Source organism: Mycobacteriales bacterium (genome assembly GCA_035550055.1).
GTDB lineage: Bacteria > Actinomycetota > Actinomycetes > JAFAQI01 > JAFAQI01 > DASZTV01.
Window position 1 is genome coordinate 1 of the sequence record DASZRO010000072.1, and the last position, 57,164, is coordinate 57,164.

57 protein-coding genes (1 of these 57 running past the window's edge) are annotated in these 57,164 nt (G+C 71.6%); 16 read left to right on the forward strand and 41 right to left on the reverse strand.

The window, feature by feature from the left end:
* Positions 1-1,208, reverse strand: a 1,208-nt coding sequence (locus tag VG899_10510; protein HWA66785.1) for a wax ester/triacylglycerol synthase family O-acyltransferase, incomplete at its 3' end; no start/stop codon positions are given.
* Positions 1,209-1,268: 60 nt separating this feature from the next.
* On the reverse strand, positions 1,269-1,919 hold the full coding sequence (locus VG899_10515) for an HAD family phosphatase (protein ID HWA66786.1): 651 nt from the start codon (positions 1,917-1,919) through the stop codon (positions 1,269-1,271).
* Between the two features lie 16 nt (positions 1,920-1,935).
* On the opposite strand from VG899_10515, the gene VG899_10520 reads away from it, so the two are divergent.
* Positions 1,936-2,154, forward strand: coding sequence for a hypothetical protein (locus VG899_10520; protein ID HWA66787.1), 219 nt, complete (start codon positions 1,936-1,938; stop codon positions 2,152-2,154).
* Between the two features lie 53 nt (positions 2,155-2,207).
* Here VG899_10520 and VG899_10525 read toward each other — a convergent pair whose 3' ends face one another.
* Positions 2,208-2,762, reverse strand: a complete 555-nt coding sequence (locus tag VG899_10525) for a LytR C-terminal domain-containing protein (GenBank protein HWA66788.1) — start codon at positions 2,760-2,762, stop codon at positions 2,208-2,210.
* Positions 2,763-2,789: 27 nt separating this feature from the next.
* Here VG899_10525 and VG899_10530 point away from each other — a divergent pair, with 27 nt between their 5' ends.
* The 3 genes from VG899_10530 to VG899_10540 all read left to right on the forward strand — a co-directional run bounded on the left by VG899_10530 (position 2,790) and on the right by VG899_10540 (position 5,273).
* Positions 2,790-4,001: an acyl-CoA dehydrogenase family protein gene (locus VG899_10530; protein ID HWA66789.1), complete on the forward strand. Its 1,212-nt coding sequence runs from the start codon at positions 2,790-2,792 to the stop codon at positions 3,999-4,001.
* 82 nt (positions 4,002-4,083) lie between these two features.
* On the forward strand, positions 4,084-4,692 hold the full coding sequence (locus tag VG899_10535; GenBank protein ID HWA66790.1) for an Rv3235 family protein: 609 nt from the start codon (positions 4,084-4,086) through the stop codon (positions 4,690-4,692).
* Positions 4,693-4,820: 128 nt separating this feature from the next.
* Positions 4,821-5,273, forward strand: coding sequence for an Rv3235 family protein (locus tag VG899_10540; protein HWA66791.1), 453 nt, complete (start codon positions 4,821-4,823; stop codon positions 5,271-5,273).
* A gap of 11 nt (positions 5,274-5,284) precedes the next feature.
* Here VG899_10540 and secA read toward each other — a convergent pair whose 3' ends face one another.
* The 9 genes from secA to mtrA form a co-directional block, all read right to left on the reverse strand.
* Positions 5,285-8,155 carry a preprotein translocase subunit SecA gene (gene secA / locus VG899_10545; GenBank protein ID HWA66792.1) on the reverse strand — a complete coding sequence of 957 codons (2,871 nt, stop codon included), beginning with the start codon at positions 8,153-8,155 and terminating at the stop codon, positions 5,285-5,287.
* A 64-nt stretch (positions 8,156-8,219) separates the two neighbouring features.
* On the reverse strand, positions 8,220-8,996 hold the full coding sequence (locus VG899_10550) for an NAD(P)H-binding protein (protein HWA66793.1): 777 nt from the start codon (positions 8,994-8,996) through the stop codon (positions 8,220-8,222).
* Positions 8,997-9,003: 7 nt separating this feature from the next.
* Entirely contained in the window at positions 9,004-10,059 is a 1,056-nt protein-coding gene (gene cax, locus VG899_10555) for a calcium/proton exchanger (GenBank protein ID HWA66794.1), read from the reverse strand.
* A 6-nt stretch (positions 10,060-10,065) separates the two neighbouring features.
* Entirely contained in the window at positions 10,066-10,770 is a 705-nt protein-coding gene (locus VG899_10560) for a response regulator transcription factor (protein HWA66795.1), read from the reverse strand.
* A 55-nt stretch (positions 10,771-10,825) separates the two neighbouring features.
* Complete coding sequence (gene raiA, locus VG899_10565) at positions 10,826-11,209, reverse strand: ribosome-associated translation inhibitor RaiA (GenBank protein ID HWA66796.1); 384 nt, start codon at positions 11,207-11,209, stop codon at positions 10,826-10,828.
* 80 nt (positions 11,210-11,289) lie between these two features.
* Positions 11,290-11,955 carry a ComF family protein gene (locus VG899_10570; protein ID HWA66797.1) on the reverse strand — a complete coding sequence of 222 codons (666 nt, stop codon included), beginning with the start codon at positions 11,953-11,955 and terminating at the stop codon, positions 11,290-11,292.
* 63 nt (positions 11,956-12,018) lie between these two features.
* Entirely contained in the window at positions 12,019-13,707 is a 1,689-nt protein-coding gene (locus tag VG899_10575) for an LpqB family beta-propeller domain-containing protein (GenBank protein ID HWA66798.1), read from the reverse strand.
* The gene (gene mtrB / locus VG899_10580) at positions 13,704-15,281 is read right to left on the reverse strand and encodes an MtrAB system histidine kinase MtrB (GenBank protein ID HWA66799.1); all 1,578 of its coding nucleotides are present in this window, start codon (positions 15,279-15,281) and stop codon (positions 13,704-13,706) included. The genes VG899_10575 and mtrB overlap by 4 nt, the downstream gene beginning before the upstream one ends.
* Positions 15,278-15,955, reverse strand: coding sequence for an MtrAB system response regulator MtrA (mtrA, locus tag VG899_10585; protein HWA66800.1), 678 nt, complete (start codon positions 15,953-15,955; stop codon positions 15,278-15,280). Before mtrA ends, mtrB begins: the two co-directional genes overlap by 4 nt.
* A 95-nt stretch (positions 15,956-16,050) precedes the next feature.
* On the opposite strand from mtrA, the gene VG899_10590 reads away from it, so the two are divergent.
* On the forward strand, positions 16,051-16,239 hold the full coding sequence (locus tag VG899_10590) for a hypothetical protein (GenBank protein HWA66801.1): 189 nt from the start codon (positions 16,051-16,053) through the stop codon (positions 16,237-16,239).
* Here the strand turns inward: VG899_10590 and ahcY are convergent.
* From ahcY to VG899_10620, 6 genes are all read right to left on the reverse strand, one after another.
* Positions 16,233-17,660 (reverse strand): adenosylhomocysteinase, encoded by a 1,428-nt coding sequence (gene ahcY, locus VG899_10595; GenBank protein HWA66802.1) that lies wholly within the window; start codon positions 17,658-17,660, stop codon positions 16,233-16,235. The genes VG899_10590 and ahcY overlap by 7 nt on opposite strands.
* An 86-nt stretch (positions 17,661-17,746) precedes the next feature.
* Positions 17,747-18,889, reverse strand: coding sequence for an SIS domain-containing protein (locus VG899_10600; GenBank protein ID HWA66803.1), 1,143 nt, complete (start codon positions 18,887-18,889; stop codon positions 17,747-17,749).
* On the reverse strand, positions 18,886-19,059 hold the full coding sequence (locus VG899_10605; protein ID HWA66804.1) for a Trm112 family protein: 174 nt from the start codon (positions 19,057-19,059) through the stop codon (positions 18,886-18,888). Before VG899_10605 ends, VG899_10600 begins: the two co-directional genes overlap by 4 nt.
* A gap of 31 nt (positions 19,060-19,090) precedes the next feature.
* On the reverse strand, positions 19,091-20,446 hold the full coding sequence (locus VG899_10610) for a phosphomannomutase/phosphoglucomutase (GenBank protein HWA66805.1): 1,356 nt from the start codon (positions 20,444-20,446) through the stop codon (positions 19,091-19,093).
* 19 nt (positions 20,447-20,465) lie between these two features.
* Positions 20,466-20,726, reverse strand: coding sequence for a hypothetical protein (locus VG899_10615; GenBank protein ID HWA66806.1), 261 nt, complete (start codon positions 20,724-20,726; stop codon positions 20,466-20,468).
* Between the two features lie 69 nt (positions 20,727-20,795).
* Positions 20,796-21,152: a DUF3499 domain-containing protein gene (locus VG899_10620; GenBank protein HWA66807.1), complete on the reverse strand. Its 357-nt coding sequence runs from the start codon at positions 21,150-21,152 to the stop codon at positions 20,796-20,798.
* Positions 21,153-21,271: 119 nt separating this feature from the next.
* Here VG899_10620 and VG899_10625 point away from each other — a divergent pair, with 119 nt between their 5' ends.
* Positions 21,272-21,712, forward strand: a complete 441-nt coding sequence (locus VG899_10625) for a metallopeptidase family protein (protein HWA66808.1) — start codon at positions 21,272-21,274, stop codon at positions 21,710-21,712.
* 10 nt (positions 21,713-21,722) lie between these two features.
* Here VG899_10625 and VG899_10630 read toward each other — a convergent pair whose 3' ends face one another.
* The 4 genes from VG899_10630 to VG899_10645 form a co-directional block, all read right to left on the reverse strand.
* The gene (locus VG899_10630) at positions 21,723-23,177 is read right to left on the reverse strand and encodes a DUF5719 family protein (GenBank protein HWA66809.1); all 1,455 of its coding nucleotides are present in this window, start codon (positions 23,175-23,177) and stop codon (positions 21,723-21,725) included.
* On the reverse strand, positions 23,174-26,344 hold the full coding sequence (locus tag VG899_10635) for a glycosyltransferase (protein HWA66810.1): 3,171 nt from the start codon (positions 26,342-26,344) through the stop codon (positions 23,174-23,176). The genes VG899_10630 and VG899_10635 overlap by 4 nt, the downstream gene beginning before the upstream one ends.
* A gap of 39 nt (positions 26,345-26,383) precedes the next feature.
* Positions 26,384-26,647: a WhiB family transcriptional regulator gene (locus VG899_10640; protein ID HWA66811.1), complete on the reverse strand. Its 264-nt coding sequence runs from the start codon at positions 26,645-26,647 to the stop codon at positions 26,384-26,386.
* A gap of 145 nt (positions 26,648-26,792) precedes the next feature.
* Positions 26,793-28,253, reverse strand: coding sequence for a hypothetical protein (locus VG899_10645; GenBank protein ID HWA66812.1), 1,461 nt, complete (start codon positions 28,251-28,253; stop codon positions 26,793-26,795).
* Between the two features lie 92 nt (positions 28,254-28,345).
* Between VG899_10645 and cofD the strand changes: the two genes are divergently transcribed.
* Complete coding sequence (gene cofD / locus VG899_10650) at positions 28,346-29,320, forward strand: 2-phospho-L-lactate transferase (protein HWA66813.1); 975 nt, start codon at positions 28,346-28,348, stop codon at positions 29,318-29,320.
* Entirely contained in the window at positions 29,317-30,300 is a 984-nt protein-coding gene (locus VG899_10655; GenBank protein HWA66814.1) for a coenzyme F420-0:L-glutamate ligase, read from the forward strand. Before cofD ends, VG899_10655 begins: the two co-directional genes overlap by 4 nt.
* A 5-nt stretch (positions 30,301-30,305) precedes the next feature.
* Here VG899_10655 and VG899_10660 read toward each other — a convergent pair whose 3' ends face one another.
* Both VG899_10660 and VG899_10665 read right to left on the reverse strand, forming a co-directional pair.
* On the reverse strand, positions 30,306-31,376 hold the full coding sequence (locus tag VG899_10660; GenBank protein ID HWA66815.1) for an NDP-sugar synthase: 1,071 nt from the start codon (positions 31,374-31,376) through the stop codon (positions 30,306-30,308).
* A 13-nt stretch (positions 31,377-31,389) separates the two neighbouring features.
* Positions 31,390-32,517: a glycosyltransferase family 1 protein gene (locus VG899_10665; GenBank protein HWA66816.1), complete on the reverse strand. Its 1,128-nt coding sequence runs from the start codon at positions 32,515-32,517 to the stop codon at positions 31,390-31,392.
* Positions 32,518-32,619: 102 nt separating this feature from the next.
* On the opposite strand from VG899_10665, the gene VG899_10670 reads away from it, so the two are divergent.
* Entirely contained in the window at positions 32,620-33,222 is a 603-nt protein-coding gene (locus tag VG899_10670) for a TIGR03089 family protein (protein ID HWA66817.1), read from the forward strand.
* On the opposite strand, the gene VG899_10675 is transcribed toward VG899_10670, so the two are convergent.
* The 3 genes from VG899_10675 to VG899_10685 are packed head-to-tail and all read right to left on the reverse strand — an operon-like array spanning position 33,196 to position 37,369.
* Entirely contained in the window at positions 33,196-35,163 is a 1,968-nt protein-coding gene (locus VG899_10675; GenBank protein HWA66818.1) for an acetoacetate--CoA ligase, read from the reverse strand. The genes VG899_10670 and VG899_10675 overlap by 27 nt on opposite strands.
* 9 nt (positions 35,164-35,172) lie before the next feature.
* Positions 35,173-36,189 (reverse strand): ferrochelatase, encoded by a 1,017-nt coding sequence (locus tag VG899_10680; GenBank protein ID HWA66819.1) that lies wholly within the window; start codon positions 36,187-36,189, stop codon positions 35,173-35,175.
* A gap of 10 nt (positions 36,190-36,199) precedes the next feature.
* Positions 36,200-37,369, reverse strand: a complete 1,170-nt coding sequence (locus VG899_10685) for an acyl-CoA dehydrogenase family protein (protein ID HWA66820.1) — start codon at positions 37,367-37,369, stop codon at positions 36,200-36,202.
* A 64-nt stretch (positions 37,370-37,433) separates the two neighbouring features.
* Here VG899_10685 and VG899_10690 point away from each other — a divergent pair, with 64 nt between their 5' ends.
* Complete coding sequence (locus VG899_10690; GenBank protein ID HWA66821.1) at positions 37,434-38,756, forward strand: UDP-glucose/GDP-mannose dehydrogenase family protein; 1,323 nt, start codon at positions 37,434-37,436, stop codon at positions 38,754-38,756.
* A 50-nt stretch (positions 38,757-38,806) separates the two neighbouring features.
* Positions 38,807-38,971 (forward strand): hypothetical protein, encoded by a 165-nt coding sequence (locus VG899_10695; protein HWA66822.1) that lies wholly within the window; start codon positions 38,807-38,809, stop codon positions 38,969-38,971.
* Between the two features lie 33 nt (positions 38,972-39,004).
* Here VG899_10695 and VG899_10700 read toward each other — a convergent pair whose 3' ends face one another.
* The gene (locus VG899_10700; GenBank protein HWA66823.1) at positions 39,005-40,126 is read right to left on the reverse strand and encodes an AMP-binding protein; all 1,122 of its coding nucleotides are present in this window, start codon (positions 40,124-40,126) and stop codon (positions 39,005-39,007) included.
* A gap of 44 nt (positions 40,127-40,170) precedes the next feature.
* Here VG899_10700 and VG899_10705 point away from each other — a divergent pair, with 44 nt between their 5' ends.
* Genes VG899_10705 through menD form a run of 3 tightly spaced genes read left to right on the forward strand, consistent with a single transcriptional unit; the run spans position 40,171 to position 43,698 of the window.
* Entirely contained in the window at positions 40,171-41,070 is a 900-nt protein-coding gene (locus tag VG899_10705) for a 1,4-dihydroxy-2-naphthoate polyprenyltransferase (GenBank protein HWA66824.1), read from the forward strand.
* A complete protein-coding gene (locus tag VG899_10710; protein HWA66825.1) occupies positions 41,067-42,014 on the forward strand; it encodes an o-succinylbenzoate synthase in 948 nt (315 codons plus the stop codon). The genes VG899_10705 and VG899_10710 overlap by 4 nt, the downstream gene beginning before the upstream one ends.
* Positions 42,004-43,698, forward strand: coding sequence for a 2-succinyl-5-enolpyruvyl-6-hydroxy-3-cyclohexene-1-carboxylic-acid synthase (gene menD / locus VG899_10715; protein HWA66826.1), 1,695 nt, complete (start codon positions 42,004-42,006; stop codon positions 43,696-43,698). The genes VG899_10710 and menD overlap by 11 nt, the downstream gene beginning before the upstream one ends.
* On the opposite strand, the gene VG899_10720 is transcribed toward menD, so the two are convergent.
* Positions 43,679-44,779 (reverse strand): YCF48-related protein, encoded by a 1,101-nt coding sequence (locus tag VG899_10720; protein ID HWA66827.1) that lies wholly within the window; start codon positions 44,777-44,779, stop codon positions 43,679-43,681. The genes menD and VG899_10720 overlap by 20 nt on opposite strands.
* 110 nt (positions 44,780-44,889) lie before the next feature.
* On the opposite strand from VG899_10720, the gene VG899_10725 reads away from it, so the two are divergent.
* Positions 44,890-45,597 (forward strand): dienelactone hydrolase family protein, encoded by a 708-nt coding sequence (locus VG899_10725; protein HWA66828.1) that lies wholly within the window; start codon positions 44,890-44,892, stop codon positions 45,595-45,597.
* Positions 45,598-45,703: 106 nt separating this feature from the next.
* Here the strand turns inward: VG899_10725 and VG899_10730 are convergent, their stop codons facing one another.
* The 5 genes from VG899_10730 to VG899_10750 are packed head-to-tail and all read right to left on the reverse strand — an operon-like array spanning position 45,704 to position 50,181.
* The gene (locus tag VG899_10730; GenBank protein ID HWA66829.1) at positions 45,704-46,165 is read right to left on the reverse strand and encodes an SRPBCC family protein; all 462 of its coding nucleotides are present in this window, start codon (positions 46,163-46,165) and stop codon (positions 45,704-45,706) included.
* A gap of 32 nt (positions 46,166-46,197) precedes the next feature.
* Positions 46,198-47,430 (reverse strand): isochorismate synthase, encoded by a 1,233-nt coding sequence (locus VG899_10735; protein ID HWA66830.1) that lies wholly within the window; start codon positions 47,428-47,430, stop codon positions 46,198-46,200.
* On the reverse strand, positions 47,427-47,933 hold the full coding sequence (purE, locus tag VG899_10740; protein ID HWA66831.1) for a 5-(carboxyamino)imidazole ribonucleotide mutase: 507 nt from the start codon (positions 47,931-47,933) through the stop codon (positions 47,427-47,429). The genes VG899_10735 and purE overlap by 4 nt, the downstream gene beginning before the upstream one ends.
* Positions 47,930-49,030, reverse strand: coding sequence for a 5-(carboxyamino)imidazole ribonucleotide synthase (locus VG899_10745; GenBank protein ID HWA66832.1), 1,101 nt, complete (start codon positions 49,028-49,030; stop codon positions 47,930-47,932). Before VG899_10745 ends, purE begins: the two co-directional genes overlap by 4 nt.
* Before the next feature lie 2 nt (positions 49,031-49,032).
* A complete protein-coding gene (locus tag VG899_10750) occupies positions 49,033-50,181 on the reverse strand; it encodes an acyl-CoA dehydrogenase family protein (protein ID HWA66833.1) in 1,149 nt (382 codons plus the stop codon).
* A gap of 69 nt (positions 50,182-50,250) precedes the next feature.
* Here VG899_10750 and VG899_10755 point away from each other — a divergent pair, with 69 nt between their 5' ends.
* A complete protein-coding gene (locus VG899_10755; GenBank protein HWA66834.1) occupies positions 50,251-50,730 on the forward strand; it encodes a GtrA family protein in 480 nt (159 codons plus the stop codon).
* 7 nt (positions 50,731-50,737) lie between these two features.
* On the opposite strand, the gene VG899_10760 is transcribed toward VG899_10755, so the two are convergent.
* The 7 genes from VG899_10760 to VG899_10790 all read right to left on the reverse strand — a co-directional run.
* Positions 50,738-52,276, reverse strand: coding sequence for an acyl-CoA carboxylase subunit beta (locus VG899_10760; GenBank protein ID HWA66835.1), 1,539 nt, complete (start codon positions 52,274-52,276; stop codon positions 50,738-50,740).
* Positions 52,277-52,370: 94 nt separating this feature from the next.
* Positions 52,371-52,892, reverse strand: coding sequence for a GNAT family N-acetyltransferase (locus tag VG899_10765; protein HWA66836.1), 522 nt, complete (start codon positions 52,890-52,892; stop codon positions 52,371-52,373).
* Positions 52,889-53,803 (reverse strand): hydroxymethylglutaryl-CoA lyase, encoded by a 915-nt coding sequence (locus tag VG899_10770; protein HWA66837.1) that lies wholly within the window; start codon positions 53,801-53,803, stop codon positions 52,889-52,891. The genes VG899_10765 and VG899_10770 overlap by 4 nt, the downstream gene beginning before the upstream one ends.
* Complete coding sequence (locus tag VG899_10775; GenBank protein ID HWA66838.1) at positions 53,796-54,779, reverse strand: adenylate/guanylate cyclase domain-containing protein; 984 nt, start codon at positions 54,777-54,779, stop codon at positions 53,796-53,798. The genes VG899_10770 and VG899_10775 overlap by 8 nt, the downstream gene beginning before the upstream one ends.
* A complete protein-coding gene (locus VG899_10780) occupies positions 54,776-56,461 on the reverse strand; it encodes a CDP-glycerol glycerophosphotransferase family protein (GenBank protein ID HWA66839.1) in 1,686 nt (561 codons plus the stop codon). The genes VG899_10775 and VG899_10780 overlap by 4 nt, the downstream gene beginning before the upstream one ends.
* Positions 56,462-56,495: 34 nt before the next feature.
* Positions 56,496-56,996 (reverse strand): PH domain-containing protein, encoded by a 501-nt coding sequence (locus VG899_10785; protein HWA66840.1) that lies wholly within the window; start codon positions 56,994-56,996, stop codon positions 56,496-56,498.
* A 3-nt stretch (positions 56,997-56,999) separates the two neighbouring features.
* A protein-coding gene (locus VG899_10790; GenBank protein HWA66841.1) for a biotin--[acetyl-CoA-carboxylase] ligase crosses the window boundary here: on the reverse strand, positions 57,000-57,164 show its 3' portion. The gene runs 642 nt beyond the window's last position; the window shows 165 of its 807 coding nt (coding positions 643-807); its start codon lies beyond the right edge, outside the window; its stop codon occupies positions 57,000-57,002.

Sequence of the window (57,164 nt, forward strand, 5' to 3'; positions counted from 1 at the left end):
GCCCCCATCGCATACAGCGGGAACTGCGGGCCGGGCACATTCGTGACGATGACGTTGAACAGCCGGCGAGACAGGCCGGCACCGAGCCGAGCCGCGGCGGAGTGGATCGTCGGCGGCGCGAACCCGGTCAGTCTCACCAACGCATCGGCGCCGACCGCCGAGCCGGAATCCTTGTGCGCCTTCATCGCGAAGCTCACCTGGTGCAGCCGCACGACAGCACTCGGCTCGCCGACCGGCAGGTCCACGAAGTACGACGACACCCGGTTGCCCAGCGCGCCGTTCTCACTGTCGCCACGGACGCTGACCGGGACCATCGCGCGCACCGTCGTACTCGGCACGACCGACTCGCCGCGGGTGAGAAGCCAGGCGCGCAGGGCACCCGCCACCGTCGCCAGTACGACGTCGTTCACGGTCCCGCCGTGGGTCTTGCGAATCCGCTTGTAGTCATCCAGCGACGTCGACGCCATGCCGAAGCGCCGCTGCTCCCCGATCGTCGCGTTGAGCGGGCTGTCCGGGGCCGAGCGCAGTGAGGTCTTGGCCACCGATGCGATCCCGCCGAGCGCCCCCAGGGCGCGGCCCGCCACGGCCCGCGCGTCGCCGAGACCGCTACGAGCCGTGTCGATCGCGACGGTCGGTCGGCGCAACGTGTCGGTCACGGCGCCGAGCAGCAGACCCACGCGACTCGGCTCGGGCGCCGGCACCCAGTGGTCCTCGGGCGTCGGTTCCGGAGTGCGCGTCACGTCCAGGAGGACGGTGCCGATGTCGACGGCGCTGATCCCGTCGACCATCGCGTGATGGGTCTTGGTGATGATCGCGAACCGGCCGTCGGCCAGACCCTCGACGAGGTAGATCTCCCACAGCGGCCGGGAGCGGTCGAGCGGCCGGGCCTGCAGCCGTCCGACGAGCTGGCGCAGCTGGTCGTCGTTGCCCGGCTTCGGCAGCGCGCTGCGCCGCACGTGGTAGGTGATGTCGAAGTCCTCGTCGTCGACCCACACCGGGTTCGCGAGGTGGCCCGGCACCCACCGGATCTTCTGCCGGTATCGCGGCACCAATGAGATCCGTCGGGCGACGAGATCGCAGAACGCCTCGTAGTCGAACGGCTCGCCGTCCGGGGGCGTGAACCGCGCCACGCTGCCGACGTGCATCGCCGTCGTCGGCGACTCCAGGTACAGAAAGGAGGCGTCGAGAGCGGAGAGGCGCTGCGTCATCCGAGAAGCCCGTTCACATCAACAGTGTTTCAGGCACGGGGAGTTCTACGCCTACGACGGTCAGCCGCGCAGGCTCAGGCCGAGCAACGCCTCGAGCTGGTCGAGCGTCTCCTGAGGGGTGACGTGATGGATGCCGAGCATCCCGACCTCAGCCGCACCCTGGATGTTCGGGGCCAAATCGTCCACGAACACGCACTCCTGCGGCTGCAGGCCGAGCCGCTGCGCGACCAGGTGGTAGATCCGCGCCTCGGGCTTGCGCATGCCGACCTCGCCGGAGATGACGATGACGTCGAAGAGCTCGTCCCACCCTTCGCGCGGATAGGTGTTGCCCCACGAGTTCGACAGCAACGCCGTCGACAGCCCGGCCGCCTTCGCGTGCTTCAATGCCTCGGCCATGATCGGCTCCTCGCCGAACCCCGAGAACATCCGGGTGAGCAGACCCTCGCCTTCGACCGGACGGCCATCAACCGTCTTCAGCCGTTTCGCGAGCTCCCGCTCGAAGTCAGGGACCTCGATCTCGCCGCGTTCCAACGCGTGGACCGGGCTTTCCTGCGCGTCCTCGCCGTACGACGTGCCGAGCCAGTCGCGCATCGCGTCGCGGAAGCTGTCCGGGTCGATGCCGTCGCCGTCGACGAAGGAGCTCATCGAGTTGATCAGCGGCGAGGTCAGCACACCGCCGTAGTCGAAGATCACGCCTTTGAGGTCGGCCACGCACCGACACTAGGGCTTGCGGCTGGCCACCAAGCAATCGAGGTCTGGCGGCTCAGCGCCGCGTGAGACCGAGCCCGCTCGCAGCGTCCGCAAGGCGATCGTCGAACGTCGCGATCTCACCGGCAGCTGTTTCGGCGGCCAGCAGGACACCACAGTCGGGAAGCCGAAGGCCCGTCTCCGCTCGCAGCTGCGCAAGCCGAACGGGCGCATCATCGCCGAGCGGAATGCGGAGTAACACCGCTGGGCCAGGTGATACACCACGCGCAGCGACCTCGACCTGCGGCCTCGTCAGGGCGCGCAGCTCGGCGAGGCCGTGGGAGTCGGTGATGGGGTGCCGAGGATCGCCTGCTCCGCCTGGTCGGCTTGCGCGAGCGGCACCAGGTCGCGGAACCTCGGGCCGATGTCGACCTCGAGCACGTTGTTGCCTGTCACCTCATCGAGGGTCGCGCCGTCGAACTGCGCCGCGAGGAGCTGAGCCCACTCGGACAGGTCTGCGGAGTAGTCGATCGTGGCGACCCCCTTGCCGCGGAACAGGGTGTTGCCTACCGAGGCGATCTTGAAGTCACGTCGCCGCAGCTGCTTGGCGACGTCGCCCGCCAACCCGGTCGTGAGCGTGGCGTTCTTCACGACGAGCTTCGCCTGCTCGGTGACCGGTGTCGACTGCGTGGGCGCCGGGCATGGCGGCAGGGCCTTCGGCGCGCTGGTGGAGTCACCGAACACCTGCCGGTAGCCGAAGTAGCCACCGCCGGCGACGACCACGATGGCGACGAGCACCGCGCTGCGGCGGCGCCAGTTGCGGCGCTTGCGACGTGGCGACAGGTCGCCACGTCCGAGGATCGTCACGGGACCCGATGGTAGAGAATGCGGGCCATGGACTTTGCCCTGTCGGCCGCGGCCGAGGACTACGCCAAGCGCCTCAACGACTTCATGGACTCCCATGTCTATCCGGCCGAGGCGGTGTACCGGCAGCAGCGCGCAGCACTCGTCGCCGAGGGCCGCGGGCACTTCGTCCCCCCGGTCGTCGAAGACCTCAAGGTCGAGGCGCGAAACCGTGGGCTGTGGAACCTCTTCCTGCCGGCCGAGTCAGGGCTGACCAACGTCGAGTACGCCCACCTCGCCGAGATCACCGGGCACTCGCCGCACCTCGCGCCGGAGGCACTGAACTGCGCGGCACCCGACACCGGCAACATGGAGGTGCTGCACCTGTTCGGCACGCCCGAGCAGAAGGAGCGCTGGCTGCGGCCGCTTCTCGACGGCGAGATCCGTTCCGCTTTCGCGATGACCGAGCCGGCCGTCGCCTCGTCGGACGCGACGAACATCTCCACCGAGATCAAGCGCGCCGGTGACGAGTACGTCATCAACGGCCGCAAGTGGTGGATCAGCGGCTCGGCCGACCCGCGGTGCGCGGTGATGATCGTCATGGGCAAGACCGACCCGGACGGGCCGGCGCACGCGCAGCAGTCGATGATCCTCGTCCCGATGGACACTCCGGGCGTGACCGTCGTACGCCCGCTGCCGGTGTTCGGCTACTGGGACCAGCACGGCCACTGTGAGATCAGCTTCGACAACGTCCGCGTGCCGGCGTCCAACCTGATCTCCGAAGAGGGGGCCGGCTTCGCGATCGCGCAGGCCCGGCTCGGCCCGGGCCGGATCCACCACTGCATGCGCGCGGTGGGAATGGCCGAACACGCCCTCGACCTGATGTGCAAGCGCGCGGCCTCCCGGGTCGCGTTCGGCAAGCCGATCGCGCAGCAGGGCACCGTCCAGGCCGCTGTCGCAGAGTCCCGGATGGCGATCGAGCAGGCCCGCCTGCTGACCCTGAAGACCGCCTGGCTGATCGACACCGTCGGCGCCAAGGGAGCGCGCACCGAAGTCGCGGCGATCAAGGTGATCGCGCCGCGGGTGGCGTGCGAGGTCATCGATCGCGCGATCCAGGTTCACGGCGGTGGCGGCGTGAGCGATGACTTCCCGCTCGCCGAGATGTACGCCCACGCCCGGACGCTGCGCATCGCCGACGGCCCGGACGAGGTGCACATCAGGTCGGTGGCACGCCAGCAGCTCGGTCCCTACCTGCAGAGGTAGGGCACAGCTGCGGGATTGGCCATTGACTGGCCCGACCCGCAACCCGCAGTCTCCTCGCCCGGTCAACCCCGAGGAGATCGCAGTGCGAGACGGTACGAACATCGGCGCGACGGTACTGCTGCTGCGCAAGGCGCCGCGGCTCGATGGACCCTTCGACGACGAGCCCGGCGGGCGGTCCCACGTCGCGACGGTGCACGGCAGCCTGGCCCTCGCGTTCGCCCAGTCGACCGCAGCAGCCCTGCCGTTACGGCTGGTGCCCCCGGCCGGTGGCGCGCCGCCGGCGCACGACACGGTCGCCCTGCCGGCGGCGCCGCTGCCCGACCCGCGCCCCGTGATCGGGCCCCTCACCCACGCGATCGCCGAGGTACTGACCGGCCTGCGGCCGCCGCAGCAGCTCTCCGAGGTCGCGACGCTGGAGGTGCTCACCTGGCTGGAACGCAACGCGAGGTGGCACTCGCCACGTGACGCCGGCTCGCTGCGGCGTCCCCCGGCACCGCCGCCGCGACCCCGGGTTCGCCGGGTGCGGGTGTGCGAGCCACGTCGCGGTGTGCTGGAGGTCGCCGCCGCCGTGGAGGTCGGCTCGCGGGTCCGCGCGATGGCGCTGCGCTTGCAAGTCGGCAGGCAGAGCGCGTTCTACAGCGCCGAGCAGGGCCCGCTGAGGTGGCGCTGCACGGCAGTCCGCGTCGGCTGAGCGTTTCGGCGCTGTCCGCTCGCTGCCAGTGCCTGTCGTGGCCGCGACAATTCGCGCATCTGCTCTGGCGGCGGCGCGTTCAAGATCTTTATCGTCCGCCCGCTTTCGACCAGCGGGAGGGAACTGAAATGCAGCTGACACTTGCCGGGCGAGTCGACGTCGCTGACGCGCCGGCTCCGGCCGAACGACCCAAGCTCCGGCTCGTCCCGGCGCTGCCGGAGCCGCCGAAGCTCTACGACGTCTCACGGCGGATCTCACGCAGCGACCCGCGACGAGTCGCCGAGAGCTTCGCCCGGGGCGTCGCGGAGGTCATGGCCCGGTGCCGGCCGGTCGACCAGCTCCGCGAGCTCGCGTCTTGGGAGGTCGTGCGGATCATCGAACGCGCCGCGACCCGCCAGCGGCGCGACCCGCGACGAGCGGCGCTGCACCCGCGGCTGCGCTCCGTGCACCTCGCGGCGCCGTGCGACGGCGTCGTCGAGGCATGCGCGGTCGTCGACGGCGGACGCCGGACGCACGCGATGGCGTTCCGGCTGGAGCGTTACGAGAACACCTGGCGCGCGACCGTCGTACAGCTGGGCTGACGCGACGCCGGCTACGCGCTCTGGTTGGTCGGCGCGCCGTGGCAGCGCTTGTACTTGCGTCCCGAGCCGCACGGACACGGCGCGTTGCGCGACGCGTTGGCGAACCCGCCGCCGTTACTGCCGGCCGCCGGCTCCGAACGCCGCTCGACACCCCCGGCGCCGTCGACGCTCGGCGCGCTGTACTGCAGGTTCGCCGCCGGCGCATGGCTCGGCGCGCCGATGGCCTTGCCGATGACGTCGGCAACCGACTGGTGCTCGACGGAGGGCGCAGCCGCCGGCGCCACGACGGCCGCAGCCTCGCCGGCTTCGGCGTCGTCGGGCAACGGCGCGGCGGGCTCGCCGCCGTCGTCGGCGGCGTCGGCGCCCTCCGGCTGGGCGGCGAGCTGCTCGACATTGACCTGGACGTAGTAGAGGAAGCCGACGGCCTCTTCCTTGATGCCGTCCATCATCGCGGTGAACATGTCGAAGGCCTCGCGCTGGTACTCGATCAGCGGGTCGCGCTGGCCGTACCCGCGCAGGCCGATGCCCTCCTGGAGGTAGTCCATCTCGTAGAGGTGCTCACGCCACTTGCGGTCGAGCACCTCGAGCAGGACCCGCCGTTCGAGCTCGCGCAGGATCGGCTCGCCGTCGGGCCCGTTGCCCAGCTCGGCCTCACGCCGGTCGTAGGCCGCCTGCGCGTCAGCGCACAGCTCGTCGACGAGGTATTCGGAGGACAGCCCGCCACCCGACCGCTCGTCGAGCTCCTCGACCGTCACGCCGATCGGGTAGAGCTGCTTGAGCCCCGACCACAACGCGTCCAGGTCCCAGTCCTCGGCGTAGCCGGCGCTGGTGGCGCCCTGGACGTACGCCGTGATGACGTCGTCGATCATGTGGCGGATCTGCTCGTGCAGGTCCTCGCCGGACAGCACGCGCCGGCGCTCGTCGTAGATGACGGTGCGCTGCTTGTTGAGCACCTCGTCGTACTTCAGGACGTTCTTGCGGATCTCGAAGTTCTGCTGCTCGATCTGGGTCTGCGCGGAGCGAATCGAGCGCGACACCATCTTCGACTCGATCGGGATGTCCTCGGGCAGGTTCAGCCGATCCATGATCGCTTCGACCATGTGCGCGTTGAACAGCTGCATGAGGTCGTCGCCGAGCGAGAGGTAGAAGCGTGACTCGCCGGGGTCGCCCTGGCGACCCGACCGGCCGCGCAACTGGTTGTCGATGCGCCGCGAGTCGTGTCGCTCGGTGCCCAGCACGTACAGGCCACCGAGACCGACGACCTCTTCGTGCTCGGCGGCGACGGCCTGCTTGGAGCCCTCCAGCGCCGCCGACCAGGCGGCCTCGAACTCCTCGGGCGTCTCGACCGGCGTCAGCCCGCGGCGGGCGAGCTCAGCAGTGGCCAGCACCTCCGGGTTGCCGCCGAGCATGATGTCGGTGCCTCGCCCGGCCATGTTCGTCGCGACCGTGACCGCGCCCTTGCGGCCCGCCTGGGCGACGATCGCCGCTTCCTTCTCGTGGAACTTCGCGTTCAGCACCTCGTGGGGTACGCCGCGGCGCAGCAGCAGCCCGGACAGGTGCTCGCTCTTCTCGACGCTGGTCGTGCCGACCAGGATCGGCTGCCCCTTCTCGTGGCGCTCGGCGATGTCCTCGACGACGGCGGCCCACTTGGCGTCCTCGGTCTTGTAGACGATGTCCGCGGCGTCGATGCGGATCATCTCCCGGTTGGTCGGGATCGGCACCACGCCGAGCTTGTAGACCTGGTCGAACTCGGCGGCCTCGGTCGCGGCCGTGCCGGTCATGCCGCCGAGCTTGTCGTAGAGCCGGAAGTAGTTCTGCAGCGTGATCGTCGCGAGGGTCTGGTTCTCCTGCTTGATCTCGACGCCTTCCTTGGCCTCGATCGCCTGGTGCATTCCCTCGTTGTAACGGCGGCCGTGCAGGATACGACCGGTGAACTCGTCGACGATGAGGACCTCGCCGTTCATGACGACGTAGTCCTTGTCGCGCTTGAACAGCTCCTTGGCCTTCAACGCGTTGTTGAGATAGCCGACGAGCGGGGTGTTGACCGCCTCGTAGAGGTTCTCGATGCCGAGCTCGTCCTCGACCCGCTCCACCGCCGACTCGAGGACACTCATCGTGCGCTTGCCCTCGTCGCACTCGTAGTCCTCGTCGCGCTTCAACCGGGCAGCGATCCGGGCGAACTCGACGTACCACTTGGCGTTGTGCTCGGCCGGGCCGCTGATGATCAGCGGGGTGCGTGCCTCGTCGATGAGGATGGAGTCGACCTCGTCGACGATCGCGTAGTTGTGGCCGCGCTGGACCAGGTCGGCCGGCGTCCACGCCATGTTGTCGCGCAGGTAGTCGAACCCGAACTCGTTGTTGGTGCCGTAGGTGACGTCGCACGCGTAGGCCTCGCGGCGGACGGCGGGCGTCTGCTGCGCGAGGATCACCCCGACCGACAGGCCGAGGAAGCGATGGATGCGGCCCATCCACTCGGCGTCGCGCTTGGCGAGGTAGTCGTTGGTCGTGACGACGTGCACACCCTTGCCCGACAGCGCGTTGAGGTAGGCGGCGAGGACGCCGGTGAGGGTCTTGCCCTCGCCGGTGCGCATCTCGGCGATGTTGCCCAGGTGCATCGCCGCCGCGCCCATCAGCTGGACGTGGAACGGGCGCTGCCCCAACGTCCGGGTCGCCGCCTCCCGCACGACGGCGAACGCCTCAGCAGCCAGGTCGTCGAGCGTCTCGCCCTCGGCGTACCGCTGCTTGAACTGCGCGGTCTGCGCCCGCAGCTCGTCGTCGGACATCGCTTCGAAGTCTTCGGCGAGCAACTCGACCTGGGATGCGATCGCCTCGAGCTTGCGCAGGATCTTCGTCTCGCCGGCGCGCATGATCCGGTCGAACACGGCCAAGGGGCGGCTCTCCAGACACGTCGACAGCAGTTCGCGCGGCCCGTTCGGGCAGCGTGAATCAGTCTACGGCCGCTTTTCCGACCTGCGATCCGAGCCATTCCGCAAACGTCTGGGTGCCTCGCGGGCCGGGCCCGTCCGGCAGCAGCCCGCCGCCCGCGAGCGCCTTGCCCATCCTGCCGGGCACCCGAAATCCCACGACCGGGCGTCGATTGCCCCGTGCTCGCCAGACCAGGCGCACCAGGTCCGGCATGTCGTGGACCTGCGGGCCGGCCAGGTCCGGAGCCCGTCCCATCGGCGCTGCGGCCGCGATCTGCGCCAGCGCCTGCCCCGCCTCGCGTGCGGCGATCGGCTGGCTTCGCATCCGTGGCACGGTCATCACCGGAACGAGCGCTGCGGGCGCTTTCGGGAGCCGGTCGATCAGCTGGCCGGGGAACTCGTGGAACTGCGTCGCGCGCAGGATCGTGAACGGCACCGGCCCGGCCGCCACGAGCTCCTCCTGACGGCGCTTGCCGAAGTAATAGCCGAGGTCGACCCGATCACAACCCACGATCGACAGCGTCACGAGATGCCCGACCCCCGCCTTCGCGGCGGCTGTGATCAGGTTGGTGGTCGCCGCCTCGAAGAAGGCCACCGACTTCGCCTTCGCGCTCGCCGCGACATTGCCGACGTCGACGATGACCTCGGCGCCGACGAGCGCCGCGTCGAGCCCGGTCCCGGCGGCGACGTCGACGCCGGTCGAGCGCGCGATGACCGCCGGCTCGTGACCGCTGTCCCGGAGTGCCTCGACGACATGACGCCCGACCACCCCGGTCCCGCCTACGACCGCGACCCGCACCCGATCCTCATCCCCACCAGAACGAGGCGGCAATCACGGCGTACAGCCCGCACAGCGCCGCGCCCTCGAGCCACTCGTACTCGCCGTCGATGATCACGAAGCTCACCGCCAGAACCGAGGCGACCACCGTCGAGACCAACAGCGGCGGGAAAGCGAGGGTGAAGGTGGCGCCGCCGATGAGCGGTGAGGCGATCACGAGCACCGGGGCCAGCACCAGCGCGATCTGCAGCGGCGAGTTGAGGATCACCGACAGGGCGTGGTCGGCGCGACCGCGAGCGGCGAGCTGGATGCCGACGACGTTCTCCACCGCGTTGCCGGCGATGGCGACGATCACCAGGCCCGCGAACGCCTGGCTGATGTGCAACGAGGTCAGCGACGGCTGGAGGGCGGCGACGAACCAGTCCGAGACGACGGCAGCCAGGACGCCGGTGACGGCCAGGGCGGCAATCGCGACCGGGACCGGCCAAACCTGGCCCGGCGACTCGGCGTCGGCCGCCTCACTCTCGCCCCGACGCAACGATGACGGCACCGACATCGCGAAGACCGCGAGCAGGACCACCGAGGCGACGACCGACAGCGCATGCTCGTGTCGTCCGGCGGGGCTGCCGACGTAGGAGGCGAGGCTCGGCACCAGCATCGCGGCGACCGCGAGAATCATCAGTGCGATCAGCGTGCGAGCCCGGTTCGCGTCGAAGGACTGCCGACCATGGCGAAGGCCGCCGACGACGAACGCCAGTCCCAGTACGAGTAGGACGTTGGACAGGATCGAGCCGATGATCGCGGCCTCGACGACCTTCACGAGATGGTCGCGCAGCGCGAAGATGCACACGAAGAGCTCGGGCAGGTTCCCCAGCGCGCTCTGCACCACTCCCGTCGCTCCCGAGCCGAGCCGGTCGGCGACCTGCTCGACACTTCGGCCCACGAGCGCCGCCAGCGCGGCGAGCGCCAAGCCGGAGACGACGAACGTCGCGACGTGCGCCGAGTGCGCGTAGTGCAGGACTGCGGCGACGACAGTGAACGCGGCCGCCGCGCCGACCACGAGGCGGTCTGATCGGGTCAGCACTGCCGGTCAGGTGATCTCGAGCAGCTTCTCGCGCACGGCGTAGACGACGGCTTCCATCCGCGAGTGCAGCTGCAGCTTCTCGAGGATGTTGCGGATGTGGTTCTTCACCGTGTTCTCGCTGATGAACAGCTCCTTGGCGATGTCGCGGTTGTTCATGCCTTTCGCGACGAGCCGGAGCACCTCCATCTCGCGATCGGTCAGCCGAGGGACCGGAACCTGCTGACGGTCCTCGCCGCGCTTGATCATCGAGGCGAACTCGTTGAGCAGCTTCGATGCCATCGACGGCGAGATCAGCGACTGGCCGCCGTGGACCGCCCGGATCGCGGAGGCGACCTCGTCGATCGGGATCTCCTTGAGCAGGTAGCCCATCGCGCCGGCCTTGATCGCGTCGTAGAGGTCGGCCTCCTCGTCGCTGATCGTCAGCATGATGATCTTGGCGCTCGGCACCGCGTCCTTGATCGCGACGCAGGCGTCGATGCCGCCCCGCTTGGGCATCCGGACGTCCATGAGTACGACGTCGGGAGTGAACTCGATCGACTTCTCCACCGCATCGGCGCCGTCCTCGGCCTCGCCGACGACATCGATGTCAGGCTCGGAGCCGAGCACCATCTCCAGTCCCCGGCGGAACAGCGCGTGGTCGTCGACCACCAGCACCCGGATCGGGTCGCCATCCCCCGGCGGCAGCTGCCCGAGCGAGCCGCTGTCGGTCATGTCGGTCACTGTGCCCGCCCCATCCAATCGAGGTCGCGAGACCGCGGGAGCGCGGCTAGTTGCTCATGATCGCACGGTCCGTGCGCAGCAACGCCGAGGTCGCGTTCGCCACGGACTGCGGCGTACGCGTGCCGTGGTGAACGCGCTTGCGGTCGGCGGCCCGCCGCATCTGGTGATCCAGCTTGTCGGCGGCGAGCTCGAGTGCGGCGAACACGTCGGCCGCGCCGGCCACTGCCCGCAGCACGGCGCCTCTGGTGCGGCAGGTCAGCTCGATGCGCACCCGCTGGGCGGGTTGGCGAGGACTTCGTTCCTGGCGGATGTCCACCTCGACCCGGTCACACTTGCCGTCGAGCTTCGCCAGCCGCTCCAACCTGACCTGCGCGTTGTTGCGGAACCGTCCGCCGACGCTGGTGTTGTGTGCCCTGACGACGACATCCATCTGGGGACCTCCTCAGGTTGTGCGGCATTCCCACCATGCCACTCGACTGCGATCCCGGCCAGCACTCGGCGCGGTACCCGCTAGCCGCGGCGCCGGGTGGCGGCGACCGCCGCGGCAGCCGTGACGTGCACCTGCCCCGCAGCGAGCGCTCTACTCGCCTCGCACAGGGTCGCTCCGGTCGTCACGAGGTCATCGACCACCACCACCGTGAGCGGGCGCAGCACCGTTGCCGCCCACGGTCGGACGACGAACGCGCCGCGCAGGTTCAGCGCTCGTTGGGTCGCCGACAGTCCCGCGGAGTCGGCAACGAGGCGGGCGTGGCCGAGGGCCGGCACGACCTGTGCCGGCGTCCGGCCGCGCCGCAGCGCCCGCGCAGCGCGCCGGGCGAGCAGCGCGACGACGTCGTCGCCGCGCTGGCGGACGGCAGCGGCGCTCGACGGGACCGGCACGAGCGCCACAGGTCCCTCGCGACCGCTCAACGACTCACGCACCGCGTCCGCGAGCGCCACCGCCAGTGTGTCGGCGAGGCCGGCGAGGCCGCGCTCCTTGAAGCCGAGCAGCAGCTGCCGGACCGAGCCGTCGTAGGAGGCGACCACCCACAGCGGCGGGAGGCCGGCCGGGCTCGGCGTCGGACGGTGCGGGCGAGCCCGCTCCTCGAGGGGTGCGCGGCAACGCCGACAGGCCGAAGCCCCGGGCTCGCCGCACGAGGCGCAGCGCGGCGGGCAGAGCAGGTCCAGCAGCGACATCCGGCCAACCTGCCGGCGACACCGCTGCTGCGTCGCAGCGGCGGCGATCTGTGGCTATGACCGCTATCCGGCGTACGACGGGGAAACCCCGGCCGAGACCCGCTCCCAGCGATGGCCGACGAGCCGCCAGGTCCCGGCGGCACCGCTGGCGAGGACCGGTCGACCTGGCGCCGCTGCGACCTCGGCCACGTCCGCCGGCAGCCCTGGCCCCGACAGGTCCACGACCGTGTAGCCGTCGACGCTGGTCTCGACCACCCGGCGACCCGAGCCGTGCGGATCGGACGCCGTCGCGACCAGCTCGTCTGCGTCGGCCCACGCGACCCCGGCGACGTCGAACGAGCTCGGCAGCACCACTCGCGACGCCCCGACCGAGAGCCGGTCATGCCGCTCGGCGATCGTGGCGACTCGCAGCTGCGGCGAGCTGCCGCCGACGACGAACGCCAGCCGGGTGCCGTCACGCGACACGGCGAGAGACCGGATCGGCTGGCCCGCCAGTGCGGGCGGCAGCCGCACCGGGCGCAGCACCCCGTTGAGGCTCACGGCGTAGACCTTGCCCGGCGCGGTCGCGACCAGGGTCTGCCCGTCCGGGGTGAAGCAGGGCACCGTCACCGTGGGCGCGTGCAGGCGCGGCAACAGCGGGCCGGCAGCGTCACCGGTCAGCAGCTCGAAGCCGCCCGCGGTGCGCCGCAGCGCCGCGACCAACGTGCCGTCGGCGCTTCGCGCCACACCCGCCAAGTGCGGGGTGCGCAGCGCCTGCGGCACGACGGCGTCGAGTCCGGTCACCGTGCCGGCATGCACGACCAGCGCGCCGGGGGTCGACGGGGGCGCGCTCGGGTCGAACTGCGGCCACGACCGAACCGGCTGCAGGCTCGGAGCCTCATGCGTCGACAGCGATGCACCGGTGGCGAGCAACCGCACCGCGCTCACCGACGGGATCTGACGCAACGTCCACACGATCTGCGCCGAGAGCCGCACCAGGTCCGCCGGACTGATCTGACGAACCCCGGCCGAGAGGTCGACCTCGGCAACCCCGTCGGCGCTGATCGGCACGTTGCCGACCAGCGTGGTGCCGCGCGGCACCGCGGTCCGGACCCCAGCGGCCAGCAGCGGGTCCGGGCCGGCGAGCAACGCGCGCATCAGGGTCGTCGCCAGACCCGGCTCCTCCGGCGGCTCGAGCACCGGCTCCGGTACGACGCGGTCGCCGTCGGGGGTGAGGAAGTACAGCGACGCCGGCTGCAGGACCTCCTCGACGTCCACGGCCGACAGCAGCGCGCCGGGGGCGAGGCTCGCGATCCGCCACTCTCCGCCGACCCGGGTGAGGGTGAAGGTGCGCCGCAACGTGCCGGACACGACCCGGTAGACCCCACCCGGGCCGATCCGCCCCACCCGCCGGGCGCGCAGGTCGACGTGACGCGCGTCGACCCTGCTGATGACGGGCGGGTCGGCGTAGACGGTGATCGTCGACGTGGCGCTCCATGACGCGCTGCCGCCGAGGTAGGACCGCGCGACGGCGTACCCGTTGTCGCTGTCCACCATCGCGTTGAGGAAGCCGGCCACCAGCTCGACGGGGGTGGCCGACGGCTGAGGTAACGCCGGCACCTCGTGCACCGCCGCGCCGTCCACGCCCTGGCCGGCAGCCGGCACCGGGTCGCCGAGGTGGACGGCTGAGGAGTCGGGCACCCCGGCACATGCCGCGGCCCCCGCGGCGAGGCCGACCGCGACCAGCCCGGTCAGCCAGGTTCGCGATCTCATCGGGCGATCGGGGCGGCCGGCGGCGCGAGCTCGTCGGTGGCGTCGTCCGGTTCGAGCGGCAGCGGCGAGGCGACGATCGTCCCGCCGGCCTGCCAGGGCAAGGTCATCCGGAACACCGACCCCCGATCCGGCTCCCCCCACGCCTGCAGCCAACCGCCATGCAGCCGCACGTCCTCGAGCGCGATGGACAACCCGAGGCCGGTGCCGCCGGTGGTCCGCGCGCGGGCCGGGTCGGCGCGCCAGAACCTGCCGAAGACCAGCGACGCGTCACCCGGCCGCAACCCGACCCCACGGTCGCGGACGGTGACCGCGACCCCACCGTCGTCGGCCCGCAGCCGGACCGTGACCGGCCGCCCTTCACCGTGCTCGAGTGCGTTGGTGACCAGGTTGCGCAGCACCCGGTCGATGCGCCGGGCGTCGACGTCGACGACGACCGGCTCGGCCGGAAGGTCGGCCTCGATCGGCGCCTGGCGCCGATCCGACAGCGGCGTCGCCAGCGCGATCACCCGGCTCACGAGCTGCACCAGGTCGATCGGCTCCGCCTCGAGCAGCGCGGCGCCGGCGTCGTACCGGCTGATCTCGAGCAGGTCCGCCAGCAGCGACTCGAAGCGGTCCAGCTGTGCCTGGAGCAGCTCGGAGGATCGGGTGAGCTCCGGCGGGAGCGCGTCGCTCGAGTCGTGCAGCACGTCGGCGGCCATGCGGATCGTGGTGATGGGCGTGCGCAGCTCGTGGGAGACGTCGGCGACGAACCGGCGCTGCAACCGGGACATCTCGCGCAGCTGGGAGATCTGTTGTTGAAGGGTGTCCGCCATCCGGTTGAAAGAGGCCGCCAGCGTGGCCAGGTCGTCCTCGCCGCGGATCTGCATCCGCTCCTTGAGCCGGCCGGCGGCCAGCCGTTCCGCGGTGGCCGCCGCCTGCCGGACGGGCCGCACGACCTCCCGGGTCACCACGGCGGCGATGCCGACCAGCAGCAGGACCAGGGCGGCGCCGGCGAACAGCATCGTGCGTTCGACGAGCCGAAGCGTCGCGGCTTCGCGATTGAGCGGGAACAGGTAGTAGAGCTGGTAGCGCACGGCGCCCGCCTGCACCGGCGCGCCGATCGCCAGGCCCGCGCCGTGGGAGGAGCCACTGCGCAGGCGCACGTACGCCCACGCCTCGCGTCCGGACTTCGCGACGGCCGTGCGCAGGCTCGCCGGGATGCTGAGCACGGCATCCTCAGGCCCGTACGACGCAAGACCGCCGTTGGCCGCAAGCATCACGACGTCGTAGTCGCCCTGCTCACCGGACAGCTGGGTGACCACGGCGTACGCGGTCCGCTCGACGGCGTTGGGGTTGTCGTCCGGCAACGCGAGGAACTGGTCACGCGCCCGCTCGACCCCGGTGCCGAGCTCGCTCTGCGCCGCCCGCGTGGCCGAACCGAGCAGCCCGCTGCGGACCTGGTGCAAGATCGTCGCGCCGATCCCGACGCTGACCGTGGCGGACAGGATCAGGGTGGTGGCGACGACGCGGGTCTGCAGCGACGCGCGCCAGCGATGGCGTACCGCCCGCCCCGCGGCCAGCGGTGTCGCCTTCACGTCGGTCCCGCCTTGTAACCCACCCCCCGGACGGTCACCACGATCTCCGGGTGCTCCGGATCGCGCTCGACCTTCGCTCGCAGCCGCTGGACGTGGACGTTCACCAGCCGGGTGTCGGCGACGTGGCGATAGCCCCACACCTGTTCGAGCAGCTGGTCGCGCGTGAAGACCAACCGCGGCTTGCGCGCGAGCGCCACGAGCAGGTCGAACTCGAGCGGGGTCAACGCGATCGGCTCACCCCCTCGACTGACCAGGTGACCGTTCACGTCGATGACCAGGTCGCCGATCTGCAGCGTCTCGCCGGTCTGGTCGGCCGGCTGGCGCAACCGCGCCCGGATCCGGGCCACCAGCTCCTTGGGCTTGAACGGCTTGACGATGTAGTCGTCGGCGCCGGAGTCCAAGCCGGTGACGACGTCCACGGTGTCGCCGCGAGCGGTCAGCATCACGATCGGTGTTGCGCTCTCCGCTCGGATCGCCCGGCAGACGTCGACGCCGTCCGTGCCCGGCAGCATCAGGTCGAGCAGCACCAGGTCCGGCTTGGTGGAGTGGAAGGCGCCCAGCGCCGCGTCGCCGTCGCCGACGAAGGAGGGTTCGAAGCCTTCGTTGCGCAAGACGATGCCGAGCATCTCGGACAACGCCGGGTCGTCATCGACGACCAGCACCTTTGCCCGCATCCCACCATCGTGGCATCGACGCCGCCGGTCCACAGATTCCCGACCGCACCCGCAGCAGCGCCCGGGCCGTCACTGCCAGAGCTGAGCCTGCTTGCATGCGGCCCACCCGAGCCACTGCCACCGTCGTGATCGACGAGTGGCGCGTCGTGGCGTACGCGTCACGCTCGCTGAGCGAGGACGAGGTACGCCGGGTGCGGCGTCGCGTCGAACGCAGCCTCGCCAGGGCGGCCCGACGGGCGACGCTCCGCCGGTCGCCGCGCGTCGACGTCGAGGTCGGTCAGTAGCGGTACGCGTCGCTCTTGTACGGGCCGTCCACCGGCACGCCGATGTAGTCCGCCTGCTCCTGGGTCAGCGTCGTCAGCTTCACGCCGAGCGCGTCCAGGTGCAGCCGGGCGACCTTCTCGTCGAGGTGCTTGGGCAGGACGTAGACGCCGACCGGGTACTCGTCGGTCTTGGTGAACAGCTCGACCTGGGCCAGCGTCTGGTTCGTGAAGGAGTTGCTCATGACGAACGACGGGTGACCGGTCGCGTTGCCGAGGTTCAGCAGCCGACCTTCGCTCAGCACGATGATCGAGTGACCGTCGGCGAAGAACCACTCGTCGACCTGCGGCTTGACGTTGACGCACTTCACGCCGGGCAGTGTCGCGAGGCCCGCCATGTCGATCTCGTTGTCGAAGTGGCCGATGTTGCCGACGATCGCGCCCTGCTTCATCCGCGCCATGTCCGAGGCCATGATGATGTTGAAGTTGCCGGTGGTCGTCACGAAGATGTCGGCGGTCTCGACGACGTCTTGCAGGGTGAGCACCTGGTAGCCGTCCATCGCCGCCTGCAGTGCGCAGATCGGGTCGATCTCGGTGACGATCACCCGGGCACCCTGGCCGCGAAGCGACTCCGCGCAGCCCTTGCCCACGTCGCCGTAGCCGCAGACCACCGCGACCTTGCCGCCGATGAGCACGTCCGTGCCGCGGTTGATGCCGTCGATGAGGGAGTGCCGGCAGCCGTACTTGTTGTCGAACTTCGACTTCGTGACCGAGTCGTTGACGTTGATCGCAGGGAACAGCAGCTCGCCACGCTCGTGCATCTGGTAGAGGCGGTGCACGCCCGTCGTGGTCTCCTCGGTGACGCCCTTGATCCCGCCCGAGATCTGCGTCCAGCGGGTCGGGTCCTCGGCGAGCGACTTGGTCAGCAGCCGGAGGATGACGGCGTACTCCTCGGAGTCGGCAGCCGACGGCTCCGGCACCGATCCGGCCTTTTCGAACTCGAGGCCCTTGTGCACGAGCAGCGTCGCGTCACCGCCGTCGTCGAGCAGCATGTTCGGCCCGCCGTCGGGCCACAGCAGCGCCTTCTCGGTGCAGTCCCAGTACTCCTCGAGGGTCTCGCCCTTCCACGCGAAGACCGGTACGCCGGCGGGTGCGTCGACGGTGCCGTTCGGACCGACGACGACCGCAGCCGCAGCGTGGTCCTGCGTCGAGAAGATGTTGCAGGAGGCCCAGCGCACCTCGGCGCCGAGCGCGACGAGCGTCTCGATCAGCACCGCGGTCTGGATCGTCATGTGCAGCGACCCGGTGATGCGGGCGCCGGCGAGCGGCTGCGCCGGGCCGTACTCGGCGCGCATCGCCATCAGGCCGGGCATCTCGTGCTCGGCGAGCGCGATCTCCTTGCGACCGAACTCGGCGAGGGACAGGTCGGCGACGCGGTAGTCCATCTCAGGGTGCTCCAGGGCTGTGGCGGGGAACGCGACGGTCGGTCGTGCTGGGCGTGCAGGTGCCAGGGTAGAGGGTGCGGGCGCGCTCAGCTGTGGGCCAACCGGGCCTTGAGATCGTCGATCGGCCCGATCGGCGTCGGATCGACGCCGATCGCCAGCGCCAGGTAGACGCTCGTGAAGTCGAGCAGCCCGATCAGCGAGGCGAGCCGCTCGATCGCGCTGTCGCCTTCGCCGCTCACCACCGACACGGCGACCCCGCGACTGGCGGCAACTTCGGCGGAGGCGTCGGCACGGGCGGCGGCGGCCCCGGACGCCGCGTCGTCGCGCAACAGGACCAGCCGCAACCGCAACGGGTCCTCGTCCTCCACCCGGTCGCGGAACAGGTCGTCGTCGGCGACGGCGCCCGCGAGCGCACCGTCGAGACTGACCGACTGGTTGTGGTGAGCCTCCGGCAGCGCACCCCACACGGCGGGCCACTTCGCGTTCTCGTTCAGCTGGCAGGCGCCGCGCAGGGCGGCGACCGCACCCACCTCGCCGCCTCCCCAGAACATCGGCAGTGAGCCGGCCAGCTCTGCAGCCAGCGCCTTCGCCGGGTTGACGAAGGACTCCCGGTCCGGTCGGCACACCTCGGCGATGGACTCCAGACGAAGCGCGGCCGCTTCGAGGTCGGCGTACGACGGGCCCAGGCCGAGCAACCCGAAGCGTTCGGCGACGACCAGCATCGGCACCGCAAGGGCCCACAGCGAGGCGCGAGGCGCGATCGCCGGGGTGACCGGGACGAACGCCCCGTGCTCGGAGCGGCAGTGCAGGTCCAACGGTGAGTCGGCGGTCCCGACACCGAGCAGCCGGGCGCCGCGGCGAGCCGCCTCGACGGCGCTGCTCAGCGTCTCCTCGGTGCGGCCAGAGCACGACACCGCCATGACGAGGTCGGCGGCGCCGACCCAGCCCGGCAGGCCGTAACCACGGTGCACCACGACCGGAATCGGCGCGGTGGCGGCGGTGAGCGTCGCGAGGACGTCTCCGGAGATGCCGGAGCCTCCCATCCCGGCCACGACGATCGCCCGCGGCCGCAGGTCGAGGCCGAGCGGGTCGAGCGAGGCCTCCGCGGCGGCGGCCAGCGACGCCCGGACCTGCGCGCCCGCCATCGCGGTGGCGCGCAGCATGTCCGAGCGGTCGAGGTCCGCCAGCGCCGCGAGGTCGTCGAGGCGGTCGAGCGCAAGGTCGCTCATGCGTCGGGCTTGCGAGCCTCGTCGACCAGCAGGACGGGGATGTCGTCGCGCACTGGATAGCCGTAGCCGCAACCGGTGCAGACCAGCTCGGCGGCGGCGTCGTCGACGCGCAGCTCGCCCCGGCAGTTCGGGCAGGCCAGGATCTCGAGCAGCGACGGGTCCAGATTCACGAGGCGAGACTAGTGCTCAGCCGAGCCGGGGCTAACGGCGGATGACGGAGAGCACCTCGTCACGCAACCGCGCCATCCCGGCCTCGTCGGGAGCCTCGACGTTGAGCCGGAGCAACGGCTCGGTGTTGGATGCCCGCACGTTGAACCAGCGGCCCTCGCCGACATCGACGGTGAGCCCGTCGAGCTCGTCGAGTTCGACACCCGGTTGCGCGCCGAAGGTGTCGCGCACCGCGGCGAGCGCGGCGGTCGGGTCGGCCACCTCGCTGTTGACCTCACCGGAGCCGACGTAGCGGCTGTAGTCCGCGAGCAGCGCGGACAGCGGACCCTCCGTCTGGCCGAGCGCCGCGAGGGTGTGCAGCGCAGCGAGCATCCCGGAGTCCGCCCCCCAGAAGTCCCGGAAGTAGAAGTGGCCGGAGTGCTCGCCGCCGAACACCGCGCCGGTCTCGGCCATCGTCGCCTTGATGAAGGAGTGGCCGACCCGGGTGCGCACCGGCGTACCGCCGCGCTCCCGCACGATCTCGGGCACCGCGCGGGAGGTGATCAGGTTGTGGATCACGGTCGCCGCAGGCTCCTTGCCGAGCTCGCGATCGGCGATCAACGCGGTGAGCACGGACGGCGAGACGATCTCGCCGCGCTCGTCGACCACGAAGCAGCGGTCCGCGTCACCGTCGAACGCCAGACCGATGTCGGCCCCGCGGGCGCGGACCTCCGCCTGGAGGTCGCGCAGGTTCGCCGGGTCGATCGGGTTCGCCTCGTGATGAGGGAAGCTGCCGTCGAGCTCGAAGTACATGCGGGTCAGCTCGATCGGGAGCTCGTCGAACACCTCGGGAACGGTCAGGCCGGCCATGCCGTTGCCGGCGTCGACGACCACCTTCAGCCGGCGGATCTCGCGAATGCCGGGAACCAGTCCGATCAGGTACGCCGCGTAGTCGGTGAGCAGGTTCTGCTCGGTGACGGTGCCGGGTGCCCGGTCGCCGGCCGGTACGCCCTGCTCGAGCATCCGTCGGATGTCGGCCAGACCACTGTCCTGGCCGACCGGCGCGGCGCCCGCGCGGCAGAGCTTGATGCCGTTGTAGCGGGCCGGGTTGTGGCTCGCGGTGAACATCGCCCCCGGGATGTCGAGGCTTCCTGACGCGAAGTAGAGCAAGTCGGTCGAGCCGAGGCCGGTCGCCACGACGTCGGCGCCCTGGGAGTTCGCACCCTCGGCGAATGCCGCCGCCAGCTCCGGCGAGCTGTCGCGCATGTCATGGGCGGTGACGACCCGGTCGGCCTCGAGCAGGCGCACGAAGGCCGCGCCGATGTCCCTGGCGATCGCGGCGTCGAGCTCGTCGGGGACGACGCCCCGCACGTCGTAGGCCTTGATGATCCGGTCGAGTGCGGCTGCCATCACTCGACGCTAGTAGGGCTCAGCGCTTCGCGGTGCGCTTCAGCACGTCGGCGAAGTCGAGCCGGCCAGTCGCGTCCCACCAGACCTTGTGCTCACAGGCGTGGCAGGACCGGAAGCTCACCGGGGTGCCGTCGGTCAGCGTCATCGCGAGGCTGGTCACCCGGTCACTGCCGCACGAGGCGCAGCTCTGCCCCATCCGGGCTCCGGGGCGGGTCAGCGAAGTGGCGTCGGCGAGGGTCATGCGGAAGGCCTCCAGGGGAAGATGCGACCCGACGTCCATCGGCGCTGCGCCCGGATACCTTGAGAAAACGGCGATTCCGCCACAAACCGGACAACCGCCCGGGTTGGGCTACGCCGTGGGCGGGATGACGCGCAAATGGCCGCGTCGGCCGAGCTCGGGAACCTCCGGGGCCTTGGTCACGACCGCCGCCGCGGGGCGGGCGGCCTCCCGGACCGCCTCGGCGAGCGCGGCGAGGTCGTCCTCGCCCGGCACCGCGGTCTCGGCGTCCACGTCGAGGCGGACCACCTCCCAGCCGCGCGGAGCGGTCAGCCGGTCGGCGTGGGCGTCGCAGAGGTCGTAGGAGTGCGGCTCGGCGTAGGTGGCGAGGGGGCCGACGACCGCCGTCGAGCTCGAGTAGGCATAGGTGAGCGTCGCGACCGCCGGGCGGCCGCATGCGGTCCGCGAACAGCGGCGCAGCGGGCTCACGCCGCGACGGTACCCGCCGAGGTGGCGCTCGGCCATCACCGACGGCGCGTCACGCGGTCGTGTCGCGAGGAGCGGACGAATCGCGCCGTTCGGGGTTCATCGCGCCGTACGCTTCGGCCGTGCGCCGCGACCGCCGTGGAAGAGGCGCCCGCGGCGTCCTCGCCCCGGCCGCCGTACCGCTGGCCGCCTCACCCGCCGACCGGTTCGATCGGATCGCCAGCGAGGCCGTCGAGCATGTCGAGCACCGTTGGCGCGACCAGCTCGCCGCAGTCGACTTCGCCGTCGATCTGGTGCCGCCCACCGACGTCGACCTCACCGCGGCCGCGGCCGAAGGGGCGATCGACGCCGGCGGCGTGCTGCTCGCCCAGATCGTGCGCCGACGTCACGACCGTCGCGCCGGCACCCAAACCTGCATCGTGCTCTACCGCAAGCCGATCGAGCTGCGGGCCCGCGACGCCGAGGACCTCGAAGACCTGGTGCACGACGTCGTGGTCCAGGTGATCTCGAACTACCTCGGCCTCGACCCTGACGTCGTCGATCCGGGCTTCGGCGAGGGGTAGCCCGGCGCGGTCAGCGACTGGCCAGCCGAGGGTCCTCCCTGACCGGCGGCAGCGGGATCGGCCCCGGCAGAGCGGTGAGCGGCTCCGCGGTGTTGAGGGCACCGTGCGCGCCGTCGAAGTGCAGGATGCGTACGCCGTAGACCGGCTGGTCGCCGACCGGCGTCACGACGAACGGCCACGAACCGGAGCTCGCCTTCACCAGGTCGGTGATGTCCACGGCGACGCTGTGGCCCGCCGGGACCGGGATCGTCCGGCTGCCGCCCTCCGGCGTGGTGACCCGTACCGAGGCCGCGCCCTGCGGTGCGCTGAGCAGCAGGAGGCACTCGCCCCCGTCGGGCTCCCGTCCGATCGCCACCGCCGCCGGGCCGGCCACCGCCGGCGTCACGGCGTCCCAGAAGTAGTCGGGGTCGAGCCGGCCGCCCGGTGAGGCGGTCGAGCGGCCCGCGGCGAAGACCGGCTGGTCGCTGCTGAGCAGCACCGCCCCGGTCGCCCCCGACAACGCCTTGGTGACGTCGACGAACTTGGTGCGACCAGGGCTCACGACGAACGACTTCACGCTCGACGGGGTGTACTCGCCCTGCGAGGTCACCACCTTGACCTCGACCGTCGCGTCGGCGAAACCGGGGTTGGCGACGACCAGCGCTCGGGGTCCGGACCCTTCCGGGAAGCCGGCGATCACCCCGTGCCGGGACGGCGCCGCGGTCGGCGGCACCAGGTCGCCGCCGTCGGGCGTCACGCCGCTGGTGTGCCGGTCCATCAGCGCCGCCGTCACCGCACCGCTTTCGGCGTGGACGTGGATCGCGACGTTCGGGATGTCAGGGGCGAACGCGTACACGCCGACCGTGTACTTCGACTCGGGCGGGACGATGATGTCGGCGATCCGGGGGGTGGAGACCGGCCCCTTCGGTGTCCACGCCGTGACGACGACATCGGCAGGAGTGCGCGCCGGGTTGGCAAGGAACAACCGGTCGGTGTAGCCGACCTTGCCGCTGCCGCCCACGAACCACCAGTTGGTCGCCGGCGGCAGGCAGGTCCCGCCGGCGAGAGCGCGGTAGCGGCCCTCGTCGGTCTCGACCAGCTCGTCGGCGACGACGTAGGCCGCGCTCGTCCCGGTGGTGGCGTACGCCACGGCTTCGCTGTGCAGGTCGTCGATGTGCAAGGAGTCGGTCGGGTTGAGATCGACCGGCGAGGTCTTCGACTTGCTCGTGCCGAACAACGTGCGCACCACGGTGGAGCCGGCCTCGACCGCCGGCGGCTGAAGGGCCTTGCCCACGTCGGCAGCCGCGGCGGTGCCGACCGTGTTGCGCGGTTGGCCGTTGACGACCGGGCAGGCGAGGGTCCGCGCGGTGACGGCGGCCGTGCCGACCGGGGCGTTGACCCGCTTCGCGGCACTCGAACCGGTCAGGAACGACACCAGCAGCACCGCGGCCAGCGCGACTGCGAACACCGGCAGGTCGCGCCTCATGACGTCACCCGATGGGGCACGTGCGGGCCGGCGCCGCTGCCGACCAGGACGACGCCGATCAGGGCGAGCAGCTCGAACAGCGCCCACCAGTGCCGGCTACCGCTGCGGTAGGTCACGTGGACCTGACCGCCGGCGCTGGGCAGCTCGAACGCCTGCGCCCACCCGTACGCCTTCGTGGGGTGCAGCGCCTGGCCGTCGAGCGTGGCGTGCCAGCCAGAGCTCGCCGGCTCGGCGAGCACCAGCAGCCGGCCCACCGTGCCCCCGGCAACCGTCGCACGCAGGTCAGTCGGGTCCTCCCCCACCGGGAGCACCGCGGTCGACGTCGAGGAGCTGACCTGGCCGCTGACCGCTGCGGTCGCGGCGGTAGGACTGAGCACGGTGAGCTCGCCGGCGGCCAGCGTCGAATGCCAAACGGTCGCACTCGGCACCGGGATGACCGTCAGGCTCGACAGCTGCCCGAGCTGGGCGGCGATCCGACGCGCCGTTGCGGAGGACGCGACCACGTAGTCGACTCCGAACGGGACCAGCTCGCCGGCCGCGCCAGGGCGTGCGGCGACGACGTCGCGGACGGCGTCGGCGAGCTCGACACTCGCGGTGCGCGCCGTACCTCCGGATGCCGGCAGGTCACCGGCTCCGAGCACCGGACCGCCGGCGGTACGCACCAGCGCGTAACGGATCAACCCGTGGTCATCGGAGAGCACGAGCGCCCGTCCGCCGCCCGGCACGTTGAGCTCGGCCTGAACGTAGAGCGGGAGGACCGCACCGCCGTCCCCGCGAAGCTCCCCGCCGCCGCCACGAATCAGCCAGGTGCCGACGAAGGTGGCCGTCGACACGACCGCAAGGGCCACGACGGCGACGGCAGCCGGCTGACGCCAGCCGAAGCTGCGGTCCTGAAGCGCCGGCCGCGCGCCGACGGCCGCCACGACCGCGGCGGTCAGCGCGCCGGCGCCGGCGAGCAGGAGCAGCAGCCCCGGCCAGTGGCGGGTCGCGGGATAGCCCGGCGTCACTCCCGCGCCGCGGGTCATGAGGACGGCGAGCAACGCGCCGACCACGAAGACCGCCGCACCCACTCGCGCCGTGGTCACCCGGCTGTCGCGCTGCAGGCCGAGCGCGACCGCGCCTACCAGCGGGATCCCGACCCACGCCGGCGGCTGCCCGCTTCCCCCGGCGTGCAGGAAGACGAGCCAGATCCCGGACGGCGCGGAGTGCGACGAGTAGAACTCCGCGACCCCACTGCCGGTGAACAGCACCCCGGGATGGGCCAGCACGTGCAGCGTCCAGGGCAGCAGGACGACGAGCGGCACCACGAGGACCCCGCCGGCGCGAGCCAGCCTGGCGCCGATCCGCTCGACGTCGTCGGTGTCGCCCGACACGAAGAACCCGGCGGCCACGACCAGGCCGCAGACCATCGCGGCGAACACCCACAACAGCGGCGCGAAGGCGGCGCCGACCGTGAGCCACAACCCGGCGCGGACACAGCGGCCGCGCGGCGTGCCCACCGCGTCGGCCTGCCAGACGACGGCGATCGAACGCGCGATCCGCGGCAGCACGATCGCGGCGACCACGACGTCGAGGCGCCCGGACGCGACCGCGCCGGTCACCGCCGGAAGCAACGCATAGACGACGCTGGCCCAGACCCGCACCCGCACCGCGGTGGTCAGCAGCCGCAACGAGGTGAACGCCGACAGCGCGGCCAGCGGGACCGCGCCGAGCAGCAGGATGTCGACGGCGAGCCAGGCTTTGCCCAGCAGGATCGTGGCGAGCAACGCGAGCAGGGCGACCGACGGCGGCGAGGGCGCCACCGAGCCGACGCTCGACGGATGCCACGCGGACAGGTACGACGACCACAGGTCGCTTGCGCCGGACGGTGCCGGCAGCAACCGGCCGCCGTGGAGGCTGCCGGACAGAATGTGCCGGTTCGCGATCAGCGACGCAACGCTCAGCCCGATGAACAGCAGGGACGCGGGACGGCGCAGGAACTCGCCGAAGGCGCTCAGCTCGTCGCCGAGGGACTCCGCCTCCTCCGCGACCGGCCCGGACTCGACCGCCACCCGGCGCCGCCGCGTCACCGGGGCGTCCGGCGCCGCGGTGGCCTGCTGCGCCCGCATGCTCACCAGCCCGCTCACCCAGCGCCCGGCCGGCGGGAAGAGCCGGCGAAGGTCGCCGTGGGAGACGTCTCGCGTGGCCGCCCGCTCCCGCCGGGCTGCCACGACGGCGCGCGGCGACCCGACGACCTGCGCCACCGCTAGGAGTTCCGCGGCGGCCTCTCGCGGTCGGCGCGACAACACGGTCAGCGCCGCGGCATGCAGGAGGCCGCCGAGCAGGTAGCGCAGCACCAGCAGCGGGACGATCCAGCCGGCCGTGTTGGCGAGCACCACCTGCATGCCGTTTCGCCGCCGAACCGTCTGGGCGCGAAGCGGCGAACCCGTGGGGTGGTCGCCCGGACAGTCACCGCCGGCGTGGCGCACCACGGCGCGGGGAACGACGACGACCCGCCCGCCGGCTGCGTTGACCCGCCAGCCCAGATCGACGTCGGCGGCGTACTCCGCCCAGCTCGGGTCCTCACCGCCCAGGTACTCCCACACGTCACGGCGGACGAACGAGCCCGCGGTGTCCACCGCGAGCACCTCGTCGACGTCGTCGCGCTGGCCCTGATCGGGCTCTTGACCGTCGAGTCCGCTGTCGACGACGCCGGCCGAGTCGATCGTGAGCCCGGCGCGCACCAGCGCCCGGTCCTCCCAGTCGCGCAGCTTCGGACCGGCCAGCCACACCGACGGCGAGTGACTGACCCGCAGCAGCAGCTCTTCCAGCGCCGCCTCGTCCGGCGCGCTGTCGTCGTGCAGCAGCCAGATCCACTCGAGCGGACCGTCTTCACGAGCCCGCTGACCGGCGCGGCCGGCGCCGAGGTCGAGACCGGCCTGCACGGCGGCGTTGGTCGTCGCGCCGGCCGGCAGCTCGGCCACCCGGGCGGCACCGAGCCGGTCGGTCGCGACGGCGACGCTGCGGTCGGTGCTGCCGAGGTCGACCGCGACTACTCGGTCAGGGCGCTGCGAGGAACGGTCGATCGCGTCGAGGGTCTTGGCGAGCAGCTTGGCGTTGTTGCGGCAGAGCACGACCACCGTGACGTGGTGTCCCGGGAAGCGGGAACGCGAGGAGGTCGTAGGCATAGGAGAGACCGGTCCGAACCGGCCCTAGGAGCCTACGTCTCAGACCACACGGCGCTTCAGACGCCTGCGCTCGCGCTCTGACAGGCCGCCCCAGATGCCGAAGCGCTCGTCGTGGGCGAGGGCGTAGGTGAGGCACTCACCGCGGACGTCGCAGCGTCCGCAGACCCGCTTGGCCTCCCGGGTCGAACCGCCCTTCTCCGGGAAGAACGCCTCGGGATCGGTCTGCGAGCACAGCGCCTGGACTTGCCAGGGCAGTGGCAGGGTCTCGTCCTGCGGACCCAGGACAACGAATGGCTCGGTCATGGCGCCTCCACGTCAGCTGCTCGCGGCCGATCCGTCGGTCGCGGGGCTCGGCGTGTCCGGGGAAATGACACGTGTGGAATTACATGCGCGTCGTAGCCAGAAAGTCAAGGGGGGCAGTGGTATCACCTCAACCCGACCCGGGGGCTCAGCTGCCGGTCGCAGGCCCATCTGTGCTGGTCGGAGCGGCCTTTTTAGCGGTCTTGGTGGCCCGTTTCGCCGGCGTGACGGTCTTTTTCGCCGGCTGCCGGGAGGCCGCAGCGTCCTTCTTCGCGGGGGCTTTCCTGGCCGGCGCGGGTGCGGTGGGCGCGGCGGCGGCACGCAACGGCGTACGACGCGGCGGGCGCGCGGGCACCGGCTCGGGCACCGGCTCGGCCAGCCGCTCGAGGACCTCCGGCAGGTCCGGCACCGCGATGTCGTCGCGGCCGGGGCGCGCCCGCCGGAAGCGCTCGGCGTCACGGGAGTCACGATGGCGGCTCACCGCCTCGCCGACCCGGCTCGCCACCGCCCGGCGCTCGCGCGGGGACAGCCCTTCGGCGAACTCCTCCAGCACCTCGTGCAGGACCCGGTCGCGCTCGCGCTCGAGGATCCGGTCCCGCTCGGCGAGATAGGCCAGCAGCGCCTGTCCGGCCGCCACCAGGCGATCGGTGCCGCCGCCGATGGTGCCGGTCGCCGTCGCGATGACCGCGATCTGGCCTTCCAGCGAGTCGCTGAGGTCCGTCATCGCGCGGCGTACGTCGGAGCGCACCTCGTCGAGCACGCCCTGGGCGGCCGCCCGGCCTTCCGAGACCACCTTGTCGACCCGCGGCTGCCAGTCCGCACGCATCTCGTCCAGCGCGCCGGCGACGGTGTCCGACGACGTGCCGACCACGTTCGACACGTGCTCACGCATCTCGTCGAGCGCGTCGGCGAAGTCCCCGCGCAGTTCGGCGAGCTGTCCCTCGACGTTCTCCCGGGTGGCGACCGCGGCGCGCTCGAGGGCCTCGAGGGCGCCACCGAGGTCGTCGAGCAGGCCGTCGCGCGCCGCGGCGAAGCCGTCGAGCACGCCGCCGTACAACGACGACATCTGAGTCTCGATCGGACGGGTCGCCTCGTCCACGGCGCCCATCACCTCGGTCAGCATCGCTTCCAGGTGGCGGCGGTCGGCCTCGCGAGCGGACGGATCCTGGAGGGTGTCGCCGAGTGTGCCGAGACTGGTCGCCACCGCGTCCCCGAGGTCCTCGAGGCCGGCGCGGACCGCCTCGGCCCACTCATCGAGCGCCGTGGCCTGCTCCTGCAGCGCTTCGGTGGTGCGCTCGCGGTGCTGCTCGGCGACGGTGCGCTCGGAGCCGACGGACTGCGCCAACGCGGCGATGCGGTCGTCGAGCGCGCCGAGCCGCGAGTCGATCCGGTCAGCAAGGGAGGACACCGTGTCCTCGATCGTCGCGAGCCGCTCCTCGAGTCCGGTCATCTCGGCGCGAAGGCCGGCGAGCGAGGCCGCCACGACCGGAGCAACCGGCAGCGACGAGGTCGTCGCGCCGACCGTCGGTCGTTCGACCAGCGCCTCGAGCCGCCGCAACAGCACCGGTGAATCCGTACCCTCCAGTGCGCTGTAGCTCTCGCCCTCCACGCGAACTCCCCTCAGACGCCGTGCGAGAACCCTACGCGGGAACAGGTGCAGGCGCTCGCTTCCGCGCGCGGGTCGTGAGAAAGGATGGCGAGGTGCGCGTGACAGCACTGTGCGGCGGGATCGGGGGCGCCCGGTTCCTGAGTGGGCTGCGCACGCTGGGCCACGACGTCACCGCGATCGTGAACACCGGCGACGACATGACCGTCCTCGGGCTGCGCATCTGCCCGGACCTCGACAGCGTGCTCTACACCCTGGGCGACGGCATCAGCCGCGAGCGGGGATGGGGCCGAGAGGGTGAGACGTTCCGGGTCCGCGACGAGCTGACGCGCTACGCGTCCGCGGTCGCCGCGGCCGAGCGGATCGTGCCGGGCTGGTTCGGCCTCGGCGACCTCGACCTGGCAACGCACCTGCTGCGCAGCAGCTGGCTCGCCGACGGGGTCGAGCTGTCGACGGTGATCCGATGGCTGGGCCAACGGTGGCCGACCGGCATCACGGTGCTGCCCGCCAGCGACGACCCCATCGAGACGTGGGTGCAGCTGGCCGACCGCGCGGTCCACTTCCAGGAGTGGTGGGTGCGCCTGCACGCCGACGTCCCGGCGCTCGGCTTCGATGTCCGTGGCGCGGCGGATGCCAAACCCGCGCCGGGCGTGGTCGAGGCGATCGAGTCCGCGGATGTGGTCGTGCTCGCGCCGAGCAATCCGGTCGTCTCGATCGGGGTGATCCTGGCGATCCCCGGCATCGCCGAGAGCGTGCGGGCGACCGCGGCTGCGGTCGTCGGCCTGTCGCCGATCGTCGGCGGCGCACCGGTCCGCGGCATGGCAGACGCGTGCCTGCAGGCGATCGGCGTCGACACCACCGCGGAGGCGGTCGCCCGGCACTACGGCGCGCGCCGTACCGGCGGGCTGATCGACGGCTGGCTCGTGGACGACGTCGACGCCGATGCCGTCGGCTCGCTGGTTCGTGATGGCTTCGGCGCGGCTGCGGTCCCGTTGCTGATGCATGACGTCGAGGCGAGCGCCGCCATGGCGCGGGCGGCCATCGACCTGGTCTGCGGGGAGCGCCGATGACGGCGACGTCGCTCGAGATCCGAGCCGTCGAAGGCATCCCCGAGGTCGTCGAGGGGGACGACCTGGCGGCCTTGATCACCGAGGCCGGGGCCGACCTCCGTGACGGCGACGTCGTCGTGGTCACGAGCAAGGTGGTGTCGAAGTCGGAAGGCCGTCTCGTCAGGGGCAGCCGCGAAGAGCACCTGGCCGCCGAGACGGTCCGCGTCGTCGCGAGACGCGGGCGTACCCAGATCGTGCAGACGCGCCACGGCTTCGTGCTCGCCGCGGCCGGCATCGACGCGAGCAATGTCCCGGCCGGCACCGTCGCGTTGCTGCCCATCGACCCGGACGCCTCCGCGCGCACGATTCGCGCGGGGCTGCGCGAACGCCTCGGCGTCGACGTCGCGGTCATCGTCACCGACACGATGGGCCGGCCGTGGCGCGACGGGGTGGTCGACACCGCGATCGGCGCCGCCGGGATCGAGGTGCTCGACGACCTGCGCGGCAGCACGGACTCCTACGGACAGATCCTCGAGGTGACCGTGACCGCGCTGGCCGACGAGCTCGCCGCGGCGGCCGACCTGGTCAAAGGCAAGCTCGAAGGACGACCGGTCGCGGTGATCCGCGGTTTCGACGTACGACGACCCAAGGACGAAGACCTCGGCGCCCGGCCGCTGGTGCGCCCGGCCGCCGACGACATGTTCGCCCGCGGAACCCACGACGCGATCGAGGAAGTGGTGCGCGACAGCGCGCCGGTCGAGGTCGACGCCGGCGGCGCCGCCGACCTCGCCGCCGTCCGGCGAGCCGTGGCCTCACTCGGCGAGACGCGGGCGGTGCTCACCGTCGCGGCCGACGCCGGCTCGGTCGTCGCGACCGGGTCTGCGCTGGAGGTCGGCTACGCCCTCGGCCGGCTGATGGCGGCGCTGGCCGCCGAGGGGCTGCGGGCGTCCCGGCCGGTCGAGACCCCGGACGGTGCTCGCGTCGACGTCACGACTCGCTAGCGCCTTCAGGGCAACGGGCTGAACCGGACGGCGCCGTCCTGGATCGTGACGTCGTTCCAGATCCGGATCCCCGCGCCGAGCTCGTTGTTCGCGCCGATCATCGCGCCCTCGCCGATGACCGCCGAGGTCACCACGCTGCGCTGCCCGATGACCGCCCGGCGGCCCACCAGGGAGTCGACCACGTTCGCACCCGCCTGGACGTGCACGCCGTCGCCGAGGACCGAGCCGCTCACCTGCGCGCCCGCGTCGACCCGGGCACGCGGACCGATCACCGATCCCCCGGTGACGACCGCGCCGGCATGCACGATCGCCTCGTCGAGGATCAGCGCTTCGCCCGGAGCGCCCGGCATCGACGGCGAGCCGAGGACGCCGGTCACCACGTCGCGGCTTGCCTGGACGAAGGCCGCCGGGGTCCCCACGTCGAGCCAGTAGGCGTTCTCGACGTAGCCCAGCAGGATCTCGCCGGCGTCGAGCAGGCCCGGGAAGGTGTCCCGCTCGACCGACACCGGCCGGCCTTCCGGAATCGAGTCGATCACCCGCCGGGTGAAGACGTAGCAGCCCGCGTTGATCCGGTTGGTGACCGGCGAGTCGGACTTCTCGATGAAGGCCGTCACGCGCGAGTGCGAGTCGGTCGGCACGCACCCGAAGGCACGCGCGTCGTCCACCTCGACCAGGTGCAGCGTCACCGCCGCCTCCCGGCGTCGGTGCAGCTCGAGCTGGGCACGCAGGTCGTGTCCGGACAGCACGTCGCCGTTGAGCACCAGCACCGGGTCGTCCGGTCCGGACTCGAGCCGCTTCGTGACGTGGCGAATCCCACCACCCGTGCCCAGCGGCTCGGTCTCGGTCACGAAGTCGATGCGGACCCCGAGCTCCTTGCCGCTGCCGAAGTGCTCATGGAACACCTCCGGCCGGTACGACGTCGCCAGCACGATGTGGTCGACGCCCGAGTCGCGCAGCCGCGCGAGCTGGTGCTCGAGGAACGGCGCACCCGCGAAGGGCAGCATCGGCTTCGGCGTGCGCAACGTCAGCGGCTGCAGGCGGGTTCCCTGGCCACCGACCAGGACGACGGCTTCCACAGCGGGAATCCAATCAGGCTTGCGAGACCGCGCGCGCGTAGGCCGCGAGGTGCGCCTCCGCGCTGGCAGCCCAGGTGAACTCGCGGGCCCGGGCGAGTGCGGCGTCGCCGAGCGCGCGCCGCCGCGTTGCGTCGTCGAGCAGTGCGGACAACGCCGTCCCGATCGAGGCCGAGTCGGGCTCGGTGTAGGCGACGGCGTCACCGCCGACCTCCGGCAGCGAGAGCCGCTGCGTGGTGAGGACCGGCGTGCCGCAGGCCATCGCCTCGAGGACCGGCAGTCCGAACCCTTCGCCGTGGCTCGGGAACGCGACCACGGTCGCGCCGCCGAGATAGCCCGGCAGGTCGGCGAAGCGCAGGTAGCCGGGGCGGACCACCCGCAGGTGGCTCGGCACCTCGGCGACGGCGGCGTCGACGTCCTCGTCCCAGCCGCGGCCACCCGCGAGGACCAGCGCGGGCGGGTCGTCGCGCCAGCTCACCGCCTCGACCCAGCCGCGGATCAGTGCCGGCACGTTCTTGCGAGGCTCGAGCACGCCGAGGAACGCGACGTAGTCGCCACGGATGCCCAGCCGCGCGGCCACCCGGGCACGCTCGGCCTCTGTCGGCGGGTGGAACAGCTGCGGATCGACGCCGTGGTAGGCGACGTCGAGCATCGTCGGGTCCGCGTCGAGGACCCTGACCAGCTCGTCTCGGGTCGCCTTGCTCGGCACGATCACCCGGGTCGCCCGGCGCAGCGCGGTGCGAATCGCCGATCGGAAGAAGGTGCCCTTGACCGCCGCGATGGCTTCGGGCGAGGTGAAGAAGGTCGCGTCGTGAATGGTGACGACCACCGGCCGGCCGGCACGCAGCGGCATCGTGTAGTGCGGCGAGTGGATGACCTCGACGGCCAGCTGCTGCGCGACGAGCGGAAGGCCGGTCTGCTCCCAGGCGAGGCGAGCCGGGCGGTGCGCGATTGCCGGCGGCCCGGGCACGATCGTCGCTTGCGGCGCCACGAGCGCGTAGCGCTCGGCATCGGCCCGCTGGCAGACGATCGCAAGGTCGGCACCTGCGGCGCCCAGCGCGCCCAGCAGGCCGTCGACGTATCGCCCCACCCCACCGCGATCAGCGGGCACAGCGGTCGCGTCGACCAGCACTCGGGGGGCCACGAGCGGCTCCCTCCCCGTCTGATCTCGTACGAACTTGCTCGAAGTTGGTTGCCTCACTCAGCGTACCGTCGTAAGCCGCCGTCGTACGTGCATCCTCTACACGTGGCGACACCCTTCGATCTGTTGACTCGCGAGCTGCGCCGAGACGGTTCACGGCCGTTCATCACCTGGTACGGCGACGAGCCCGGCCAGCGCGTCGAGCTGTCGGTCGCCACGACGGCCAACTGGGTGGCCAAGATCGCCGGATACATCGACGACGAGCTCGACGTCGACGAACCGATCGTCGTCCCGGCGGCACTGCACTGGATCAGCGCCGTCGCACTGCTCGCGGCGTGGGCGGCCGGAGCCGACGTCGCGACCGCACTAAGCCCCGGTGGTCAGCGCCTCGAGCTGCCGCTCGACCCGATGGGCGCCGGGCTGTCACGGCTGGTCGCCGCCTATCCCGACGCCTTCTCGTCGCCGAACCCCTCGGGCGAGGACGTGGTCGAGGCTGCCCGCGGGGCGGTTCCGGAGGCGGCGAGGGTCCTCACCGCGTCGCCGCTGGCCGGACCGGGGCTCGTGTGGGGACTGGTCGGCCCGCTCCTCGCGCAGGGCTCGGCCGTGTACTGCGCCGCGGACGCAGCCGGCCTGGCCGAGCGCGCCGCCGCGGAACGGGTGACCCACACCGCGGGGGTCGACCTAACCGGCCTCCCGCGACTGGGCTAGCTCGACGAACGGCGCCAGCGACGACGCGTCGGCCAGCGCGCCCTTCGACACCGCGCGGTCGACCGGCGTCCCGGCGAGGATCCGCTTCACGGGCACCTCGCACTTCTTGCCGTTGATCGTCCGGGGCACGACCGGCACGGCGAGGACCTCGTCGGGGACGTGCCGCGGCGACAGCTGTGACCGGGTGACGCGCCGGATCTCGGCCGTGAGCTCCGCCAGGTCCGCGCCGTCGCCGGGCACGACGAAGAGCAACAGCTTGCCCTCGGTGCCCGCCGCCGAGGTGTCGATGACGAGCGAGTCGGCCACGCCGGGCAGCGCCTCGACGACCCGGTAGAACTCCGACGTGCCCATCCGCACCCCGCCGCGGTTGAGCGTCGAGTCACTGCGGCCGTAGATCACGCACGAGCCGTCGGCGGCGAACTTCACCCAGTCGCCGTGCCGCCACACGCCGGGGTAGGTCTCGTAGTACGCCTCGCGCAACCTCGAGCCGTCGTCGTCGTTCCAGAACCCGACCGGCATCGACGGCATCGGCGCGGTGATGACGAGCTCTCCCACCTCGTCGACGACCTCGTTGCCGGCTTCGTCGAAGGCCGCCACCGCGCAGCCGAGCAGCCGGGCCGGGATCACCCCGGCGCGGACCGGCAGGCTGGGCGCGCCGCCGACGAAGGCGGTGCAGACGTCGGTGCCGCCCGACAGCGAGGACAACATCACCTCGCCCACCGCCTCGTAGACCCAGGCGAACCCTTCGGGCGGCAGCGGCGCCCCGGTCGAGCCGACGGTGCGAAGCGCCGAGAGGTCGACCTCACGCGCCGGCGCGAGGCCCGCCTTCTGGCAGGCCTGGATGAACGGCGCGCCGAGGCCGAGACAGGTGATGGCGGCACGCTCGGCGAGCCGCCAGATCGTCATCTGGTCGGGGAAGGCCGGGTTCCCGTCGTACAGCACGATGGCCGAGCCGACCGCGAGCCCGGACACGAGCAGGTTCCACATCATCCAGCCGGTCGTGCTGAACCAGAAGAACCGGTCGCCCGGGCCGAGGTCGAGGTGGAGGGCGAGCTGTTTGGCGTGCTCGATGAGCATCCCGCCGTGACCGTGCAGGATCGGCTTCGGCAGACCGGTCGTGCCCGAGGAGTAAAGGACCCACAGCGGGTCCGCGAAGGCCATCGGCTCGAACGCGAGCGTCCCGCCGCAGGCCAGCAGCTCATGCCACGACGTCGCGCGGTCGAGCCGCGCAGCCGGGTCGAGGTAGGGCACCAGCACCGTCTCGCGCAACGTGGGGAGCTGGCGGCGCAGCTGCTCGACCGTCGCGGTCACGTCGAACCGCTTGCCGCCGTAGTGATAGCCGTCGACCGTGAACAACACCGCCGGCTCGATCTGGGTGAAGCGATCGGCGATCGCCGTCGGCCCGAAGTCGGGCGAGCAGCTGGACCAGATCGCACCGAGTGAGGCCGTCGCGAGCATCGCCACGAGCGCCTCGACGCCGTTCGGCAGCAGCGCGACGACGCGATCACCCTTGCCGATGCCGTGCTCGACCAGCCAGGTCCGCACCGCCGCGACCTGGGTGCGCAGCTCGCGCCACGTGAGCTGCACCTCGCGGCCGTCCTCCCGCGCGGCGAAGACCGCCAGCACGTCTTTCTCGACCGGAGCGAGCGGATAGAGCAGGTGCTCGGCGTAGTTGGTCCGGCCGCCGGCGAACCAGGTCGCGCCCGGCATCTGGGTGCCGTCGAGCACCGCGTCGTACGCCGTCGACCAGCGCAGGCCGAGCCAGTTGTCGAGCGCACCCCAGAAGTCGGACAGGTTGTCGACCGACCACTGATGGAGCTCGGCGTAGGAGCTGAGCTCCAGGCCGCGCTCGCTGGCCAGCCACCGCTGGAAGTCGGCCAACCGTGAGCTGCTGATCCGCTCGGCGCTGGGCGTCCAGAGCAGCTCGCCTTCGGACGTCACGGTCGAACGCTAGCGAGTCGCGACGCGGCAGCAGCCCGCCGGGCAGACGTCGTGGGCGGGGCCGATCACCGACATCGCACGGCGAGGGGCGGCGCGGTCCAACCGCTCCTGGACCAGCTCGCGCACCATCTCGACGAACCGCGGGTCACCGGCCGGCGGCGCGGTGCGATGGAACCCGATCCCGAGCTCAGCCGCCGTCGCGGCGGCCTCCACGTCGAGGTCCCAGCGCACTTCGATGTGGTCGCTGATGAAGCCGATCGGGACGACCACGACGTCGCTCACGCCGTCAGCGGCAAGGTCACGCAGCGCATCGTTGACGTCCGGTGTGAGCCACGCCACCGACGGCGGACCACTGCGGCTGCAGTAGGCGAGGACGTGCCCGATGTGGTCAGCGGCGGCCGCTACCAGCTCGGCCGCCGCGGCAAGCTGCGCGACGTACAAACCGCCGTTCGGTCCGGCCGCCGCCGCCATCGCTTCGGGAATCGAGTGGGCGACGAACACCAGCCTGGTCGTGGCGTGCCGCGACGGGTCGATCGAGGCGACGGCCTCGCGCACCGCGTCCCGCTGTGGCTCGATGAACCCGGGGTGGTCGAAGAAGTGGCGCAGCTTGTGCAGCTCGGGAGCCGTTGGCCCGAGCGGCGCCGCAGCAGCGGCGAGGTCGTCCTGGTACTGGCGGCAGGCCGAGTACGACGCATACGCCGAGGTGACGAAGACCAGGGCGTTGCGGACGCCGTCAGCCGCCATCTCCGCAGCGACGTCGCCGACGTACGGGCGCCAGTTGCGGTTGCCGAGGTAGACCGGGAGACCGAGACCGGACGCGGCGAAGTCGGCGCGGACCGCCGCGACGAGAGCGCGGTTCTGGGCGTTGATCGGTGAGACCCCGCCGAAGTGCAGGTAGTGCTCGGCGACGGCTTCCAGGCGCGCTCGCGGCACGTCACGGCCACGGGTGACGTTCTCCAGGAACGGCATGACGTCGTCCGGCCCCTCGGGACCTCCGAAGGACAGGACCAGCAGCGCGTCGTACATCTGCGCCGCGCTAGCGCAGCGGGTTCGCCTTGAGCAGGTTGCGGGACATGACCATGCGCAGGATCTGGTTGGTGCCTTCGTAGATCTGGGTGATCTTGGCGTCGCGCATCATCCGCTCGAGCGGGAAGTCGCGGGTGTAGCCGTAGCCGCCGAGCAGCTGTACGCCGTTGGTCGTGACCTCCATCGCCGTGTCCGACGCGAAGCACTTCGCAGCGGCGGACATGAAGGTGAGGTTCGTCTCGAGCCGTTCCGACATCGCCGCCGCCTGGTAGATCAGCGACCGCGCCGCCTCGGTCTTCATCGCCATGTCGGCGAGGATGAACGAGACGCCTTGGAACTCGGCGATCGGCTTGCCGAACTGCTTGCGCTCCTGGACGTAGCGGGTGCAGTAGTCGACCGCGCCCTGGGCCAGGCCGAGCGCCTGCGCGCCGATCGTCAGCCGGGTGTGGTCGAGGGTCTTCAGGGCGGTCTTGAAGCCGGTCCCCTCCTCGCCGATCATCCGGTCGGCCGGCACCCGCACGTTGTCGAAGTAGACCTCCGCCGTGGGCGAGCCCTTGATGCCCAGCTTCTTCTCCGGAGCGCCGAAGCTCACCCCCGCGTCGTCCTTCTCGACGACGAACGCCGAGATGCCGTTCGGGCCCTTGTTCGGGTCCGTCACGGCCATCACCGTGTAGAACTTCGAGACTCCCGCGTTGGTGATCCAGCGCTTGGTGCCGTTGAGGACGTAGCTGTCGCCGTCGCGTACAGCACGGGTCTTCATGCCCGCCGCGTCACTGCCGGCTTCGGGCTCCGACAGGCAGTAGCTGAACATGCCCTCGCCGCTGGCCAGCCGCGGCAGATAGGCCCGCTTGAGGTCCTCGCCACCGGAGAGCAGCAGCCCCATCGTGCCGAGCTTGTTGACGGCCGGGATGAGTGAGGACGCGCCGCAGGCGCGGGCAACCTCTTCGATCACGATCGCCGAGGCGATCGCGTCCGCGCCGACCCCGTCGTACTCCTCGGGGACGTGTACGGCGTGCAGCTGTGCCGCGACGAGCGCGTCATGGACGTCCCAGGGGAACTCGGCCTTCTCGTCGATCTCGGCGGCGCGCGGCGCGATCTTGTCGTCGGCGAGCTCACGAACCGTCTTGCGGAGCAGCTGGTGCTCTTCGGGCAACGTGTAGAGGTCGAAAGCCTGGTTCACGCAGCCATCGTAGGTGGATTCCTAGGACGTCCGACCAATCGGTGAGTCGCTTATGCTTTGCGCGATGACCGGCCCCCGGATGACGGTTCTCGGCACGGGCTACCTCGGCGCGACCCACGCGGTCTGCATGGCATCGCTCGGATTCGACGTCGTCGGAGTCGACGTCGACGAGTCGAAGATCGCCCGGCTCAGCGGCGGCGAGGTCCCGTTCTACGAGCCGGGCCTGGAACCGTTGCTGCAGAAGACCTTGGAGAGCGGCCGGCTGCGCTTCACGACGTCGTATGAGGAGGCGGCGGACTTCGGCGACGTCCACTTCCTGTGCGTCGGCACCCCACAGAAGGAGCACGAGTACGCCGCCGACCTCGACTTCGTCTACGACGCCGTCACGAGCCTCGCGCCGCTGCTGCGGCGGCCGTGCGTGTTCGCCGGCAAGTCGACCGTGCCGGTGGGTACGGCGGAGCGGATCGCGGCGCGCATCGCCTCGACCGCGCCCGCCGCCGAGTCCGTCGAGCTGGTGTGGAACCCGGAGTTCCTGCGGGAGGGCTACGCCGTCGAAGACACCCTGCGCCCGGATCGGCTGGTCTTCGGCGTGTCCTCGGCTCGCGGCGAGGAGGCCATGCGGGAGGCGTTCGCGCCGGTCATCGCCAACGGCACCCCGGTGGTCGTCACCGACCTCGCCACCGCGCAGCTGGTCAAGGTGGCCGCCAACGCGTTCCTCGCGACGAAGATCTCCTTCATCAATGCGATGGCCGAGGTGTGCGAGGTGACCCACGCCGACGTGACCAAGCTCTCGGAAGCGCTCTCGCACGACAACCGCATCGGCGGGAGGTTCCTCAACGCCGGGCTGGGCTTCGGCGGCGGGTGCCTCCCGAAGGACATCCGCGCGTTCATGGCGCGAGCGGGTGAGCTCGGCGTCGACCAGGCGTTGACGTTTCTGACCGAGGTCGACGCGATCAACCTGCGGCGGCGGACCCGCATGGTCGACCTCGCTCGCGAGCTGCTCGACGAGACGGTGACCGGCCGTCGAATCGGCGTACTCGGCGCCGCCTTCAAGCCCAACAGCGACGACATCCGGGACTCGCCGGCCCTCGACGTGGCGAGCCGGCTCCAGTCGGCCGGCGCCGAGGTCACCGTGTACGACCCGGCCGCGATCCCGAACGCCCGCGTCCGCTATCCCGCCCTCAGCTACGCCGAGTCCACGCTCGACGCGGTGCGAGGCGCGGATCTGGTGCTGCTGCTCACCGAGTGGCTCGAGTTCCGCGAGGCCGATCCGCACGTGCTCGCGGAGGTCGTCGGCGCTCGCAACATCGTGGACGGGCGCAACGCGCTCGACCCGCAGCGGTGGCGCGCGGCCGGTTGGACCTACCGTGCGCTCGGCCGGCCGTGAGAACCGCAGCGCGGCGTTAGTCGTCGTTCGCCGCGGGTAGGACACCATGCATGTCCGAGGACCTCGACTACGTCGATGAACACGGAATGCGGCTGCTCGCGGAGAAAGTGCCGCTCAGTCTGCTGATCGACCTGGCGACTCCGGTGCACTCGCGCGAGGTGTACCGCAGCGAGCCCGCTGACACCAGCTGGCTGGTCGCCACCGGCGCGGCTTGAGCTCGACAGCCGGATGACGACCTTCTAGCGCCGTCAGCCGGCACTCGCGATGGCCCGTACCGCCAGGCGGTCGAGCTTTCCCGACGCGAGGTACGGGAGCTCGCCGACCTGGATCACCTGGCGCGGCAGCGACGCCTTGGGTAACGACGCGCTGCACCAGTCCCTGAGCTCGGCGAGCCCGACCTGACCGGCGACCACCGCGACGACCCGTTCACCCCAGCGGTCGTCCGGTACGCCGACGACCGCGGCCTCACGCACCGCCGGATGGCGGCGTACGACGGCCGCCACCTCGTCGGCCACCACGTTCTCGCCACCGGTGACGATGACGTCATCGGCACGACCGGCCACGCTCACCCGGCCGTCTGTGCTGACCGTCCCGAGGTCGTTGGTGACCAGCCAGCCGTCGACCAGCGCCCGGGCGGTCAGGTCCGCGCGCAGCCGGTAGCCCGACATCAGCATCGGGCCGCGGATGGCCAGCCGGCCGTTGTCGCGCACGCACACGTCGACCCCGTCGAGCGGCCGTCCGTCGTACACGCAGCCGCCGGCGGTCTCGCTCATCCCGTAGGTGGTGACGACGTTCGCGCCGGCCGCACGTGCCCGCGCCAGCAGGTCCTCGGGTGCCGCCGCGCCGCCGAGCAGGATCGCCCGGAACCGGCACAGGTCGACCCCGGCCTCGAGCAGGCCGACCAGCTGGGTCGGGACCAGCGAGGTGAGCGTCGCGTCGGCTCGCGCGAACCTGTCGACGTCGAACCGGTCGTGCACCAGCAGGGGGATGCCCAGCAGCCGCGAGCGGAGCATGACGGCCAGCCCGCCGATGTGGTGCCACGGCAGGCACGACAGCCACACGTCGTCCGGCTCCTGTCCGATCCGGGCGTGCGTGGCTCGCACCGCGGCCTCGATCGCTGCCCGGCTCAGCTGGGCCCCCTTGGGCTCTCCCGTCGAGCCCGACGTCGCGATGACCAGGGCGACGCCGTCGTCCAGCGGCTGGTCCGGGCGCATCGCCGCGATCACCCGCTTGCGGGCGGCGGCCGGTGCATGTGGGTCGAGCGGCAGCACGCCGTGATCCGCGCGCCACGCCTCGTCGAATGCCGCGAGGAACTCCTCGCCAGGCGGCATCGCAAGGCTGACGAGCTGTCGCAATCCGGCTCCTGGCATCGTGGTACGACGGTATGCGAGGCACGGTGGCCGAAGGAGGCGATGTGAGCGAGGAGCGGGTGAGCCCGCTGCGGACGTGGGTCGAGGCTTCGCGGCCGCGCACCCTGCCCGCATCGCTTGCGCCGGTGTTCGTCGGCACCGCTGCGGGCTGCGCCGGGCTGAGCCACCTCGCCATCGGCCGTTTCGCGCTGGTCGTGGTGGTGGCGCTCGCCGTACAGATCGCCGTCAACTACGCCAACGACTACTTCGACGGCGTGCGTGGCGTCGACACCGTCCAGCGGGCCGGACCGCGACGCGCGGTGGCGAGCGGCCTGGTGTCGCCGCGCGCGATGCAGGTCGCGATCGGGGTCGCGATGGCGATCGCCGGCGCCGCCGGAGTGGCGCTCGCTGCGATGGTCTCCTGGTGGCTGCTCGCCGTCGGCGTCGCGGCGTTCCTCGCCCTGCTCGGCTACAGCGGCGGTCCGCGGCCGTACGCATCGGCCGGTCTCGGTGAGGTGTTCGTCTTCGTGTTCTTCGGGTTGGTCGCGACCCTCGGCTCCTCCTACGTCCAGCACAGCCGGCTGCCGGCGACCGCCTGGATCGCGGCGGTCGCCACCGGGGTGCTGGCGGTCGCGATCCTCGTCGTGAACAACCTGCGCGACGTGCCGACCGACGCGATCGCGGGCAAGCGGACCCTGGCGGTACGCATCGGCGAGGCTCGCACCCGGCAGCTGTTCGTCGCGGCGATCGCCGTCGGGCTCGCGCTCGCGGTCGTCGGCGAGCCGGTCGCCGCGAAGTCCGGCTGGCCGCTGCTCGCGATCCTCGCGATCCCGCTGGCCAAGCAACCCGTCACCGCAGTCCGCAGCGGCGGGGTCGGCCGGGCGCTGATCCCCGCGCTCGGCGGGACCGGGAAGCTGGAGCTCGCGGTCGCCGTGCTGCTCGCGGCCGGCTTGCTGATTCGGTGACCGCAAGCCACGTCTACGACATCCCCATGCGGGTGCGCTTCCGTGGCCAGGAGCGCCGGCGCGGCCTGCTGATCGAAGGCCCGGCGGGCTGGGGCGAGTTCTCCCCGTTCCCGGAGTATCCGGCGCCGGTCGCGGCGCGCTGGCTGGCGGCCGCTCTGGAGGCCGCTCAAGACGGCTGGCCGCGCCCGCTTCGCGACGCCATCGCGGTCAACACGACGATTCCGGCGGTCGGCCCGGAGCAGGCACACGCGCTCGCCGCGGCGTCGGGCTGCCGCACCGCGAAGGTCAAGGTGGCCGAGCCGGGTCAGACGCTGGCCGACGACCTGGCACGGGTCGAAGCCGTGCGCGACGCCGTGGGTCCGTCGGGTGCGGTCCGGGTCGACGCCAATGCCGCCTGGGACGTCGACACCGCCGTCCGGGCCCTGACCGAGCTCGCCCGCTTCTCACTCGAGTACGCCGAACAGCCCGTGCCGACACTCGAGGACATGGCCCAGCTGCGGCGGCGGGTCGACGTGCGCCTCGCGGCCGACGAGTCGGTGCGCACCGCGGCCGACCCGCTGCGCGTCGCCGGCCTCGACGCGGCAGACGTCGTGGTGTTGAAGGTCCAGCCGCTCGGCGGGGTCCGCGCCTGCCTGGAGGTCGCCGAGGCGTGCGGCCTTCCGGTCGTGGTGTCCAGCGCGATCGAGACCTCGGTCGGCATCGCCGCCGGTGTCGCCCTCGCCGCCGCCCTTCCCGACCTGCCCTACGCCTGCGGGCTCGGCACCGTCTCCCTGCTCGACGGTGACGTCTGCGACGACCCGCTCGTCCCGGTCGACGGCCACCTGCGGGTACGACCGGTCGCGCCGTCACCGCGGCGGCTGAGCGCGGTCGCCGCCGACGGCGACACGACCCGTTGGTGGCGCGAACGGATGGCGGCGGCACAGGAGCTGCTCGATGCCCGCTGAGAACGCGGGCCGCGCGTTCGCGTTGGTCCTCGCCGACGAGCTCGCCCGCCGGGGCGTGCACCACGCCGTCATTGCGCCGGGATCCCGGTCGACGCCGGTCGCGCTCGCCCTGGCCGAACACTCGAAGATCACTGTTCACGTCCGCATCGACGAGCGGTCAGCCGCTTACCTCGCCCTCGGCATCGCGAAGGCGACCGGCAGCGTCGTACCGGTGCTGTGCACCTCCGGCACCGCGACCACCTACTTCCACGGCGCGGTGATGGAAGCGGACCTCGCGCGGGTGCCGCTGCTCGCGCTGACCGCCGACCGCCCGCCGGAGCTCCACGGCATCGGCGCGAACCAGACCGTCGAGCAGTCAGGTCTCTACGGGGGCGCGGTGCGCTGGGCCTACGACGTCCCCGCGCCCGACTCTCACCCGGACGCTGTCGACACGTGGCGCGAGACGGTCCGGACCGCCGTCGAACGCTGCCTCGGCTTGCAGGGTGACCCGGTGGGGCCGGTGCACCTCAACCTCGCGCTGCGGGAGCCGTTGGTCCCGGTCGATGACGGCACCGGCTTCGACCACGAGCTCGGGCTGGAGCGGGTGCGCGACCTTCACGTCGCGAGGCCGTCGGGTGAGGCCTCATCGGACGAGCTCGCTGCGGCGCTGGCCGGCGTACGCAACGCGGTCGTCGTCGTCGGCGACGTGGCGCAGGACCCGGTGCCGGTCGTGCGGTGGTGCGAGCAGGTCGGATGGCCGCTCATCGCGGAGCCGCACAGCAACGCGCGACGCGGCCCGGCCGCCTTGCGCGCCGCCGACGCCGTGCTGCGCGACCGGGACTTCTTGGCCGGTCACGCGCCGGACCTCGTGGTCGTCGTCGGCAGGGTCGGGCTGTCACGGCCGTTGCTCGACTGGCTGGGCCAGGTGCCGCACGTCGTCGTCTCCCCCGACGGCGGCAACTGGGACGTGACCCGCAGCGCCCGGGCCGTGATCCGCTGCGACACGGCGGCGCTCGACGCACTCGACGTTGCAACGCATCGCGCCGAGCCGGGGTGGAGCGCCGCGTGGCGAGAGCGGGCCGCGGTGGCTGCGAGCGCACTGGACGCCGTACTCGACGACGAACCCGGGCTGACCGAGCCGCGGGTCGCGCGCGACGTCGCCCGGTTGCTGCCGTCCGGCGCGTCGTTCGTCGTCGCGTCGTCCATGCCGATCCGCGACCTGGATCTCGTCATGGAGCCCCGCGAGGACATCACCGTGTATGCCAACCGCGGCGTCAGCGGCATCGACGGTTTCGTGTCGACCGCACAGGGCATCGCGTTGGCGCGCCCCGACCGCCCCACCGTCGCGCTGTGCGGTGACCTGTCGCTGCTGCACGACGCGACCGGGCTGATCGGCGAGGAGCAGCCGAACCTGACTTACGTCGTGATCAACAACGACGGGGGCGGCATCTTCTCCTTGCTGCCACAGGGCAGTGCGGTCGAACCGCAGGCCTTCGAGCGACTGTTCGGCACGCCCCACGGGGTCGATCTCGCGGCGCTGGCGGCGGCTTACGGCGTGCCGCATCGACAGGTGTCTTCACCCGCGGAGCTGAGCGAGGCGCTGTCGACGGTCGAGGGCGTACGCATCGTCGAGATCCGCACCGAACGCGGCGCGAACGCCGCGCTGCACGCCCGGCTGCGCGAGGTCACGACTGGTACTGCGTAGTCCAGGTCTTGCCGCCGTCGACGGTGTGCTCGATCCGCCAGTGCAGCGTCCGGCCGCCGTAGTCCGACGTCGAGCCGACCACCCAGCCGTTCTCGGTGGTCAGGAACGCTGCGCTCTGTGCACTGACGATGTGGCGGACCTTGACGCTGCGGCGCAGGTGAGTCGATCCGGTGACGATGCCGAGCTCAGCCGCTCCGAGGCCGCACGGGCCGCAGTAGTCGATGTACGCCGCCTCGGACGAGCTGATCGCGCTGAAGGTTGCCGGCTCCGGTCCAGGTGAGGGCGCGACGTGGGTGAGGCCCCCCGCCGGGAAGTACCCCTCGTCGAAGATCGCCGTCGAGCCGGTCGCCGACAGGTGGTAGCCGACGTGCTGCGACTGGTTCATCGCGGCTTCCTCGACATCGAGCTCCGCCCAGCCGGCGTCGGGGCCGGCGCACTGGACGAGGGCCAGCGTGATCCGGCGGGTCCCGCCCCGCGGGCCGGCTTCGTTGAGCTGCCAGGTGCGAGCGCCGTCGACGGTGCGGTAGACCTCGCCGTGCGCACCGGCCCAGCCGTGGTCGCGGTCGGCGAAACAGGCCGACTGGAGCTTGGCCGGCGAGGACAGGTAGGTCCAGCGCCGCCCGCCGTCCGTCGTACCCAGCAGCACGCCGCGTGCGACGGCGATGCCCCGCCGCGGCGAGTAGAAGTCGACGGAGGTGATGACGTGGCACTCGAACGGCTGCCAGTGCCAGGTCCGGCCGCCGTCGACGGTCCGCGCGATCCCCTGCGCGCCGAGGACCCACGCGTCGTGGTCGTCGTAGGCGTCGACCTGCACGAAGCCGGCGTGAGGCCGCCGGTACGCGACCGACCAGCGACGTCCGGCCGTCGTGGTGCGCAGGACCCGACTGCCGCCGACCGCCCACCCGGTCGTCGGGCTCGAGAACTGGATGCCGAGCAGCGCCGCGGCGCCGTACTCCTCTGGTTGGGAGTTGTGCGAGTGGCAGGTGTTGGGCGGGATGTCGACCGTCCCTCGGCCGAGCGCGGGCGTGGCGGGGAGCGCCGCGGCGAGGGTCGCGGCCACCAGGAGCGCCCGAACTCGCATCACGTCACTATGACGCGAGCGGCGCCGGTCCGGTTGGGCGCGGTGAACGGCGGGCAGGACCGCGCCGTAAGGTCAGGTCGGACGAAGCGGTCGAGGCGAGAGGCAACGAGATGGCGCACGAGCACGACGACAACCCGCGGCAGAACGTCACCTTCCCGAGCAACGGCGACCACGCCCACGGCTACCTCGCGACGCCGGCGTCGGGCAGCGGCCCGGGCGTCATCGTGATCCAGGAGTGGTGGGGGCTCACCGACTACATCGCGCGGCAAGCCGACGCGCTCGCGGCCGCGGGCTTCGTGGCCCTCGCGCCGGACCTGTACGGCGGCAAGACCACCCACGACTCCGACGAGGCCGGCTCGCTGATGATGGCGCTGCCGGTCGAGAAGGCGGCGCAGGATCTGGCGGGCGCGGTCGACTACCTGCTCGCCAACCCGGCGGTCACCGGCGCCAAGGTCGGCGCGATCGGCTTCTGCATGGGCGGCGGGTTCGTCTTGATGCTGGCCGCCCAGCAGGGCGAGCACATCGCCGCCGCCGTACCGTTCTACGGCGTCGGGCCGGCCACCCCGGACGTCTACTCCGGGATCCGTGCCGCGATCCAGGGCCACTACGCCGAGAACGACGACTTCTTCCCGGTCGACGAGGCGCGCAAGCAGGCCGAGCAGATCAAGACCGAGTCAGGCGCAGAGGTCGAGTACTTCTACTACCCGGCCGGGCACGCGTTCCACAACGACGACAACCTGCTCGGCACTTACGACGGCGAGCAGGCCGACCTCGCCTGGACCCGCGCCGTCGACTTCCTCAAGGCCAAACTCGCCTGACCTCCGTTCGAAGTAGCACACAAGCTCCTGCCGAGTCGCCCATTGTGCGTCGTATGTCCGTTTCGCTGCGGCCTTTGTGTGCTACTTCGAATCGAGGAGGGCGGGGTCAGGCGCCCTCTAGCGCGGCGGCGAGCCGCTCGAGGGTGCCGCTCATCGTCTGCCGGTTGCGCTCGGTACGGTCGTCGACCCCCGACATCTGCTTGCTCATCTCCAGCGCGGACTCCGGTCGCAGGTCCTCGGTCCACTCGGTGACCCGGCACCCCGACTCGGTCGCCTCGATGCGATAGCCCCACGTCGAGAAGTGGAAGTCATACATCGAGCACTCGAAGGCGAAGGCCCTGCCTGGATCGGCCTCGATGACCTTGCCCTGCGAGGTCCAGTCCTTGTCACCGTTGCGGTTGTGACCGTCGAAGGTCGCACCGACGGTGGGGCCGTCGAACCCCTCGTGCCAGTGGCAGCTGTGGCACTCGGCCGACCACTCGCCCATCCGCGTCACATCAGAGATTGCGGCGTAGACCGCCTCGGGTGAGGCTGCAATGTCCCGCGAAATCTCGAGTCGCTCGCCCATGGGGGTATTCAAGCGCCTCGCTGTCAGAAGCGTCAGAGCAGGGCGGAGAGTACGGCGTCGAACTTGGCGGTGGTCTCCGCAACCTCGGCCGAGGGGTCCGAGTCGGCGACGACGCCGGCGCCCGCCCACAGCTGGGCGGTGTCACCGCAGAGCTGAGCGCACCGCAGCGCGATCGCGAACTCGCCGTCGCCCTTCGCGTCCAGCCAGCCGACCGGGCCGGCGTAGCGCCCTCGCGGCCCGGCCTCCAACTCGGTGATCATCGCGAGTGCGGCCGGCTGCGGCACGCCGCCGACCGCCGCGGTGGGGTGCAGACGCGCGGCCAGCTCCAGGGCGGTGGGCGGCGAGGCGCCCAGCCACGCCTCGACGTGTGTCGCGAGGTGGGTCACGTTGGCCAGTCGCAGCAGCTGCGGCGTGGGGTCGCTCACGACGTCGACCGCCAGCTCGCTGAACGTCTCTCGGACCGAATCCGCCGCGAGGCGGTGCTCGATCGCGTTCTTCGCCGACGAGACCAGCTCGTGCTCCAGCGCGGCGTCTTCGTCGGCGTCGCTGCCCCGGCGCACCGTGCCGGCCAGCACGATCGACTCCGCGTGGCGCCCGACCCGGCGTACCAGCAGCTCGGGGGACGCGCCGACCAACCCGTCGCAGACGAACGTGAAGCACGACGGGAACCGTCGGGCGAGCCGCGCCGCCACCGCACGAGGGTCGATCGCGGCGGGCGCGGTCACCTCGATGGCGCGGGCCAGCACGACCTTGTCGATCGAACCCGCGCGAATCGCTGCGACCGCCTGCGCGACCGCGGCCGCCCAGGCGTCCTCGTCGGGCACGGTCGCGGTCACCGTCGCCGGCGGGGCGGTCGCCGCCGCGACCGGCCGGCGGCGCAACGGCGGCACCGCAACGGCGCCGGGAGGGTTGACCAGGGTCACCCACGACCGCCCGTCGCGGCGACCGAGGACGACCTGCGGTACGACGACCACGGACGCGTCGAGCGCCGGGTCGAACCCCAACGACACGATCGCGACCGGCCCGCAGCCCGGCAGCCCGACGTCGTCGCGCGACGTGATCGCGGTGAGCGCCGCCGACACCTCTGCCGGATCACGGGTGCTCAGCCGTGCCGCCTCGCCCCACCCCACGATGCCGTCGCCGCCGCGCAGGAAGCCGAACGCGGCGCCGGCCGGCAACCACGTCAACAGCTCGCCGGGGTCGTCGACCTCGACCGTCCACGCCACCAGCTCCGCCGCTTCGACCGCGGCGACTGCGGCGTTCACCCGTCGCCGCCGAGCGCGTCTCGCAGGGCGTCGTTCTTCGCGCGGGCGGCGTCGGCGAGCGAGGCCTGGAAGCCGACCATCGCGTCGCGCAGCTGCGGGTCGGACATGCCGAGCATCCGTACGGCGAGCAGGCCGGCGTTGCGGGCACCCGCCACCGACACGGTGGCCACCGGCACACCGGCAGGCATCTGCACGATCGACAGCAACGAGTCGATCCCGTCGAGGTGGGCCAGCGGCACGGGTACGCCGATGACCGGCAGCGGCGTCACCGACGCCAGCATCCCGGGCAGGTGAGCCGCGCCACCGGCGCCGGCGATGATGACGCGCAGGCCGCGGTCGGCGGCGCTCGCGCCGTACTCCAGCATGTCCGCTGGCGTCCGGTGCGCCGACACGACGCGGATCTCGCACTCGACGCCGAACTCGGCGAGCGCGTCCGCCGCAGGCTGCATCGTCGGCCAGTCCGAGTCGCTGCCCATCACGATCCCGACCACAGCAGTGCTCATGCGTCGCCCCTCAGGATCTCGACCGCGGTGCGGGCCCGCTCACGGGTCTCCTCGACGTCACTGCCCAGCGCGGTGACGTGGCCGAGCTTGCGACCGGGCCGAGCCGCCTTGCCGTACAGATGCACCGAGCAGTTCGGTACGGCGGCAAGCGCCGCCGGCAGCGACTTCGCGAGGTTGGTGTTGGCGCCGCCGAGCAGGTTGGCCATCGCCGTCACCGGCGTCCGGTTGCGGGTGTCGCCGAGCGGCCAGTCCAGCACCGCTCGCAGGTGCTGTTCGAACTGGCTGGTCGCGGCGCCCTCGATCGACCAGTGGCCGGAGTTGTGCGGCCGCATCGCAAGCTCGTTCACCAGCAGGCCACCCGGCACCTCGAAGAGCTCGACGGCAAGCACGCCGACGACACCCAACGCGTCGGCGATGCGTACGGCGAGCGCCTGCGCCTCGGCCGCCAGCGCGTGACTGAGCCGCGGTGCCGGCGCGATCACCTCCACGCAGATGCCGTCGGCCTGCACCGTCTCGACCACCGGCCAGCATCGGGTCTTGCCCGACGGGGTGCGCGCGACCTGCACCGCGAGCTCGTGGACGATCGTCACGCGCTCCTCGAAGATCAGATCCCCCTGCGGCAGCGGGTCGCCGTCGGCGACGAACCACACGCCGCGGCCGTCGTACCCGCCGCGGACCGCCTTGGCGACACAGGGCCGGGCGAGCTCGTCAGGATCGTTCGACCAGCGAGGCATCGGGATGTCGAGCTCACCGAGGCGCTGTCGCATCGCGCGCTTGTCCTGGGCGTAGCGCAGCGCCGAGGCACCCGGCCGCATGACCGCCCCGAGCGCGCTCAGCGACGACACGATGTCGTTCGGCACGTGCTCGTGGTCGAAGGTCACGACGTCGCAGCCTTTGGCGAAGCGCTCGATCGCCTCGCGATCGGTGGCCGCGCCGATCTCGACCTCGGGGGTGACGAGCGCGGCGCCGTCCTCGGGACTGTCGGCGAGCACCCGCAAGGTGAGACCGAGCGCGATCGCGGCCTGATGGGTCATCCGGGCGAGCTGACCGGCTCCGACCATGCCCACCACCGGAAGGCCGGTCGTGCTCGTGACCATCCCTACAGCCCGAGGTCTCGGGCGATGAGCATCCGCTGGATCTCCGACGTGCCCTCGCCGATCTCCAGGATCTTCGCGTCACGCCAGTGCCGGGCGACGGCGAACTCGTTCATGAACCCGTAGCCCCCGAAGACCTGCGTGGCGTCACGCGCGTTGTCGACGGCGATGGTCGACGAGTACAGCTTGGCGATCGCGGCTTCCCGCTTGAAGCTCTCGCCGGCCAGCATCCGCGACGCGGCGTCGAGGTAGGCACAGCGCGCGACGTGGGTACGCATCTCCATGTCGGCGATCCGGAACGCGACCGCCTGATAGGTCCCGATCGGCGCTCCGAAGGCCTCGCGCTCGCGGGCGTAGCGCACGGACTCGTCGACACAGGCCTGGGCGAGCCCGACGGCGAGCGCCGAGATCGCGATCCGGCCCTCGTCGAGGGTCGAGAGGAACTGCGCGTAGCCGCGGCCACGCTCGCCGAGCACGTTGTCCGCGGGCACCCGGCAGTCCTCGAAGGACAGCTCGCGGGTGTCACTGGCGTGCCAACCCACCTTGTCGTACTTCTTCGACGGGCTGAACCCGGCGTGTGGGACCGGCACCATGATCGAGGTCAGCTCGGGCTTGCCGGCGGCACGCTCCCCGGTCCGGCACAGCACCGTCACGAGGTTCGTGATGTCGGTGCCGGAGTTGGTGATGAACGCCTTGGTCCCGTTGACGACCCATTCGTCGGCGTCGAGCACCGCGCGGGTCCGGGGGTTGCCGGCGTCGGAGCCGCCGCCCGGCTCGGTCAGGCCGAACGCCGCGAGCTTCTCGCCGCTGCACAGCGACGGCAGCCACTCCTTGCGCTGCTCCTCGGTCCCGAACCGGAACACCGGCATCGAGCCGAGCCCGACCGCCGCCTCGAGGGTGATCGCCACGCTGGAGTCAGCGCGGGCGAGCTCCTCGATGGCGAGACAGAGGGCGAGAAAGTCGCCACCCATCCCGCCGTACTCCTCGGGGAACGGCAGCCCGAACAGCCCCATCTGGCCCATTTGGCGGATGACGTCGTAGGGGAACTCACCGGTCCGGTCGGCCTGCTCGGCTTGCGGCGCGACGACGTCGCGGGCGAACGCCGCCACACTCGCGCGCAACGCTTCGTGCTCATCGCTCAGCCGGTGGTCCACAGTTGATTTTCGCATGCATCCGAACCCGGCCTTAACGCGCTCCGACGGCTGCGCCGTAGCCTCGATGTCGTGGTTCGCACGCGTGCCCGGCACCTCTACGACACCTTCGAGGTGCTCATCCACGAGATCGCGAAGTTCGGTGTCATCGGCGCCGCGGCATTCGTGCTCACGACCGTGCTCAGCAACCTGTTCCACTTCGGCGCGAATCTCGGTCCGCTCACCAGCTTCGGCCTGGCGACGATCATCGCCGCGACGCTGTCCTACTTCGCGAACCGGCACTGGACCTGGCGCGACCGGGACAAGACCGGGTTGCGCCGGGAGCTGCCGCTGTTCCTCGCGCTCTCGGTCGTGGGACTCGGCCTGTCAGAGCTGCCGCTGGGGATCACCAAGTACCTGATGGGCCTGGACTCGCCGCTGTCCTACAACATCTCCTCGACCATCGTCGGGACCGGCGTCGGGACCGTCTGGCGGTTCTGGGCGTTCCGCCGCTGGGTGTTCCTCGACGACAGCGTGGCCGAGCAGGAGGCCGCCGAGGCGGCCCTGGTCTGAGCCGGTCTCAGACCGGCGTCACGCCGTGCCGACGCCGAGCGAAGGTGCGGTCCTTCCCGCGGTACGCCGCGAACCGAGCGATCAGCTCGGCACGCAGGTCCTCGGGCTCCACGATCGCGTCGACGACGAGCTCACTCGCCAGGTGGACGATGTCGATGTCCTCGTCGTACTCCGCACGTCGCTTTGCGACGAACTCCTCGCGCTCGGCCGGGTCGGAGATCTTCTGGATCTGGTTGTAGTAGACCGCGTTGACCGCGGCCTCCGCTCCCATGACGGCGATCTGCGCCGTCGGCAGCGCGATCGTCGCGTCGGTGCCGAACGCCGGGCCGGCCATCGCGTAGAGCCCGGCGCCGTAGGCCTTGCGGACGACCACCGACAGCTTCGGCACCGTGGCCTCGCACACGGCGGTGATCAGCTTTGCGCCGTGCCGGATGATGCCCTCGCGCTCGACTGCGGTGCCGACCATGAAGCCGGGTACGTCGGCGAGGAAGAGCAACGGCACGTTGAACGCGTCACACAGCTGGATGAACCGCGCCGCCTTGTCAGCGGAGTCGACGAACAGGACACCGCCTTTGATCATCGGGTTGTTCGCGACGACCCCGACGACCTCGCCGTCGAGCCGCCCGAACCCGACGACGATCTCCTTCGCCCACAGCTCATGAATCTGGAAGAACGATCCGTCGTCGAGCAGCGCGGCGATGTATCGGCGCATGTCGTAGGCCTGCCGGTCATTGTCCGGCACCAACGCGCGCAGGTCGCCGTTGCCGGGCGGCGCCGGCTCGATCGCCGGCGCGGCGTGCTGCCAGTTCGAGGGCAGGTAGGACAGGTAGCGACGCACCGTGTCGATGGCGCTCGACTCGTCGGGTGCCAGGAAGTGGCCGACACCCGAGACGGTGCAGTGCATCCGGGCACCGCCCATCTCCTCGAGCGTGGTCTTCTCCCCGACGACCATCTCGACCATGCGGGCGGAGCCGAGGTACATCGAGGCGTTGCCGTCCACCATCACGACCACGTCGCAGAACGCCGGGATGTAGGCGCCGCCGGCCGCACTGGGACCGAACAGCGCGCACACCTGCGGGATGGCGCCGCTGGCCTTCACCTGGTTGTAGAAGATCCGCCCCGCGCCCCGGCGTCCCGGGAACATCTGCACCTGGTCGGTGATCCGGGCGCCGGCCGAGTCGACCAGCCACACCATCGGAACACCGAGGGCCACCGCCTGCTCGATGATCCGGATGATCTTCTCCACCGTGCGGGCACCCCAGGAGCCGGCCTTGACGGTGGAGTCGTTGGCCATCAGGCAGACCTGACGGCCGTCGATGCGCGCGACGCCGGTGATGACGCCGTCGGCCGGGAGGTCGCCGGCGACCGCGTTGGCGAACATCCCGTCCTCGACGAACGAGCCGTCGTCGACGAGCAGCCTGATCCGCTCGCGGGCGAAGAGCTTCCCGGACTCCGCGTTGGCGGCGTGATACTTCTCGGCGCCGCCACGCTCGATCTGCTCGCGCAGCTTCTGGATGTCCACGTCCTCTTTCCCACCCGCCGCCATGATCGCAGCCGGCTCCGCCGGCGTCTCACGGCGAGACTAGAGGAGCACGAGGTGCGCCACCGTGGGCGTTCTCACCATCGCCGAGCCCCGGCGGTCAGTTGATCGCACACTCCATGTGGAGCACGTCCCACCACTTGTCGAACTTGCGGCCGGCCTGGGTCAGCGTGCCGGCCTCGGCGAAGCCGAACTTCGTGTGCAGCGCCACCGAGGCCGAGTTCGGCAGCGCGATGACCGCGTACGCCCGATGCAGCGGCTCGCTGCGCAGCTCCCCGAACAGCCGGCGATACAGCGCGGTTCCGATCCCCGACGCGGTCACCCGCGGGTGGAGATAGACCGTCACCTCCACCGAGGTGTCGTACGCCGGCTTCGGGCGGAACCGGCTGCTGCTCGCGTAGCCGACGACCTCGCCGTCCTGCACCGCGACGAACAGCCGGTACGGCCCGGTTGTCGAGTAGTGGCTGAACCAGGCCTCGCGGGCAGCGACTTCGAACGGCTCGATGTCGAAGGTCGCGGCGGTGTGCACGATGTAGTGGTTGTAGATCGCGGTCAGCGCCGGCAGGTCGGCCGGCACCGCACAGCGAGTCTCGACCGCTGCGCTGCCCCCCGGCTCGCTCACTGGGCGGCGAGCCGGGTGCGCGGCCCCGCGCGCAGGACCTGGCTCGGCAACGTCCGCCCGACGATGCGCTCGGCCGTCGCCGCGGCGTCGATCATCGCCTCCAGGTCGATGCCGGTCGACACGCCCATGTCCTCGACCATGTGGACGAGCTCCTCGGTCGCCACGTTGCCGCTGGCGCCCGGGGCGTACGGACAGCCCCCGAGTCCCCCGACGCTGGCGTCGAAGTCGTTGACACCGAGCTGCAGCGCGGCCACCACGTTGGCCAGGCCGGTGCCCCTGGTGTTGTGGAAGTGCAGGTTGACCGCCGCGGCCGGGTGGGCCGAGCGCAGCTCGCCGATCAGCCGTGTCACCCGTCCGGGAGTTGCCATGCCCGTGGTGTCACCGAAGGAGATGCCGTCGGCGCCGTCGGCTAGGGCGCGGCCGGCGACCGACACCACTCGCTCGACCGGGACATCACCTTCGTACGGGCATCCCCACGCGGTCGCGACGACGACCTGCACCTTCGCATCGACGCTGTGCGCGGTCTCGATCAGCTCCGCGATCTCGTCCAGGGACTCGTCGGTCCCACGATTGATGTTCTTGCGGTTGTGGGTGTCCGAGGCCGACACCACGACCTCGATCTCACGGAAGCCTGCGCTCAGTGCCCGCTGCGCGCCGCGAAGGTTGGGCACGAGAGCGGAGTAGCGGACGTCGGCGTTGCGGGCGATGCCCGCCCATACGTCGTCGGCGTCGGCCATCTGCGGGATGGCCTTGGGTGAGACGAAGCTCACCGCCTCGATCCGGCCGACGCCGGTCGCAGAGAGCGCATCGAGCAGCTCGACCTTCGCCTGCGTCGAGACCGGCGCCTCGTTCTGCAGCCCGTCTCGCGGGCCGACCTCGCGAAGGCTCAGCGTCGCGGGGAGGTCACTCACGAGGCGAGCCTACGTCGGCCGCGCGGCGCAGCCGGATGGGCTGGAGCAGTGCGTAGCCGCGGACCGGCCGGGGCGGCACCCGGCGCAGTCGCCAGGCGGGATTGCCTTCGAGCCGGTCGGCGAACTCACGGTCGATCAGCACCGCGCCGGGCCGGGCGATCGAGGTGAGCCGGCTGGCCAGGTTGACCGGCTCGCCGTAGACGTCGCCGAGCCGGGACACCACCGGGCCGTAGGCCATGCCGACCCGCAGGTCCGGCAGCGACGAGTGCTGGGAGAGCTCGCCGAGCCGGGTGCCGATCTCCGCCGCCGTCGCGACGTCGTCGGCGACGAAGAGCACCTCGTCGCCGATCGTCTTGATCACCCGCCCGCCGCTGGTGGCGACGATGTCCGAAGCGAGGCTCTCGAAGCGTTCCACGAGCTCGGCGAGCTGTTGCTCGTCGATCTCGCGGGTCAGGCTCGTGAAGCCGACCAGGTCGGCGAAGCCGACGGCGATCGTGCCCGCGGCGAGCTCCTCTGCGCCGGCTGCCAGCGCCCGTCCGGCCGCGGCGGCGAGGTGCCGGCGCCAGACATAGCCGATCAGCTGCTCGACGATCGGGACGAGCTCCTCGGCGCGCCGCATCGCCTGGTCGGGATCCAGATCCGGGTCGATGGTCGCGGCGATGGCGGCAAGCTGCCAGTCGGCGAGCCGGGACAACGACTGTCCGAGCGCCCGCGCCATGGAGACCTGAAGATCCTCGTCGAGCCAGCCGGCAGCGCCGAGCGCCGTGACCGTCCGCAGCGCCCAGATGTCCCGGTCGGTGAAGGCGAGCACGTCGTCACCGACGTCGGCGAAGCCCAGGGCGTTCCACAGCTCGACGCTGCGCTCGAGCGACACCCCCGCCTGCTCAGCCACCTGATGGCGGGTGTAGCGGCGCTCGCCACCGAGCAGCTCGCGCTCGAGGTCCGCCGGATCGAACTGGCCCGGTTGCTCGGTCATGCCGACAGCGCCCGATCGACCGCTGCGGCGAAGCGCTCTTGGGAGGTTGCGGGGTCGCCGAGCGCGTCGGCGATCAATGCACGGCGGGCCCGGGCGGAGGGATCGCTGCCGCCCTGTGCCGCGGCGACGAACCGGTCGAGGCCGGCGAGGTCCGGTCCGAGCAGGAAGCCGCCCGCCGAGGACGGGAACCGCCTTGTGTAGGCGCGGCGGCCGAGCGGCCTCGTGTCGATGAGCGCGTAGGGACGGTCGAACGGCAGGTACTCCGAGATCGTGCTCGACACGTCGGTGACGAGCGCCGAAGCGCGCGCGAACGTGGTCTCGATCCGCTCCCCTTCGCCGACCCGCCCGACCCGTTCGATGATCTGCCGGTTGATCCGACGTACGACGGGGTCACGCACGCCGGTCAACGGATGCGGCCGGTACTGCACCCGGATGCCCGCCGTCGCGAGGAGCCGTTCGACGAGGGCGAGGCCGGCGTGGGCCAGCGAGCTGTGATGGTCGTCACCACCCCAGCCTTCCCAGGTCGGCGCGTACACGATCACCGGCGGGCTCGGCGGCGGCTCGTCGGGCGGGACGAACTGCGGCCGGCCGACCTCGTGGATCGCTTCGTCGCGGATCCCCACCCCGGCTTCGGCGTACCTGCGCCGGCCGAGCGGACCGGCGACCCAGACCTCGTCGTAGAGCCGCGCGTACGGGTTGGAGCTGTCGGGCTTGTCGCTGTCCCCGTGTCCCACGAAGACGCAGTACGTCTCGCGGCGCCGGACCATCGACAGGTTGTTGCCGCTGTGCGTCGCAAACAACGTCACCACCCGGGGCGGCAGCGGCAGCGCGTCGATCATCCCGTTGTACGGCGACGACACCACCGGGAACGGCACCCGGTCGAGCTGGTCCATGGCGAGGTCGCTGCGGACGACGACGAGCGTCCGGCGGTTCAGCTTGGCGACCGGCGCGAACCACATCCGCAGCTGGTAGAGCTCCTCGACGACGCCGGAGAAGTAGAGCACGACCTCCGGGCGCAGCTTCTCGACCGCGGCGGAGGTCGCGGCGACGGCGCGCTCGCGCAGGCCCGAGCGCAGATCGCGGGCGAGGAGCACCCCGAGCCATCCGGGCGCGACCGCGGCGGCGATGCCGGCGACCACCAATCCGACCGAAGCGGCGAGCCGTCCGCCGAGCTGCGCGGACACCGCCAGCCCGACTGAGGCCAACAGCGGGTAGACCGCATCCGTGCCCATCGGGCTCATCGCGAACCGGGGCGCCTTGGGCGGCAGCCGGAAGCCGCCGAGGTCGAGGCGGCGGGCCCGCAACGGCACCCGGCGTACCCGGACCACCCACAGCTGCAACCGCTCGAGTGCCGCCGACGAGACGACCACGACGACCGCGACGACGGCCGCCCCGACGGTGAGTGCCGTCGACAGGCAGGTCGCGGCGAGCACGACGAGCGGGATCGACGCGATCGCCAGGCGGACCGGCATGGTCAGTCCGGACTCGCGCATCAGCTCGACCGCGCGAGGGGCGAGCCGAGCCGCCACCAGCTCGAGGAGAAAGCCGAATGCGAGCGCGGCGACGACGACCCACTTCCAGCCTTCGCCGGCAGCGGCGATCGCGAGGGCGAACGCGGCGAGGAGCGCACCGACGAGTGCCCAGCCACGCAGCCCGGGCACCGGGAAGGTCAGCGTCTCCACGCGACTATCAAAGCGAACGCCGGCCCGGGCGGGATCAGCGCAGCCGCTGCGCCTCGTCCTCGACCAGCCGGTAGATGTCGCGTTGCACCGCTTCTACGTGCGGTACGTCGCTGAGCGCGACCTGGCCGCGGTCTCCCGCCGACTCGATGACCAGGGTCCCGGACCCGAACAGCCGCTCGACGACACTGCGGTTGAACGACACGTCGTTGACGCGGGTGAGCGGGACGTCACGACCGTTGCGCGACAGCACGCCGTGGCGCATCAGCACGCGCCGGTCGGTGACGACGTAGCGGGTCGTCAGCCAGAACAGGAAGGGACGCAACGACCACCAGAGGAGGATCACCAGGGCGGCCAGCAGGATCACCCAACGCAGCACCTTGCGGGCCGAGTCGTCGGGTAGCGAGAACCAGCCGTACGACGCCAGGCCGACCACGATCGGAGCGAGCACCACCGGCCCGGCGACCTTGCGCCAGTGCGGCCGCAGATTGCGGATGACGTGCTCGTCGCTGTCGAGGATGTTCTCCGGGAACCCCATGTCCTATGCCCTTCGTACGTGTGTCACGTCGCCGACCAACCAGGCGTGCCGCTCCCCGGTCTCGACGCTGGTGACGATCAGGCGGCCGTTGTCGTCGACGTCGACGGCGATCCCGCGCACGACATCTCCCCCGGGCAGCTCGAGCTCCACTTCCGCGCCGATCGTCTC

Coding starts and splice junctions, on each gene's coding strand:
- VG899_10730 (HWA66829.1), bottom strand. CDS start 46,165: ATGGGCGAGCGACTCGAGATTTCGCGGGACATTGCAGCCTCACCCGAG.
- VG899_10615 (HWA66806.1), bottom strand. CDS start 20,726: ATGGACGTCGGGTCGCATCTTCCCCTGGAGGCCTTCCGCATGACCCTC.
- VG899_10720 (HWA66827.1), bottom strand. CDS start 44,779: ATGCGAGTTCGGGCGCTCCTGGTGGCCGCGACCCTCGCCGCGGCGCTC.
- ahcY (HWA66802.1), bottom strand. CDS start 17,660: ATGGACTACCGCGTCGCCGACCTGTCCCTCGCCGAGTTCGGTCGCAAG.
- VG899_10695 (HWA66822.1), top strand. CDS start 38,807: ATGTCCGAGGACCTCGACTACGTCGATGAACACGGAATGCGGCTGCTC.
- VG899_10745 (HWA66832.1), bottom strand. CDS start 49,030: ATGGTCACGAGCACGACCGGCCTTCCGGTGGTGGGCATGGTCGGAGCC.
- VG899_10575 (HWA66798.1), bottom strand. CDS start 13,707: ATGAGATCGCGAACCTGGCTGACCGGGCTGGTCGCGGTCGGCCTCGCC.
- VG899_10540 (HWA66791.1), top strand. CDS start 4,821: ATGCAGCTGACACTTGCCGGGCGAGTCGACGTCGCTGACGCGCCGGCT.
- VG899_10610 (HWA66805.1), bottom strand. CDS start 20,446: ATGGCAGCCGCACTCGACCGGATCATCAAGGCCTACGACGTGCGGGGC.
- VG899_10635 (HWA66810.1), bottom strand. CDS start 26,344: ATGCCTACGACCTCCTCGCGTTCCCGCTTCCCGGGACACCACGTCACG.
- VG899_10570 (HWA66797.1), bottom strand. CDS start 11,955: ATGTCGCTGCTGGACCTGCTCTGCCCGCCGCGCTGCGCCTCGTGCGGC.
- VG899_10700 (HWA66823.1), bottom strand. CDS start 40,126: ATGCCAGGAGCCGGATTGCGACAGCTCGTCAGCCTTGCGATGCCGCCT.
- VG899_10785 (HWA66840.1), bottom strand. CDS start 56,996: ATGGGGTTCCCGGAGAACATCCTCGACAGCGACGAGCACGTCATCCGC.
- VG899_10760 (HWA66835.1), bottom strand. CDS start 52,276: ATGGCGGCGGGTGGGAAAGAGGACGTGGACATCCAGAAGCTGCGCGAG.
- VG899_10600 (HWA66803.1), bottom strand. CDS start 18,889: ATGAGCGACCTTGCGCTCGACCGCCTCGACGACCTCGCGGCGCTGGCG.
- VG899_10640 (HWA66811.1), bottom strand. CDS start 26,647: ATGACCGAGCCATTCGTTGTCCTGGGTCCGCAGGACGAGACCCTGCCA.
- menD (HWA66826.1), top strand. CDS start 42,004: ATGCCCGCTGAGAACGCGGGCCGCGCGTTCGCGTTGGTCCTCGCCGAC.
- VG899_10655 (HWA66814.1), top strand. CDS start 29,317: ATGACGGCGACGTCGCTCGAGATCCGAGCCGTCGAAGGCATCCCCGAG.
- VG899_10690 (HWA66821.1), top strand. CDS start 37,434: ATGACCGGCCCCCGGATGACGGTTCTCGGCACGGGCTACCTCGGCGCG.
- VG899_10680 (HWA66819.1), bottom strand. CDS start 36,189: ATGTACGACGCGCTGCTGGTCCTGTCCTTCGGAGGTCCCGAGGGGCCG.
- VG899_10590 (HWA66801.1), top strand. CDS start 16,051: ATGCGGCCCACCCGAGCCACTGCCACCGTCGTGATCGACGAGTGGCGC.
- VG899_10630 (HWA66809.1), bottom strand. CDS start 23,177: ATGAGGCGCGACCTGCCGGTGTTCGCAGTCGCGCTGGCCGCGGTGCTG.
- VG899_10775 (HWA66838.1), bottom strand. CDS start 54,779: ATGACCGAGCAACCGGGCCAGTTCGATCCGGCGGACCTCGAGCGCGAG.
- raiA (HWA66796.1), bottom strand. CDS start 11,209: ATGGATGTCGTCGTCAGGGCACACAACACCAGCGTCGGCGGACGGTTC.
- VG899_10530 (HWA66789.1), top strand. CDS start 2,790: ATGGACTTTGCCCTGTCGGCCGCGGCCGAGGACTACGCCAAGCGCCTC.
- mtrA (HWA66800.1), bottom strand. CDS start 15,955: ATGCGGGCAAAGGTGCTGGTCGTCGATGACGACCCGGCGTTGTCCGAG.
- VG899_10725 (HWA66828.1), top strand. CDS start 44,890: ATGGCGCACGAGCACGACGACAACCCGCGGCAGAACGTCACCTTCCCG.
- VG899_10560 (HWA66795.1), bottom strand. CDS start 10,770: ATGACCGACAGCGGCTCGCTCGGGCAGCTGCCGCCGGGGGATGGCGAC.
- purE (HWA66831.1), bottom strand. CDS start 47,933: ATGAGCACTGCTGTGGTCGGGATCGTGATGGGCAGCGACTCGGACTGG.